The following is a 57671-nucleotide window of genomic DNA, read 5'->3' as shown; positions in this document are numbered from 1 at the left end:
GATTCGGCGGACTCGATGGCGTCGGCCACCGCCTCCTCGACCCGCCCCTCGATCGCATCGATCCGCTCGTCGTCGAGCATTCCGTTCGATCGAAGGTACGTCTCGAGGCGCGGAATGGGGTCTTTTTGTTTCCAGCGTTCGACCTCGTCGTCGTTCCGGTAGACGGAGGGATCGTCGGCGGTCGTATGGGCCCCGAACCGGTACTGGACCGCCTCGATCAGGGTGGGGCGGAGTTCGCCCTCACCGGGGTTTTTCGCCTTCTCTATGGCCTCACGGGTGACCTTGTACACCGCCAGCGGGTCCATGCCGTCGACCTGCACGCCCTCGAAGCCGTAGGCGGTGGCCTTCTGGGCCAGGGTCGCGCTCGCCGTCTGGCGCTCGCGCGGCACCGAGATGGCCCACTGGTTGTTATTACAGAAGAAGACGTTCGGCGTGTCGAAGACGCCGGCGAAGTTCAGTCCCTCGTGGAAGTCGCCCTCCGACGTGGCCCCGTCACCGAAGTAGCAGACGAAGGCCTTCTCCTCGCCCTGCAGTTTCGACGCCCAGGCCGCGCCGGTCGCGTGGGGGATCTGGGTCGCGATGGGGACGGCGACCGAGAAAATGTTGACGTCTTCGGGCATGTAGTTGCCCTGTTCGTGGCCCATCCAGTAGAGCAGCGTTCGCTCGAGGGAGAGGCCCCGAACCAGCCCGACGCCGTGTTCGCGGTAGCTGGGGAAGACCCAGTCGTCGTCGGCCAGCGCGTGGGCGCTGCCGACCTGTGCGGCCTCCTGACCGGACAGCGGCGGATAGGTCCCCATCCGACCCTGCCGCTGGAGGCTGACGGCCCGCTCGTCGAAGCGACGCACGAGGCGCATTTGCTCGTACATCTCGACGAGTTCGTCCTCGGTGAGGTCGGGCACGTCGACGCCCTCGCGAACGCGGCCCGCTTCGTCGAGTACCTGTACTCGTTCGTCGGGATCGCGCTGTAACGTACTCACGGGAAGACCCACCTGTACATACCCGCATAAACTATCGCTCAGGGTAAAGGAGTTTCCCAAATAGTTTACTAACGGAGAAATTCTTGCCAGGCCGCTTCGGAAATATCGACCCTCAGTGGAAGATTCTGGACAGAAGTGATCGAAGATGGGTATTTTGTACTGATCGTCGAAGCAGAGCCTCGAGATCGTATGAGACTGGGTGAAAACGACGTTCGACCGTGGGGCTGATTTATCGAACGTTGCGGCTGAGAAACTGTCTCGGGGTCACCGCTCAGGACTCGGAGCGCTCCGGAGTCGAGCGGCGCGCATCGGCTCGCGCCTCTGCGACGCTCCTCCCCTCGCGCAACACGGCGTCGACGAACAGTTCTCCCGCCTTGTACGACGACCGAACCATCGGGCCGCTCGCACAGTACAGGAACCCTAACTCGTTCTCGGCGACGCGTCGCCACGTCTCGTACTTGTGGGGATGGTCGTACCGCTGGACCTCGAGGTGGTCTCTCGACGGGCGCAGGTACTGTCCCAGCGTGACGATGTCGACGCCGCGCTCGCGCAGGTCGGCCAGCGTCTGGTAGACCTCGTGGTCGTACTCGCCGTGGCCGAGCATGATCGAGGTCTTCGTGTAGATATCGGACTCGCGCTCGACCTGCTCGAGCACTGATAAGGACTGCTCGTAGCCCGCGCGCCGATCGCGAACGGGGAACTGCAGGCGCTCGACGGTCTCGACGTTGTGTGCGATCACGTCCGGTTCGGCGTCGATGATCTTCCGGACGAGGCGTTCGTCGCCCTGGAAATCCGGAATGAGAACTTCGACGAGGATGCCCGGATGACGGTCCTTGATTTCGCGGATCGTCTGGGCGAAGTGGCCCGCGCCCTGATCCGGGAGGTCGTCGCGGTCGACGCTCGTCAGGACGACGTAATCCAGGCCGATCTCGGCGACCGCACCGGCGACGTTTGCGGGTTCGTCGGGATCGAGTGACTCCATCCCGCCCGTTTTCACGTCGCAGAAGTTGCAGGCTCGAGAGCAGCGATCGCCCATCAGCATGAAGGTCGCCGTCCCGCCGCTGGCGTCGCCGGTGCCGTCGCCGGGCCCCGCGGTGCCGTCGGGACCGGCTCGGCCCGACCAGCACTCGCCCAGGTTCGGGCAGTTGGCCTCCTCGCAGACGGTGTGCAGGTCGTACTCGCGCAGCGTCTCCCGGATGCCGGCGAACTCCCGGCCCGACGGCGGGCGGCTCTTCAGCCAGTCGGGCTTTCGCACGCGGCTCATACGGGATCATCGGCCCGCGCAGTAAAAAACAGTGGTGGTCCCCCGGCCGGCGTCGCGATAGCGGGGCCAATATGTGCCGTCAAAACGGCAGACACTCAGCTACAGCGCCGTTAATCGGTCCGTTCTCCCGATAGCTTTACGGACGGCTACGGAATAGGCGCGGCCGATGGCCTTCGGCTCGACACCAGACTGGTTTCACATCAGCGACGACGAGAATATCGTCTGGGAGAGCCGCCCCCACCCGATCTCGATGGGGACCGGACTGCCGATCGGGGTCGCGCTCGCGCTCATTGGCTTTCTCGTCGCCGGCTGGAGCGGGACCGACGGCATCGGCATCCTGACGATAGTCGGCGTCCTCCTGATCGCCGTCGGCGCGGTCGTCGCGTCCGTCCGCTATCTCGTCTGGACGAACACCCGCTACGTCATCACCTCCTCGGAGCTCTACAAGAAACGCGGGATCATCTCGAGGGACGTCACCCAGTTTCGCCTCGAGCGTGTCCAGAACACCAGTCTTCGCCAGTCGGGGATCGGCCGCCTGCTGGGCTATGGCGACCTGACCGTCTACACCGCCGGCTCCGGCGATCCGGAGCTGACCTTCGAACGCGTCCCCAAGCCCGAACGGGCGAGTAGCCGACTCAGCGACCAACTCGAAGACATCGCGACGGATGGAACGGCCATCTGAGCGACGCTTGGTGAATCCGGGAGGAGCGTCGTCGACCGTCCTTCGCTGGCAGGGAGACGCTCGAGCGGTCGGTGACATGCTTAGAACAGTCGGAAAACCAAAGCTCATTAGATCAACGAGGTCCTAGAAGGCACAATGTCTTCACAGCTGATAACGGCCGAAGAGGGATCAGTATCGCGGGGCTCGAGTATCGCCGCGAGCGCGGGGCTGGGCGTCCTCGCGGCCGCGATCGGCTACCTCCTGACGTACCTCCTGATCGGGAGCGACGTGCGGGAGGCCTTCGACGGCGACGTCGCCACGTGGAAGGGGGTCGCCTGGTACTTCTATAGCGGGCATCTGGTCGATATCGAGGCCAGCGGCTCGTTTGGGCCGTTCGGCGGGACGGGAACCATGAACCTCATCGCGGAGTCGAGCGCGGCGAACGCCGACTTGCTGTACCTTATTCCGCCGCTCGTACTCCTCGGCGCGGGCGCGCTGCTGGCGCTTCGCCTGAACGCGACCGATTTCGGCGAGGCCGTCGCGGTCGGTGCGCCGGTGACGGTCGGCTACGCGATCGTGATGGGGATCGGCGCGCTCGTCGCCGAGACCAGCGCCGAGGGAACCGTCTTTGGGTTCAGCGTGGAGCCGGCCCTTGTCCCCGCTGTCCTCCTCGGCGGTATCCTCTACCCGCTGGTGTTCGCCACGAGCGGGGCGGCGCTGGCCGTCCTTTTCGCCGACCGGTAGGTTCGGCGACTCGAAGGAAACGCCTTTGACCCGGCACTCCCCCTTACCGTGTGATGGAGGTCGCCGAGGTTCTCCCCGAATTCGCCGACGCCTTTGCCTTCGAGGAGTTCAACCGAATGCAACGCGAGGCACTGCCCGCACTGCTCGAGTCCGAGGAGAACGTGGTCGCGAGCGCGCCCACGGCCTCGGGGAAGACGGCGCTTGCGGAACTGGCGATCTGCAAGGCGCTCGCCGACGGCGGCACGGCGCTGTTTATCGCTCCAATGCGAGCGTTGACCAACGAGAAGGAAGACGACTGGGACCGCTTCGAGGACCTCGAGTACTCGGTGTACGTCGTCACCGGCGAGCGCGACCTGAACCCCCGGCGCGCGCGTCGAGCGGACATCCTCGTGATGACCCCGAGAAACTCGACTCGGCGACCCGCAAACACGATTCTCGACGATACGACTTCGTCACCGACATCGACGTCTGCGTCATCGACGAGGTGCACCTGCTGGACGCGGATCGGCGGGGATCGGTGCTCGAGGTGACGATTTCCCGGCTCCGGCGGCTCTGCGAACCCCGAATCATCGCGCTATCGGCGACGATGCCGAACGTTGACGACGTTGCGGCGTGGCTCGATGCGCCCGAGGAGACCACCTTCGAGTTCGGCGAGGAGTATCGACCCGTCGACCTCAACGCGGGCGTCAAGACCTACACCCACGGCGACAACTCCTTCGCCGACAAGTACCGCCGGCTGTATCGAGCCCTCGACCTCGCGGAGCCCCACCTCCGGGAGGACGGCCAGTCGCTCGTCTTCGTCTCCTCCCGACAGGACACCGTTCAGGCCGCGAAGAAGGCCAGAGACGAGATCGCCGAGCGGGACATTCCGATGGGGGCTCGCGGCGACTACGATTTCCATACCGAATCGAAGGACCTCGAGAACGACACGCTCCGCAAATCGGCGCTCGACGGGGTCGCCTTCCACCACGCCGGCCTCTCGAAGAACGACCGGGACCTCGTCGAGGAGTGGTTCAAACAGGGCCACATCGAACTCCTCTTCTCCACCTCGACGCTGGCCTGGGGCGTCAACCTGCCCGCTCGCTGCGTCGTGATTCGGGACACGAAACTCCACGACCCCCTCGAGGGCGAGGTCGACATGAGTCCGCTGGACGTGCTCCAGATGCTCGGTCGCGCCGGGCGACCGGGGTACGACGATATCGGCTACGGCTGGGTGGTCTGTGATTCGGCCGAGGCCGACAAGTACCGCCGACTGCTCCGCGACGGGAAGGAGATCGAGTCCCGACTGGCCGAGAGCCTCGAGACCCACCTCAACGCCGAGATCGCGATGGGGACCATCACCGATCTCGAGGACGTGATGGACTGGCTCGAGACGACGTTTTACTACGTTCGCGGCCAGTCGAAACCCGACGACTACGACTTCCCCAATCTCCGCCAGCGGGTGCGAGACTGCCTCGAGGGGCTGGTCGAGCGGGGCTTCGTCGAGACCGGCGAGGACCTCTCGATCGAGGCGACGGCGCGGGGCGTGTTGACCTCGAAGTACTACCTCAGACTCGATACGGCGGCCCGCTTCGCAGCGCTGTGCGATCGCGTCGGGAGCGAGGGGAACGACGAACTCGAGGCGAGCGACATCCTCGCGGCGGTCGCGACCGCCGAGGAGTTCGACTCGGTGTCGGCCCGACAGGACGAACGCGACGCGGTCAACGCGGTGCTCGTGGGGGAGGACACGGAGGACCTCGACGCGGGCGAGCGGAAGGTGCTCGCGATCCTCCGCGGGGCGGCCAGCGGCTCGACCCCGTCGGAACTGCGCAGCGACGCGTGGGTCATCCGACAGAACGCAACGCGGCTCCTCTCGGCGCTCGGGGCGTTCCTCGATCGCTTCGTCGGACCTCACGCCGCGAACCTCGCGCGGCAGGTGGAGGCCCGCATCGAGAACGGCGTCGCGGAGGACGCCGTCGGGCTGACCGCCATCGACGGCGTCGGCCCGGGTCGCGCGAGCAAACTCGCGAAAGAGGGGCTATCGACGCCCGGCGACATCATCGACGCGGGCGTCGAAGGGCTCGTCGACGCCGACCTCTCGGAGGGCGTCGCCGAGCGCGTCGCCGAGGGCGCCCAATCGCTCCCCGCGGTCGAAATCGAGTGGGGGCAGTTCCCCGACAGCGTCGCGACGGGCGAGAACGAGGTCTGTGAGGTCACGGTCCGAAACGTCGGCGAACCCGCCCGCGCCGGCATCCGGGTGACGGTCAATGACGTGGAGATGACGAGTACGAACCCCTACCTGCGTAACGAGGAGACCGTTCCCGTCGGCGTTTTCGGTGCCGACGCCGAGGAACTCGAGTTCACCGTCAGCGTCGCCTTCCCCGAGACGCCGCTGATTCCGATCGAATCGAGTCGGACGGTCAACGTTCGATAGCCGAGTGCGGTCGACGGCCGATAGGGAGGAGTATTCGACACCGCTACTCCCGCTCGGCCAGTTCGATGCTGTTACTCACAATCCGCCAGTCCGAGGACACGCGCTCGCAGTTCGGCGGGCGAATCGACGACCTCGTCGGCCGGCGACCGATCGATGTCGCCGTGGGCGGCGATCCGATACGCGATCACGACGGTTCCGGCTCGAGCGGCCGCCTCGATCCCGTTCGCCGAGTCTTCGACGACGATGCACGCCTCGGCCGGGACGCCGATTTCGTCCGCCGCGTGCTCGAAGACGTCGGGAGCCGGCTTGCTCGCGGCGTCGATATCGTCGGCGCTGATCACGCGGGCGAACGAGCCCTCGAGATCGAACTCCTCGAGGACCATGCCGATCCAGTCGTGTGGCGACGACGAAACGAGCGCCGTGGGGACGCCGCAGTCGTCCAGTTCGGCGAGGAGGTCGTGCAGTCCGTCGAACGCTTCGGCGCGCTCGGTGTAGATCTCCTCGGCGGCCTCGTTGAACCGCCGGACGAACTCCTCGCGGGAGATGGCGGTTCCGTACTCCGCCTCGAGGTAGTCGTAGATCTCCCGGAAGTTCATCCCGCTCGTCTCCGCGAGATCCACGTCCTCGTCGGGGACGGCCGCGGGGAAGAGCTCCTCTCGCTGAAAGTCGACCCAGTAGTCTTCGCTGTTGACGAGCACCCCGTCCATATCGAAGAGTACAGCAGTCATGTATGCCGGGCTATTCGATCCCCGTGTATAGCCGTTTGGCAGGCACCGGTGGGCGTGACGGGGACGAGACGGGGCCGTTCGAACGGATCGGATCCCGCTCCGCCGAACGCGTTCCTCGGCACCCGATTGACGGATCGGCGGCCGACGCACTCGAGCGCTACTCGTAGTAATCCAGTCGTTCCACCACGTCGGCGAACGCGACGTTTTCCTGTACCTGCGTAATTTCTATCCGCACCCGTTCCCCTTTGTCCGTCCCGGAAACGATGACGACGAACCCGCGCTCGACGCGCGTGATGCCGTCTCCCTGATCGCCGACGTCCTCGATCTCCACCGTCCGTGTTTCGCCCGCTTCGACGGGCGGTTCCAGCGAGCCGTGTGTCTGGGACGATCGCTGGTCCGTCGGCGCCACTGCGTCACGTTCCGTCTCCGCTTCGGGTTCCTGTTGGGACCCCTCGTTCGAGTCCGTCGAGGAAGACAATACGGCGACTCGGTACGACTGTCCCTCGTCGACATCGCCGAGTCGAAGTTCTCGTTTCGGGACCTCGATAACATATGACTCGTCTTGCTCCTCTACTTGTCCGGAAAACAGACAGAGAAGTTGGTCGGATATCTTCATTGGATGTCCTTGTCTTACAGCAACGGTCATGTTCCCTTGAGTCTACTGAATACGTCGGCTCAGTGTCCGGTCGCTCGAGCCCGGACGATGTCCCACGTCGTCGCCGGAATGTTGCTCGGAGCCAGCGGTCAGCAACTCTCCACGTTCGGTATCGTTTCCCTCGGTCAACGCACTCGAGACGGAGGGCCGCTGTACCGGTCGGCCAGCAACTGGCCGACCCAGCGGACGGAACCCGCTCAATGGCGGGGCGAGACGGGAACGCGTTAGTCGACGACCTCGCCGCGGCGTTCGTGTTCCATCTCCGTTTCGACCGCCGCGGCGATCGCCGCGCCGAACTCGCGCTCGAGGAGCCACAGCGCCAGATCGATCCCCGCGGTCACGCCCCCGGCGGTGAGCACGTCGCCGTCGTCCACGACGCGCGCGTCGACCACCTCTCCAGCGGTGGCCTCGAGGTCCTCGATCGCGACCCGATGAGTGGTCGCGGGCCGTCCCTCGAGCAGGCCCGCTTCGGCCAGCACCATCGCGCCGGTACAGATCGAGGCGACGGTCGCGCCGGCGGCGGCGCGCTCGGCGACCGCCGCGGGCAGGCTCCCGCCCTCGACGGCGGCCCGGACGCCGCTGTCCGCGGTCGTCCACCCGCCGCCGCGTCGGCCCCTCGGATTCGTCGGGACGGCGTCACCCGCCGATCGTTACCGGTGCGATCCGATTCGATCCGCGTTGAACGGGCTCAAATCCACGAAAACGTCCGCCAAACGGCTGCAAACACTCGAAAAGCGAGTTCACGACGTCCCCCCTTCAAGTCCATCCGGCCACCGAGAGTCGGATGCAAGCCATGAAACGAACAACGCTCATCGCAGCTGCCTGCGCAGTACTGATCGCGGCAACCGGCTTCGCCGCTGCAGCGCCCGGAAGTGCACCCGTCTCCGTAGACGGGGGCGTGGATAGCACCGACGAAGCGAACGGAGACGAACGCGAGGATCGAAGCGAGAACGGAGCCGCTGCCGGTGGTGCCGCCGACGAACGGAACGGACAGGGGCCCGCCGTCGACCGCCCTGATCAGGTCCCCGATCACGTGTCCGAGATCCACGACCGAATTTCGTCGTTCCTGAACGGTAACCTCGAGGGCACGCTCGGCGACGCCGTTAGCGCGGTGACGCCGGATGACGACGAAGCTGACGACGCCGACGAAAGCGAAGATGTCGACGAGAGCGACGAGGCTGACGACACCGACGAAGGCGACGCGCAGAACGACGACGAGCAGACCGATGACGACGAGCAGACCGATGACGACGAGCAGACCGACGACGGCGAACAGACCGATGACGACGAACAGAACGAGTCGTCCGATAGTGACGAACAGTCTGACGCATAACTGACTCCCCATGTCCGCCCCGGTTTCGCCGATGACGAGCGGTCTCGAGGACCGGTTGCTGACGTTCGCCGTGAGCCTGCTGGTCGGCGGTCTAGCCCTTCACGTCGCCGCCCGCGTCGTGGCTGACGCTCGAGACTACGGCCACGCGGTTTTGACCGCACTGCTCGGCGCGCTGGTCTGGACACTCCTCGAGCCGATACCGCTACTCGGCGGGCTGCTGGCGATCGTCGCCTGGGTCGCGGTCGTCAAGTGGCGCTACCGACTCGGCTGGATCGGATCCAGCGCGATCGGTATCGCCGCCTGGGCGGCGGCCGTCGTCGTCCTCGCGGCCCTCGAGCTGGTGGGTATCGGTTCGGTTTCGGCACTCGGTGTGCCGGGTGCCTGAAACGCGTTCCCGCTGACGCTTCCTCCCACCGAGCCTCCCCCGCTGACGCTTTCCTCCACCGAACCCTCCACGCTGACGGTTCAGCCACCGTCGACGCGCCAGCGGCGGTACTGAAAGGGATTGATATAATCGTCTGGACGGTGACGTGTGTCACATGGTCTCCGTAATCGGATCACTCGTCGCCTTCGTCGTCGCACTGCTCATCGGCGGGTTGGCGATATTCGTCAGCGCTCGGCTCATCGTCGACGTCGATGACTATTCACACGCGACTGTCACGGCCCTCCTCGGAGCGATCGCATGGGCGCTAACGTCGTGGATACCGCTTCTGGGCCCGATACTGGCACTGATCGCCTGGGTCTGGGTGATCAACTGGCGGTACCCCGGCGGCTGGGGAACGGCTGCGGCCATCGGGCTCATCGCCTGGCTCGCCGCGCTCGTCATCCTCCTAGTTCTCAACGCCGTCCTCGGCCTCGGCGTCGGAGCGTTCGGCGTTCCCGGCACGTAGTGACCCGCAGTCGGCCGCAACCGATCGGCACTCGGCTCAAATCGGATCGAATCGATTCGCTCGGCGAAGTCGTTCGGGATCTCACTGCCAGTAGCGGTGCGCCCGGACTGAACGACAACGAGAAGTGACGTGAATTTTTCAGTTTCGAACTGAATCGACCGATAGGGCGTTTACGGGCAGTTACACGCCGTATTAGGACTTTCGCATGTTTTAAGCGAAGTGGCAAGTACCGACACGTATGAACGTTCGCGCCGGCGTCGCGATCGTGGTCGCCGCGGCGCTCCTCTGCGGATCGGGACCAGTCGTCGCCGTCGCTGCCACCGGAACCACGAACGCCGGCCAGCCCCAACCGAGTCCGTTTACGCTCCAGCAAGACCAGATCGACGCGGACGAGGTCCGAATGGACGTCGCACTCGAGCCCGACGGGACCGCCGAGTGGACGCTCGAGTTCTGGGTTCGCCTCGACGACAACGAGAGCACGACGGCGTTCGAATCGCTGCAATCGGACATTCGGGACGATCCCGACAATTACACGCAGAGCCTCGCCGACCGGATGGACGAGACGGTCGGCGCGGCGAGCAACGCGACGGGCCGCGAGATGGCCGCAGACGAGTTCGGCGTGAGTACCGCGCGACAGTCGCTTGCACGCGAGTACGGCGTCGTCAGATACACGTTCCGCTGGGACGGGTTCGCCGCCGTCGAGGGCGAGGAGCTCCGCGCCGGTGACGCTGTCGAGGGAATCTATCTCGACGACGGGACCCGATTGCTACTCGAGTGGCCCGACGGCTACGAGCGAACGTCGGTCGCGCCCGATCCGGACGACGAACGCGAGAACGCGGTGATCTGGCGGGGCGGCGAGACGGACTTCGTCTCCGGCGAACCGCGAGTCGTCGTTACCAGCGCCGGCGGTGGGACCGGTGCCAACGCGGCGATGATCGCAGGAATCGCGGTCGTCGTGGCTGGCCTCGGCGCTGGCGGTATCTGGTGGTACCGCAACCGCACGTCCGGGGAGGGACAGACGACCAACGAAGGCGGAAGTTCAGCGCCTGGGACCCACCCAGAATCCGCCCCAAGCACCGGTTCGGAATCCGCGACGGCGTCGGCGACGACTGACGATGCGGCGGGCTCGAGTGCGACCGCAGCGCCGGATCCGGCGCTCCTCACCAACGAAGAACAGGTCCTCCGGCTCGTCGAAGAGAACGGCGGCCGGATGAAACAGCAGGCAGTTGTCGAAGAACTCGACTGGACCGACGCGAAGACCAGTAAAGTGGTCAGCGCGCTCCGCGATGCGGGGGAACTCGAGTCGTTCCGTCTCGGTCGCGAAAACGTGCTCTCGCTCCCCGACGCGGACGATCCAGTCATGACGAATACCGGCGGTGACGAAAATGACTGAGACGAAATCGAGTCTCCGTCGAGTCAGGGTCACCGAGCGAACCGGGACGGTCGAAACCAGCGAAACCGGCGAAATCGCCGGACGGCAACGGATCGAAAACGGCGTTGAATGGCGGAAACCGTCGATGAACCCAAGTCATCGACTCGAGTGTCTATCACTACGGACAGACAACTAGCACCAATGAATCGAACCATATCGATCACGCTGGCAGCGGTACTCGTCGTCGCGATGGTTGCGGTCCCCCTCGCCGCAGCGAGCGTTTCCTCAAGCGCGAACGGACAGGCGGCAAGCGACTCCGAGGCAGGAAACGAGTCGATCAAACCCGGTGAACAGTTCGCAGCCGCCGTCGGCGTCCAGAACGCCGAAATCGAGGGCGACGTTTCGGAACGGGCCTTCGGCGTCCGAATCGCGAACGCGGAGACCAACGAGTCGAAAGCGGCCGTCGTCGCCGCGCAGTTCGACGAGACCGACGCGCGCCTCGCCGAACTCGAGGGGAGACTCGAGGACCTGAACGAGTCCCGCGAGGCCGGCGAGATCAGCGAGGGGCGCTATCGTGCAGAAGTCGCGACGACCGTCGTCAGAATGCGAACCCTCGAGCGACAGGCGGCGACGGCCGAGACGACCGCGACCGGACTCCCCGATGCAGTGCTCGCTTCGCACGATATCGACGTCGACTCGATTAGAACGCTGCGAGATCGCGCCGGCGACCTCGGCGGACCCGAGACCGCGGAAATCGCTCACTCGATCGCCGGGGACGACGGTGAACGGTCGCTCGGTCCCGACCGCGACCCCAGCAGTCCGATCGATGTCGGCGGTGACAATCTAACCGATGAAGTGGGCGTCAGCGGTGACGACGAGACTGCAGCGGAGTCGAGCGAAGCGTGAAGCAGCAGCCGGTGCACACCCGTTTTTTGCCGCTCGGTTCCGTAGAGCGGTGAAATGGTCGACGCGTATACGATGATCGATACCGCAACTGGAACCGCCGAGGGAGTGTGTCAGGCCCTGTGCGATGCAGAGGGAGTGATCGACGCACACGTCATCGCTGGCGACTTCGACGTCATGGTCGAGATAGCGGGCGACGACTCACACGATATCCTCGAGACGATCACCGACACCGTTCGGCCGCTCGAGGGGGTCGGGACGACGCGAACGTACATCTGTCTCGACTGAGCCAGCGGGTGTGTCAGTCGCCCGACCCCGACCCGGCTATAGTAGCCACTGCAAGTCAATGCACACCTGATCGCACGACAGCTGTGCGATCAGTGTGTAAATAGTTGCAGTTGTTACTATAGGACGGCGTCGTCCGTTCGTCCGCGACTTTAAGTACGAACCCGCGGCCAGACAGCCCATGATCGACGACGCGATCCGCGTCCTCGCGGGCGACTGCACCGTTATCGCCGAGGACGACGACCGACAGGAGTACCGCGGCCGGGTTACGACGATCGTCAAACCCGACAACACTATCCTCGTCCACGACACCGACGGCTACCAGCCCGTCGCGTGGCTGACCCGCGCCGACAGCGTCTCGAGCGATCGCACCGGCGGCTTCACCCTCGTCGCGAAGAAGGGGACCCAGACGCTGCGGATCGCCACCCACGATCAGGACGGGTTCGCCCACTACCCGTCCTCGGCGGCCGGGACGCCCATCGGGACGTGCCCCGACTGCGGCGGTGCGCTCGTGCGCTCGAGCGGGGTCCACTGCGTCGGCTGTGGCGACCGCTACGGCGTGCCCGCGGACGCGACGATCCGTGACGAGCAGTGTGATTGTGACTGTGGCCTCCCAAAGATGCGCGTCGAGCGCGGCCTGGCGTTCAACGTCTGCCTCGACCGAGGCTGTGAGTCCCTCGACGCGGCGGTCAAGCAGGCCTTCGACCGCGAATGGGCGTGTCCGGAACCCGACTGCGACGGCGACCTCCGGATCCTCCGCCGGGGCGGCCTCATCGCCGGCTGCGAGCACTACCCCGACTGCGATACCGGCTTCGCCGTCCCCGCCGGCGTCGTCGACTGCGAATGCAAGTGCGGGCTCCCGACGTTCGAGACCGCCAGCGGCACCCGCTGTCTCGATGCGACCTGCGATCGGGGGCTTGAGGGGGCGCTCGAGGCCGACTCCGTGGCGGACGACTGACCACCTATTCGAGACCGACCAGCCGCCATGCGATAGCCGGCTACTCAGCTGCCGCAGTGGGTGGGACTGAAAGGGGCTTTCAGGGTGTTTGCAGCAGAGATGCCCCTGAACCCGCCCCCAGTTCTCAAGCCCGCACGCCCAGCAGTGTCCGTCCCACCACCACCCTCGAATGGGAATCGATCCGCAGCCACTTAGTCACGGCCCGCAAAACCCCGGCCATGGCACTCGAGGGGCGGTTCGACGACGGCGTCGTCCGCGTGGGCGGCGACGCGCGCCAGCGCTATCACGACTCGCGGGGCTACGGCTATCCGCTCGAGGGCAACGAGATCGCCCTCGCGCCGGTCGAAGCGGCCCACCTCCTGTATCGGGGAGATCTCGAGGCGGTCGTCGACGCCGCCGGCGGCGAACGCCTCGGGTTTCGGGAGTTCGTTGCCCGCGAGCCCGGCGAGGATTTCGGGGTCCGATTTCTGGTCTACGCGGACCTGCGGTCGCGGGGCTTCTACCTCTCGCCGGCCGCGGAGCCGTGGGTTCCGAACCCGCCGAGCGGCGAGGCTGATTTCGCGGTCTTCCCGCGAGGAAAGGGGCCTCGAGACGGCGAGATCGCCTACGCGCTGCGGATCATCGGCGAGCGGACCGACATTCCGGCCGCCGAACTTCGAGAAGGCGTGCTTGCGGTCGTCGACGAGGAGAGCGAAATTACCTACTTTGAGGTGGGGCGGCGAGATCCGACCGGCACGTCGAGCGCCGACGCCACGCTGCCCGCGGACTGCGAGGCCGACCTGCTCGCCGATCGGGTCGTCGTCTGGGTGCCGCCGCTGTCCCTCTACGAGCAGACGTTCTACGGCCAGCCCCTCGAGGGACGAGAGTACGACGAGCCGACGCTGCAGTGTTCGCTGCTCGAGGCGACCTATCTCGCCGAGCGGGGGGCGCTCGCGCTCGAGGCCGAGACGGTCCGCGAACGGGGCCGCGAGGTCGAGGGCGAGCGGTTCGAGCGACGGCTGACCGTCTACACCGAGTTGCGCGAACGCGGCGTGGTCCCCAAGACGGGGTACAAATTCGGCGCTGACTTCCGGACCTATGCGGACGTGGAGTCCGTCGAGAACCTCGGTCACTCCGAACTGTTGGTTCGCGTGCATCCCGCTGCGTACGTCTTCGAGCCCCGGGATCTCGCGCTGGACGTTCGGCTCGCTCACGGCGTCCGGAAGACGATGGTGTTCGCGCTGGTCAGCGACGATTCCGCCGGAGAGACGGAGATAGAGTGGTGGTCGCTCGAGCGGTTGACTCCCTAATTAGCAGTCTTACCGACCGCGGAGACGTGCGTTCTACCGCGAAAAGGACAGAGGGAAGTGTTCTGCTCGAACTGGCAACACGGAGTGGCCACGCCCTCCCCAACCGATTCACTCCCTCACTTCGTTCGCTCGCTCATCCCTCGCACAGTGTCATCGATCCGTCCTCACTACCGTTCGAACGGATCGCCAGCGCGCGCCACCGCAAATAGTAGCGAGTCAGCTACGCGAACCGCTCGAGGAACGTCTTGCCGAGCACGACCTCCGTCCCTGCGAGCCCGACCGAACAGAACAGCGTGATGTCGTCCGCGCGCTGGCGGCCGAGTTCCGGGTTCTCGAGCACGTCGGCGAGTTCGACCATCCGCTCGCGGTCGTCGCCCGACGCGACGTACGGCCGGTCGTAGGCGTCGACCTGCGGGAGCGAATCGGTCGCGATGGCGTCGGCGCGGTCGACCACCTCGAGCGGGAGTTCGTGGGCGTCTCGGAACCGCGGCCCGATCGTCGTGACGTGGGTGCCGGGCTCGAGCCAGTCGGGGTCGAAAACGGGCTCCTCGCTGTTCGTCGCACAGACGAGCGCGTCCGCGTCCCGGACGACCGGTTCGGGATCGGCGAGCGCGCGGACGGGCGGCTCGACCTCGCCGTCGGTAGTCTCGACGAACGACTCGCGGCTCTCTGCGGTCGGACTGTAGACCAGGACCTCCTCGAGGTCGCGGGCGGCACACGCCGCACCGACCTGCGCTCGAGCCTGAAACCCCGAGCCGAGAACCCCGAGCGTCTCACTGTCCTCGCGGGCGAGGCGGTCGATTGCGACGCCACCGATACCGCCGGTCCGGAGCCCGCCAATCGCGAACCCGACGAACAGGCCAGCGAACGCGCCGGTGGTTGCATCGAAGACGGCCACCAGTTCCGTGTGCTCGTCGCCGGTACCGGGGTGGGTCTCGTAGACCCTGAATCCGGTCAGGTTCGCCGGCCCGGTCGCGGAGCCGGCGGTGAACACCAACTCGCCCCCGCCGGCGTCGACGCGCCAGCGCGGCGGGGCCTCGAGCGTTCCTGCAGCGCGTTCCGCGAACGCGTCGCGCATGGCGTCGACGACTTGCTCATAGTCGAACTCGGAGTAGACATCACCGTCAGTGAGGATGGGGAAATCGGGCATGATCGACCCGTCGGGCGGATGGACTATAGTAGCCACTGAAAGTTACTGTACACCTGATCACATGACAGCGATGCGATCAGCGTGTGACTCGTTTCAGTGGCTACTATATACCAATTCAGCCGCGCGGCGGCTCTCGCCCGTTGACACGGCAACGGCGAGCGGCGAATGTCTACGGCTCGCCCGGAAGCGCTGCCCCCTCGTGCTCGAGCAACTCCCGTTTCAGCTCGAGTCCCCCGCCGTAGCCGACGAGCGAGTCCACGCCGACGATCCGATGACAGGGAACGATCACGGGGATCGGATTGCGGCCGCAGGCCTGCCCGACCGCGATCGGTGCGCTCTCGAGGTCGTCCGCGAGCGCGCCGTACGTTCGCGTTTCGCCGGCCGGAATGGCCATCATCGCTCGCATAACGCGTCCCGTAAAGCCGTCGGGGAACTCGACCTCGAGGTCGAACGTCCCCCGATCGCCGGCCTCGTACTCCCGCAGCTGTTCGCGGATCAGTTCCGGCTCCGCAGTAATCCGCGACTCGTCGATCTCCCGCTCACGCCCGAATACGTCAATCTGCATCGTCAGTAGACGTTCGACGCGCATCCACTTCACTCTCGCCGATCGAAGATTTCGGTGACGGCGAAGCCGAAGGTTTTTGCGCGCTGCCGAGCCAAAACGCACGTAATGACCGGAGACGACCCGCTCGAGGAGTCCGAGCCAGGGGAACCGACGACCGGGGAGCCGTTACCCGATGGGGGTGAGCGATCCCCTGGATCGCGATCCTCGTCGGAGCTCCGCTCCGACGGCGGAGCCGCCGGAGCGGACGACGTCGCGCTGGACCCCTGGGGATCCTCGAGCGTCTCCGACTACCGGAAGCTGTTCGAGGAGTTCGGCATCGAGGAGTTCGACGAACTGCTCGACCAGGTGCCGAATCCGCACTACCTGATGCGACGCGGGGTCATCTTTGGCCACCGGGATTACCGACCGGTCGCCGAGGCCTTACGGAACGACGAGCCCGCGGCCGTCCTCTCGGGGTTCATGCCCACCGGGGACCCGCACATCGGCCACAAACTGGTCTTCGACGAGATCATCTGGCATCAAGAACAGGGGGCCGACGCCTACGGCCTGATCGCCGACCTCGAGGCCAACTCGGCTCGCGGGATGAGCTGGGACGAGATCGACGAGCACGCTCGGAATTATCTGCTCTCGCTGCTCGCGCTGGGCTTCGACCCCGAGGAGGGGGAACTCTACCGCCAATCGACTAACCGCGAGGTGCAGGATCTCGCCTTCGATCTCGGCGCGGAGGCCAACTTCTCGGAGCTCCAGGCGATCTACGGCTTCGACGGCGAGACCGACGTCTCGCACATGCAGTCGGTCGTCACCCAGATGGCCGACATCCTCTACCCGCAACTCGAGGAGCCCAAGCCGACCGTGATCCCCGTCGGTCCGGATCAGGATCCTCACGTCCGACTGGCTCGGGATCTCGCAGAGCGGATGCGCTTCTTCAAAGTCTCCGAAGCGTACGCCAGCTTCGAACTCGAAGACGAGGAGCGCGAACTGGTCGCCGAGTTCTACGAGCGACTCGAGCCCGCCAACTTCGACGACGATACGCTTCGGTGCGTCCACGTCGCCGAGGCGCTCGAGGAGACGCCGCTGTCGGAACTTTCGGTCAGCGCGGACACGCTGAGTTCGGTCCTGACGAAGTTGACCGAGGCGGGGATGGAACCGATCCGGCCGCGGACCCGATTTTTCGACCGACGGGCGACCGACGACGCCTTCGAGGCGCTGATCGACGCCGTCGACGGCGAAAAGCGGGTCTACGAGAGCCACGTCGACGCCTTCGAGATCGATCGCGCCGAGGCCGAGGAACTCGCCCGACAGGTCGAGGTCGACAACGGCGGCTACGGGTTCCAGCCGCCGTCCTCGATCTATCACCGATTCATGACCGGGCTGACCGGCGGGAAGATGTCCTCCTCGATTCCCGCGAGCCACATCTCGCTGCTGGACGACCCCGAGGACGGCTACGACAAGGTGAAATCGGCAACCACCGGCGGCCGTGAGACGGCCGAGAAACAGCGCGAACTCGGCGGCAAAGCGGACGAGTGTCCCGTCTACGAACTCTACGCCTACCTGCTAGCCGGCGACGACGACGAGTTCGCCAAGCGCGTCTACGACGAGTGCGTCGGCGGCGAACGGCTCTGTGGCGACTGCAAGGAGCAGGCCGCCCAGCTCATGCGTGAATTTCTCGAGGAACACCAAGAGAAACGCGAGGAAGTCGAAGAGTTGCTCGAGGCGGCCGACATCGAACTCGAGTCGCCGCGGCGTCGCTGAGCGGCGATCCGCCGGACGGTACTGACGAGCGCTGGCGATCTGGTGAGATTGAACTGATAGGTTTTTTCGGGCGTAAGTGATGATACGTTTTCAGCGTCTGACAAAGATATATAGGGCCGTTCGTGGAACCCGAAACTATCGATGGCCCGGTCCTTCCGCGAGTCGAACGATGACCTGTTGGTCCCCGCCGACGTGCTCGGTGCGTTCGGCGTCACGCCGGCGGATTTCGGACCGGATTCGTCCGACGGCGAGAGCCTCGAGACGGCGCTGGCCGAGACGCTCTCGACGGGCGTCGACCGGCGGACGGTGCTCCGTCGGACGATCACGCGGAGCGACCGCGGGCTGGCCTGCCCGGCTCGGTACTCGGAAGCCGACCTCGAGGGCGAACTCGCCGCGATTTTCGAGTCGATCCGCTGGTCGGTCACGATCTCACACACGCAGGACGGACTGAAACTCACCGCCACCGATCCCCGCGGCCGCCGCCGCGAGACGTCGGTCACGTATCCCGAGACGCCGCTGGGGACCGACAACCTCCCCGCCGTCCTCTGGACGATCAACGACGGCGTCCTCGCGGGAACCGGCGCGCGGTTCGTCCTCCTCTCGGAGGGCGTCGACCGCTGGCGGGCCGCACTGATCGAAACGAGTGCGCTCGAGCGGCTTCGAGATCGCTACGGCCCGCGAATCGAGGCCGTCGATCGACCGCTCTGTCCGGACCACGGACTCGAGGCGTACGTCCCCGATGCGGCGGCCGACGACGCGACCGGACTCGACGGCGATGGTTCCGGTGCCGACGGAGACGGTCTCGGTGCCGACGGCGACGGTCCCGCCGCCGGAGACGGTCCCTGGCCGCCGTGGGCGCTCGAGCGTGGCACCGACCAGTCACACGATCCGACGACGAGTGTCGACTCGCTCATCGACGAGGCCGAAGCGTCCGCGCGATCGGAGCCGGACTCGGGGGCTGCGTCCGAGCGTGTCTCGAGCGACGTGTTATCCCCACACCCGTCGAGGGAAGCGTCGGAACGATCGACCGCGTCGGCCCCCTCGAGCGAGATCGACGGCTTCGAACTTCGGGGCACCCCCGCGGTCTCGAGACAGGAAGATGACGACAAGCGATCCGAGAACTGTGAGTCGGAAACGACCGTGTTCGACGACGGGGAGAGTACACCGAGTAGCGACGAAAACGCGACGAATGCGGACGAATTCGGGACGCTCTCGGGGACCAGCAAGACGGCGCGCATCGACAACGACTCGTTCGGGACGGCGCTCGATCCCCAGTCCGACGACGACCGCTACCGGGCGCTCGGCGCGGCGCTCGACGCGGGCGGAGCCGTCTCCGTCCGGGGGCTACTCGAGGACGACGAGTTCCTGCCGGAGCTCCCCGCGGTCGAGTCCGAGGAGACCCGCATCGAGTTCGCCGACAGCTGTGCGCCCGTCGACGTCCCCGAGGCGCCGGCGACGACCGAGCGGTCGGGATTCGAGTGGGTCGATTCCGGCTCGCTCGAGACGACGCGGCTCTCGAATCAGTAGCGCATCGGCCGTTACGACGGATTTCCGTCCGATTCGGCCGGCGGACTGGCGGGCGGAGACACGACTGGAACTTCGACGGTAACGATCGAACCGGTCGGATCGTCCGTCTCGAACGTCACCTCACCGCCGGCGATTTCGGCCCCCCACTTGGCTAACCAGAGCCCGAGACCGCTACCGTGTTCCAGCGGAGTTTCCGTTCCGCGCTCCAGGATAGACCGTTCGTAGTCGTCGATCCCGGATCCGTTATCCGCGATACGTATCCGTACCCGATTGCCGTCCGATTCGACCGCGACTCGAACGGACGGGTTCGGGCCGGTGTTGTGCTCGATTCCGTTTTCGATGAGGTTGACGAACACGGGCTCGAGGACGCCGGCGACGGAGAGATCGGCCGCGATCGGTTCGCGGTCGATGCGAGCGTCCGGATACTCCTCTCGGACGGTCGCGATTCCGTCCGCGAGGAGCGACTCGAGCGGGACGGCTTCGATCGAGTCCCGCCCTCGTTCGAAGACGTCGACGATTTCGCGGGCTTTGACCCCCAGCTCTTCGATGCGTCGGGCGCTCGCCGTGATCTCGTCGGCAGCGCCCTGATCGTCCCCGTCCGCGAGTAACTCGGCGTAGCTGCTGATGACGTTCGTTTCCGTCCGGATGTTGTGCCGGAAGACGCGGTTCAGGACTTCGTGGCGCTGTTGCTGTCGAACGTGTTCGCTGATATCGTGGAACGTGATGACGTGGCCGATCGTCCGGTCGTGGATGTCGGTAATAGCGGTCGCCGTCACGTCGTACAGCCGGCCGTCGTGCGGACTCTTGAACGAGCGTCGCGTCGCGACCGATCCGTCAGCCGGGAGCAGCGAGTCGTCGGGAGCGATCTCCTGAAGCGGCCTGCCGAGCACGCGACTGGGTTCGGTCCCCAGAACGTCAGCGCCGGCGTCGTTGATTTCGACGACGTAGTCGTGGCCGTCGGTAACGATGGCACCGTCCGGCATCCGCTCGAAGAGCAGTCGACGCGCACGCGGGTTCGGCGACGGGCTCTTCCCCAGGAGTTGGAAGCGCGTGAGCGCGCCGAGACAGGCGACGCCGGAGATCGAAAACGCGACCGGCGTCGGGTCGAGGCCCGGGACCGGGATAGCACCGACGAGAAAGAGAACGTTACTCGCCCACGGTGCCAGAATGCCGATGAGAAGCGCGGCGCTTTGGCCCCTGAACGGCAGCGAGTCGTCTCGGATCAGTTCCAGGAGCGGAACGGAACCGAGCAGCCCCAGCAGGTACGTGTAGGCGGTGATAATCCAGAACCAGGGGCCGGGAGTCCGGCTGAGCAACAGCATACCGTCCTCGCGAACCACCCTCGAGGACGCGTAGAGCAAACCGGTGTCAGTCAGTGCAAAGACGACGGTGAGCACCGGCACGATCGAGAGGAGCGCAACGTAGCGCGGCTGGATGTACCGATCCCGACCGGTGTACTCCAGCGAGAAGAGCAGCCAGCCGACCGGAATGGCGACGACGCCGATCCATCTGAGATCCGCCCAGAAGACTTTCGCGCCGAGGGTCGATGCCTCGATATCGAAGAGCAAGAACGCCGACCACCAGCACTGTCCGGCGAGCAGGATGACGAGCGGCACTGCACCGGGCTCGGGTCGTTCCCGCCAGGCGAGGAGTGCCGCCGCCGTTCCGATCGCAATGGTTGCGAGTAATATTGTCGACAAAATAGTAATAGAGAACACAGATACGGAGGAGATATCGCTGTTCGCTATTAAACGTGCTGGGAAAGTCATCCCTTCGTGAAAGGGAACGGAAGTGTGCAGTTGTTAGGAGAGCGAGACGGCGAGGGTGAGAACGACGAAGACCACGAGGTACTCGCATTCGGCGACCTTCGCCAGCAGTCGCTCGTTCTCGACCCGGCCGATCAACGACGTGACGGAGAGCGAGTAGCCGATTCCGGCGAGGAGCGCGAGCGCGTGTGCGGGAGAGAGGAACTCGAGGGAGACTGCGAGCACCACGAGTCCGGCCGTACAGCAATCGATCGCGGAGAGGATCCAGCGCGTCCGAGTGACGCCGAAGACGACCGGAATCGTCCGGACGCCGATCGCGCGGTCGCCGTCGACGTCGCGGACGTTCGGGATCTCCGTGTTCGTGAACACCCGAAGGAAGAAGTACGAGAAGACGACGAGCGTTGGAATCGTGATCGGGGCCCCGGCGAACGCGAGCGGAAGCAACGTCAGGGTCGCGGCCCACGCGAGCGCGACGACGATCGTATTGACGAGGAAGACGTCTTTCAGCCGCTGGACGCGGCCGACGCTCCCGCTGCCGGGAATCCAGTTCGTGGCGTAGCACACCCAGAACACGCCTGGGAGCAAGGCAACCGCGAGTGCGATCGGGCCGCCGAGGACGGAGAGTGCGACCGCGAGCCCGTACGCGATCGATGCCAGCACGTAGAGAACGTCCCGATGTCGTCTGACGAACGCTGCCTGTCCGGGGTTCGACATCACGTCGGTATCGACGTCCGCGAGGCGGTCGTTGGTGTAGACGGCGAAGACGACCAGCCCCACGACGACCGCCGCCGGACTCGGCGGCAGCGAGAGGAGGGTCGAGACGATGACCACCTCGGCCATCGCGATCAACGACAGATACGCCGAACTGTACACCAGTGCGTTCCACGCCCGTCCCGGACTCGAGGGGAATCGGGCGAACAGCGTGCTGCGTAGCGCGGCCGCCGTGCTACCCACGTCTGAGAGCGTCTGATTGGTTCGTCTCATAGTTTCAGTAGTGTTCGAGAGCGACCGCCTACCGGCCGCCCCGTAGTAAATATATCGGCAGTTCTTTACGATGTAAGTATGGGATGCAGTCGAATTTGAGTACCGTCCGAAAACGCGAATCGACGGTCGACCACGGCCCGCAACGAGCACGATTGGAAGGAGCGACCGCCGTCGGTCACGACGAGAGCCACACCGGGCGCAAGCTTTTTCGCGTATCGTCGAGAGGCGGGACCTATGGCACCCGAATCCCAGCGGGCCGGTGTCGGCGGACAGTCAGCGCACGAGCGGTCGGGATTCGGTTTCTTCTTCGCCCGGTAACGCCGGGTCGGTGGATCCGCGAGCGCTCACACCGAGCGCTCGCGGCGAAACCGACCGCGCTCTTCCCCCGGCCCCGATGCCCGGGCATATCGGAACCGCTAACTGACCGACACGCAGGCATACGAACAAGCGAATGCAACTTCCAGCACAACAGGTCGCGGTCCTTCAGACCGCGAACGCGGACGAGGCAACGTCCGTCGACGCCCTCGCCGCGGCGACCGAGCTCCCCCCGAAACCGTCACCGGGGCCGTCTTCGAACTCGAGGACGAGGGACTGGTCGCCGTCAGCGAGCGCGTCGACGAAACGGTCGCGCTGACCGACGAGGGGCGCGAGTACGTCACCGACGGGCTTCCCGAGGTCCGGCTCTACGAGGCCGCCCTCGAGGCCGGAGCCGACGCCGACCCCGTCTCGATGGGGCAAGTCATCGGCGCGTCGGGGCTCGAGGGCGGCGCGGTCGACATCGCGCTCTCGAACTACGCGCGCAAGGGCTACGGCGCGATCGACAGCGGCGAGATCACCGCCGACCCCGACGCCGATCCGGCCGCGGACGCGGAGGCGAACGCGCTCGAGGCACTCGCCGACGCCGACGACGCGCCGCTCGAGGCCGTCGACGCGGACGACGAAACGCTCGAGGGACTCGAGCGGCGCGGATTGCTCGAGCGCCGCGAGTCGACGGTCCGCGAAGTCACGCTGACTGAGCGCGCCGTCACGGAGCTGATGGCGGGAATCGAGACGAGCGAAACGGTCGGCCAGGTGACCCCCGAACTGCTCACGAGCGGCGAGTGGGAGGACGTCGAGTTCTCCGAGTACAACGTCGAGGCCGACGCCGAGCGCTTCGACGGCGGCAAGGTCCACATCCTGCGCCAGACCGCCGAGCGAGTCAAGGACACCCTCGTCGGCATGGGCTTCCAGGAGATGGACGGCCCCCACGTCGACGCGGACTTCTGGATCAACGACTGCCTGTTCATGCCGCAGGATCATCCCGCGCGCACGCACTGGGACCGGTTCGCCCTCGAGCAGCCGACCCATATCGACGACCTCCCCGCGGACCTCGTCGAGCGCGTCGAGCGCGCTCACCGGGAGGGCGTCGGCCCGGACGGCGAGGGCTATCACTCGCCGTGGGACGAGGAGTTCGCCCGGGCGCTCGCGCTCCGCGGGCACACCACCTCGCTGTCGACCCGCTACCTCTCGGGCGAGGAGGTGGGGGATCTCGAGCCGCCACAGCGGTACTTCAGCGTCGAGAAGGTGTACCGAAACGACACGCTCGACCCGACGCACCTGCTCGAGTTCTTCCAGATCGAGGGCTGGGTGATGGCCGAGGACCTCTCGGTTCGCGATCTGATGGGCACCTTCGAGGAGTTCTACTCCCAGTTCGGGATCACGGACATCCAGTTCAAGCCCCACTACAACCCCTATACGGAGCCGAGCTTCGAACTGTTCGGGACCCACCCGACGACCGGCGAACTCGTCGAGATCGGCAACTCCGGTATCTTCCGCGAGGAGATGCTCGAGCCCCTCGGCGTGGAGTGTGACGTGATGGCCTGGGGACTGGCCTTAGAGCGACTGCTCATGCTGATGTACGGCTTCGAGGACATCCGGGACATCCACGGAACCCTGTGTGACCTCGAACTGCTGCGCGAAACCGAGGTGACCTACTGATGCCCACCGTCGATATCGACCCCGACGAACTGCGCGAACTGACCGGCCACGACGAAAAGAGCGACGACGACCTGATCGATGACCTGTTCGGCCTCGGCCTCGAGTTCGAAGGGCGTACGGAGGACGGCGAGTTCGAACTCGAGTTCGCGCCGGACCGCCTCGATCGGCTCTCCGTCGAGGGCGTCGCCCGCTCGATGCGGTATCAGTACGGCGACGCGCGAGGGGTGCACGTTCCCTCGCCGAACTCGTCGGAATGGACGATCGAAGTCGAGGAATCGGTCCCCGACGAGCGTCCGTACGTCACGGGCGCAGTCGTTCGAGATGTCGATCTGGACGAGGAAGCCCTCGAGTCCCTCATTCAACTGCAGGAGAAACTCCACGCGACGATGGGGCGCAAGCGCGCGAAGGGTGCGATCGGGATTCACGACCTGACGATGCTGAAGGGGACTGCCGCCACCGAAGGCAACCCGACCATCCAGTACGTCGGCGTCGAACCCGACGAGGACCGGTTCGTGCCGCTCGATTCCGATCAGGAGATGACGCCGGCCGACGTGCTCGAGCAGCACCAGACGGGCCAGACCTACGCCGACCTCGTGAGCGAGTACGATCGGTATCCGGCGATCTACGACAGCATCGGGCTGTTCTCGTTCCCGCCGGTGATCAACGGCCGGCGGACCGAGGTCTCGACGGACTCGAGGGACCTGTTCGTCGAGATGACGGGCACCGACCAGTGGACGATCGACAAGATGCTGAACATCGTCTGCTACGCGCTGTCGGCCCGCGGAGCCACCCTCGAGGAGGTGACGGTCGAGTATCCCGATCACGAACTCGTCCGCCCGGACCTCTCGATGAAGACGAAGACGGTCGCCCACGATCGCATCGAGACGATCCTCGGGATCGGGCTCGACCCCGACGAAGTGATCGACCTCGCCGAGCGATCGGGTCTCAAAGCGGAAAAAGCGGAGAACGAAGACGGCGATCTGATCTACGAGGTGACGATTCCACCCTACCGCGTCGACGTGCTCCACCCGCTTGATGTCATCGACGACCTCGGGCGGGCCTACGGCTTCAACGAACTCGAGCCCCGCTATCCCGATGTGGGAACCGTCGGCGGGCGTCACGAGCGCTCCCGGCTCGAGAACGCCGCCCGAACCCAGCTGGTCGGGCTGGGCTTCGAGGACCTGCTGAACTTCCACATGATCAGCGAGGGGGAGAACTTCGACCGGCTCGACGTGGTCCCCGGTGACGACGTCTACGGTGCCGGCGAGCCCGCCACGATCAAAGAACCCTACAGCGAGGACTTCACCATGCTCCGGACGTGGGTCATGCCGTCGCTGTTGATGGTCCTCGAGCGGAACACCCACCGCTCGTACCCACAAAATCTCGCCGAGATCGGCTTCGCCGCCGAAGTCGACGATCGCGAGAACACCGGCGTCGCGGAGGGTCGCCGCGTCGGAGCCGTCCTCGCACACCACGAGGCCGGCTACGAGGACGCCAAGGCCCGCCTGCAGACCCTCGCTCGCAACTTCGACGCCGACCTCGAGACGCCGCCGACCGACCACCCGACCTTCATTTCGGGTCGAACCGCAGCGGTCGTCATCGACGGCGAGGAGGTCGGCGTGATCGGCGAGGTCCACCCGAAGGTGCTCGTCGAGCACGACCTCGAGGTACCGGTCTCGGCGTTCGAGTTCGACCTCGAGGCGCTGCGCTGAGGGAGAAAGCAGTTTTTCGTTTCAGCGGCGTTGCTGCGGGTTGCAGTCCAAGTGTTGTACCGCGAGCGAGTGAAACGAGCGAGCGGGCCGACGACTGACTCGAAGTGAGCGGTTGCGCGGCGCTACGCGCCGCGAACAGACGAGCGGTGAAACCGCGAGTCAGCGAACGGAGAGGAAGGAGGAGTGCTTTTCATCGACGCTAAGCGGGATCGAAGATCCCGCGAGGTCCAAAAGAGCGCTCAACAGGAGAGCTCTTTTGAGGATTTTGCCGAGGGCGCGGCTCTGCCGCGCCCGCAGAGCAAAAGGTCGGTTTTTAGAACTCGTGTTCGACGTCGTCCTCGTTGGCTTTCTGGATGATTATCTTGCCGTCCCGGACCCGGACGAAGACCTCATCGCCGATATCCATGCCCGCGACCTCGAGTTCGTCTTCGTGGAGGTTGAGGTGGACGTTGTGGTAGTTACCGTCGTCGTCTTTCGCACCGCTTGGACTCAGCTTCTTTTTCCGTACCATCGCGGGATTCTATTCCGAACTTCGCCGTAGGATATACTTAAGTGTTTTCGACGGCTCGGCGAGTGACCGTGTTACGCACGCAACGAGCGAACAACGACGGCACGGCGACCGGAACTCGGGTGTCGATATTGCGGTGAAATGGTGTACGCTACTCACTTAAAGATACTGGCGCAGTCGGTCGGTTTTCGGGGATATCTTTATGTCGGATCGTGTGCTTGACTGACATGGAGGCGATAATCATGGTACGCGAAGACGGTAAACGAAACTTTGCACTGCGCGAATCACCCGACGACGAGTCGAGTGTCTTCTCGGGAAACACACCTCGACAGGCTGCACTCAAGGCGGCCAGACGGCTCGAGCCCGGCTCGAGCGAGGAGGCGGCGGACCGCGTCGAACTCAAACTCCGCGAGAAGGGGACGGACAAGGTACACATCTACGACGGCTGGGCGTGGGAGGAGACGGCTCCCGACGACAAGCCCGACTGGATGCCCGACGAGATCACGGAAGCGAACGTCTCGAAGAAGGGAATCGAGCACCTCGACGAGTAAGCCGTCCGATCGGTAGTTTTCTCCGGTGTGACAGCGACCAGGAGCGGCGTCGGTAGGTCGGAGAGAGTGTGCTGCCGCGTATCATATGGATCGCCTCGGGGGCAAGTCGTTCGAGAATCTGCGATTTCCGAACAACCCGAAGGGGGTCGTCCAGCCCGCTTGTGAACCGACGAATCCGATTTGGAGAGAGAACCGAACGAACGACGATGCTTACCGAATAGTGTGTTGTGTATTTTCACAATACTCCCAGAATAACCCATTTGTCTGGAGATTAAACGCCATAATACAGGGCGTCTTTGTTAGATCACTGCCGTACAGTTGGGTATATTCTAATAAGTGGATTTATACGGGAGTTACCGAACAACTCGAGTGAGCTATGTTGAAAAACATCGAAGAAGTCCGAAAAATATGGGGCAGAATCGGTGAAAGATCGGATATCAATAACACGTTTGTTCCGCATTCCGCAATGGAAGCGAGGAAGTTCAAGTGCACTGCTTGCAGCTTCAGTCGGGGTGAGCAGTCGTGATCACGATGACCAAGTGGCGGACGCTGGTGTTAGCAACGATCGGGTTCAACTTCTCGTTCCTGATCTGGTTCTCCTTCGCGCCGTTCACGGGGCCGATGGCCGAGGAGTTCGGCCTCTCGCTCGCGGAGATTGGGATCCTCGCGAGCGCGGCGATCTGGCTCGCGCCGTTCGGTCGCATTCTGACCGGCTGGCTCTCCGATCGCTGGGGCGCGCCGACGGTGTTCGCCATCGTGTTAACGTACGTTGGCATCTTTTCCATCGCGTCGGCGTTCGCCCAGTCCTACGCCGTCTTCTTCGTCGAGCGGCTGATCGTTGCGACTGCGGGAATCACCTTCGTCATCGGGATCCAGCACGTTTCCGAGTGGTTCGACGAGGAGCAACTGGGAACTGCAGAGGGAATCTACGCCGGCGTCGGCAACGCCGGTGCCGCCGGCGGTGCGCTCATCCTCCCGCGCGTGTTCACCGAGAACTGGAGCGGTCCGATCTTCGAGACGAGCTGGCGAGCGGCCTTCTTCTACACCGGGATCGTCTCGATCCTGCTGGCGATCGTCTACTACACGATCGGCGAGGCCGCCAAGAGCGACGCGAAACGAGAGGCGACCAAGTCGACTGCGAACCTCAAAGATTGGCTCTACACCGCCACCCGCTACGGAACGGTCGTGCTCGCGCTGGCGTACGTGATGAGCTTCGGCCTCGAGCTCTCGATGAACGGCTGGCTTGCGACGTACTACCGGGAAGGGTTCAACACGAACAACCTCGTGCTCGCCAGCACGTTCGCCGCGACGTTCTCCGTCGCAGCCGGCCTGCTTCGGCCGATCGGCGGCTACGTTAGCGACCTGCTCGCTCGCAAGGAGAAGAACATTCTCCCGATCTTCACGGGCCGCTACCGCGAGCAGTGGACGTTCGTCTCGCTGTGTTTCATCGTGCTCGCGATGGTCGGGATGACGCTGGCTGGCCTGACCGGCCAGGTGCTACTGGCCGTCGCGGCCGGCTTCATCGTCGGCATGGGCTGTGCGTTCGCCGAAGGCGCGATCTTCGCACAGGTGCCGGCGATGTTCCCAAACAGTTCCGGTGCCGTCGCCGGCGTCGTCGGGGGCGTCGGCACGGTCGGCGGAATCGTCTACCCGCTCGTCTACGCCGCGCCGATGATGCCGAGCCTCCACACCGGCTACTCCGTCGTCGCGGCCACGATGATCCCCATCCTGTTGCTGTGCGCGTGGGTCTTCCAGCCGCGCCTCGCCGAACGGGCGACCGAAGACGGCTTTCTGGCCTCGAGCGGCGGTAGCGGTACCTCCGGGGCACCGATCGACGACTGAGTGCTGAGAAACCGTCGTTGACCGGCCCCGAGAACCCGACGGTCTTTTGGCCCGTAGCCTGCTATCGGCGGGTATGACTGCAGTGACGCTGGGACCCGAAGGGACCTACTCACACCGGGCGACGAACGCGATCGCCGACGGCGACGAGATCGACTTCCGTCAGTCGGTCACGGCGATCGTCGACGCCGTCGCTGCGGGCGAATACGACCGCGGCGTCATTCCCATCGAGAACAGCATCGAGGGCTCCGTGACGGAGAGCCTCGACGCCATCGCGGACTACGACATCGCCGTCGTCCGCGAGATCGTCACGCCGATCCGCCACGCCCTGCTCGCGCAGGGCCCCGAGTTCGACACCGTCGCCAGCCACTCGCAGGCGCTGGCGCAGTGTCGCACCTACCTCGAGCGCGAGTACCCCGACGCCACGCTCGAGGCCGTCGCGAGCACCGCTCAGGGCGTCGACTTCGCCCGCGACGATCCCTCGGTCGCCGGTATCGGCCACCCGGCCCTCGGCGGCGACGAACTCGAGGTGCTGGCCGAGGACATTCAGGACCAGGACTCGAACGCGACGCGCTTTTTGGCGATCGCACCCGCTGCGGAGCGCTCGACGGGCGGCGGCAAGACCTCGCTGGTGGTCTACCCGAACGCGAACTATCCCGGCTTGCTGCTCGAGTTGCTCGAGCCGTTCGCGGATCGAGATATCAACCTGACCCGCGTCGAGTCCCGGCCGAGCGGGGAGCGCTTAGGCGACTACGTCTTCCACGTCGACTTCGAGGCCGGGCTCTACGAGGCGCGGACGCAGGAGGCGATCGAGGATCTCGAAGAACTGGCCGAGAACGGCTGGGTCCGGCGGCTGGGCTCGTACGATACGGAACACGTCGTCAAGTAGGGCCTCGCGACTCGGGCGACGGAAAAGGAGAGAACTCGATTACTCGATCATCGGATCGCTCTCCGGACGGAACCACGCTCGAATGCGGTCAGCGTAGGAGCCGATTCCGAGTCCCGCGACGAACGAGAGGAGTGTCGGACCGAGGATCCACAGGAGGTCGGGGTGCTCTGCACCAGTGTGAAGCACGATATCTTCCATACGTGATCGTACTCGGAAGGGTGTATAATACGAGTGATGTGGGCAGAAATGACCGAGATCGGCACCGGATTACAAGCCCGTTCCGGCCGATGTCGTTACCTGTTCACTCGAAACGGAGACGGTCGCTCGTACCGCCGAAGGAAAATATCGGTCGCTCGTACCGCCGAAGGAAAATATCGGTCACTCGAGCGAGAATCGTCCGACCGGACCACAAACTGTTATTTCGCGTCCCACGCTACCACGAGTATGCCACTCGCTGCAGGCGACGACGCGCCGACCGTGACCGCACGCAATCAGGACGGCGAGGAGGTCTCGCCGGCGTTCGAGGAACCGACGGTCGTCTACTTCTACCCGAAAGACGACACGCCGGGGTGTACGGTCGAGGCGAACCAGTTCCAGCACGAGCGCGAGACCTATCGCGACGCCGGCGTCGACGTCTACGGCGTCTCGGTCGACGACGTCGACTCCCACCGGTCCTTTTCCGAGTCGGAGGGCCTCGAGTTCGACCTGCTGGCGGATCCCGACGCCGAGATCGCCGACGCGTTCGATGTCGAACGGCGCGACAGCGGCGTGACCACCCGGACGACGTTTCTGCTGGCCGACGGCGAAGTGCAGGCGGTCTACGAGGGCGTCGATCCCGACGGTCACGCGCGCGACGTCTTGCTCGACGCGCTCGACGATGGGCTCGTCACCCTCCCCGAGTAACGCGTTCGACCTCCGAAACGAGAGCCCCCTCCGAGCGCCCCGCCTTCTGTCGTCGCGCTGCGGGCAGAATTTATCCCCTTCGGGCCCCTACGCTCGAGTATGCGACGCAATCCGTTCGACGATATCGAGGAGCTGCTCGACCGCGTGAGCCGACAGGTCGAAGAGGGCATGACCGCAGGCGGGCTGCAGGTCCCCGGCTCGGTGCCGGTCGACGTCGCCGACACCGACGAGCAGTACGTCGTGACGGCCGACCTCCCCGGCTACGAGACCGACGACATCGAACTGACGCTCTCGGACGGGACGCTGCGCCTCGAGGCCAACCGGACCGACGAGGAGGAGCACCCCGAAGGCCGATACATCCGGCGCGAGCGGACGGAAACGTCGGCGAGTCGCCGGATTCGCCTGCCCGAGCCGGTCGAGGAGGAGTCCGTCGCCGCCGGCTTCGAGAACGGCGTGCTGACGGTCCGGCTGCCGAAGGTCTCGGGAAGCGGGGACTCGAAACAGATCGACATCGAGTAGCCGACGCTGGAGCCCCCGGAGCCGACCGGCTTTCGGTCGGAGACCGGGGTCGCCGATCGACGCAGCGACGCGAACGCGCGACGGCGTCCGCGCGGTCACCTGTCGGCCCGTCACCGTGATCGGTCGTTTCCGGGCAGTTATTATGTCTCGATAATAACAACTCCGTCATGGTCCAAGTGGTCGCACTCGTCTTCGCGGGGATCTTTCTCCTGTTCGGCGGTATCGTGCTATCTCGAGCCGGCGAACTCGATGATCGAAGCGAAACGATCAGCGAACTCGCGGCTGCGGGCGACGAGCGGGTGGAGCCGGGCGGCGAAGCGACCGTAAGCGGTCCGGTTCACGTCCTCGAGCCGGCGTCGCCGACGCGGACCGGTCCCCAGCCGAACGGGGGCGACTCGGCCGCCCTCTGGGCGTGGCGCGTCCGCCAAAAGGAGAAGGCACCGAACGGCAGCCGGTGGCGGACCGCCGAGTCCGAACTGGCGGTCGGCGAGTTCGCCGTCGATCACAGCTGGGATCGCGTCCACGTGGACGCGACGACGCTGGCGACCGACGCGGACGACGACCCCTTCGACTCGCCGGAACTGTTTCTGGGCGACCCGGAGACGGAGTCCTATCTCGGTGACCTGGATCCGGTCAATCGCTTCCTCGAGCGGACGGGGTTGGCGAGCGAGGACGGCGTCATTAGTGACCTCGAGTTCAACGTGAGCGTCGGCGGAAAGACCACCATGCCCGACAAGTATCAGGCTACCGTGGTCCGAGACGGCGACGAGCTAGTAGTTCGGGGCGAGCTGACCGAGACGGCCGATGGCTACGTCCTACGGGGAACCGACGAGACGCCGCTCGTGATCGCGACCGGGAGCCTCGAAGACCAGCGCGAGCAGGTTCGCACGTCGGTCCGGCTCCGTCGGGCGGGCGGCGGGGTATTCGTCGGTATCGGCCTGCTCGTCGCGGTTCTCGCTGTCCTCTGACTAGTACCAGGCCCCGCCCGATGAGACGTTGATGTCCTGCCCCGTGACGTGGCGCGACGCCTCGCTCGCGAGGTGGACGGCCATGTCCGCGACTTCCTCGGGCGGGACCAGTTCGTCGATCATGAGGCTCTCGAGGACCTCCTCTTCGACCGCCTCCGCGGGGACGCCCGCCGCCTCGGCCTGTCGCTCGAAGACGCCGCGGATTCGCTCGCCCTCGACCGGGCCGGGACAGATCGCGTTGACGGTGACGCCGTCGTCACCGAACTCGGCCGCCAGCGCGCGAGTCACCCCGATCAGACCCATCTTCGAGGCAGCGTACGGTCCTCGGTTGGCGTAGGGCCGCTTGCCGCCGATCGAGGAGATGTTGATGACGCTTCCCTGCTCGGACTCGCGCAGGTGCGGGGCCGCTTCCCGCGTGACGCGAGCCACGCCGACGACGTTGACGTCGAGGGTCTCGAGCCACTCGCCGTCGGTCGTCTCCTCGAGCGGCGCGGTGGGGCCGGCGATCCCCGCGTTGTTCACGAGACAATCCAGCCCGCCGAAGGTGTCGACGGTCTCGTCGATCGCATCGGCGACCGATTCGGGATCGGTCACGTCGGTCTCGATCGCCAGCGTTCGGTCCGGGACGTCGATCTGGGCTGCAGTTTCGTAGATGCCGTCGCTCCTGGCCGCGAGCGCGACGTCCGCACCCTCGTCGGCGAACGCGGTGGCGATTTCGCGACCGAGTCCCTGACTCGCACCCGTGACGAAAACGGTGGAATCTGCTACCATACCTCAGGGTGTGGCGGGACGAGAATAAAACCGCTTGCCTCCCGGAACCGGTCGGGACCGAGCGTTCGGTACGGCTCGAGGGACATTCGCCGGGACCGTTCGACGGCTCGACGGGGTACGGTATGGAAAGCTATAGGACGGCGTCCACTCCTAGACGTATATAAGCAAATGAGCGACGCGGGATACGACCACGCGACGGTCGAACGGCGCTGGCAGGAGGCGTGGGACGAGGCGGACGTCTATCGGACGCCCGACGACGTCGAGGATCCGACGTACGTCCTCGGAATGTACCCGTATCCGTCGGGCAAACTCCACATGGGACACGTTCGCAACTACACGATTACGGACGCGTATGCTCGGTATCGCCGGATGCGCGGCGACGATGTCCTCCATCCGATGGGCTGGGACGCGTTCGGTCTCCCCGCGGAGAACGCGGCCAAAGAGCGCGACACGAATCCCCGCGACTGGACGTTCGACTGCATCGAGACCATGACCGAACAGATGGAGTCGATGGGCTTTGGCTACGACTGGGAACGGGAGATCGCCACCTGTACGCCCGAATACTACCAGTGGAACCAGTGGCTCTTCGAGCGGTTCCTCGAGGAGGGGCTCGTCGAGCGCCGCGACGCCGAGGTCAACTGGTGTCCCCACTGCGAGACCGTCCTCGCCGACGAGCAGGTCGAGGGCGAGGCGGAGCTCTGCTGGCGCTGTGACACGCCCGTCGAACAGCGCGAACTCGAGCAGTGGTTCCTGAAGATCACCGAGTACGCCGACGAGTTACTGGAAGCGATCGACGGTCTCGAGGGATGGCCCCACTCGGTCCGCCAGATGCAGCGCAACTGGATCGGTCGGCAGTACGGGACGGAACTGGACTTCGAAATCGAGGGGAGCGAGGCGCTACGCGCCTCGAACGGACGCGGCGAGGGTACCGAGCCGCGGGAGTACGGTTCCGTCGAGGCCTTCACCACCCGCGTCGACACCATCTACGGAGCGACCTTCTTCGCGCTCGCGCCCGACCACCCGATCAGCGAAGAGCTGGCCGAAGAGAACGATGACGTCCGTCACTTCATCGAGGAGGAGGCCGATCCCGAGGGCGACGAACCCAACGGCGTCGAGACGGGACTCACCGCGACGAATCCCGTCACCGGCGAGGAGATCCCGGTCTACGTCGCCGATTTCGTCCTCTCTGACGTCGGGACCGGCGCGCTGATGGCCGTGCCGGCCCACGACGAGCGCGACCACGCCTTCGCCGAGAAGAAGGACATCGAGATCAGGCCCGTCATTGCACCCGAACCGGACGATTGGGACGGGGAGACGGTTCCCGACGCACCCGACGTGAGCGAGGAAGCGTATACCGACGACGGCGTCCTGATCGACTCCGGCGAGTACTCGGGCCTCGAGAGCGAGACGGCCCGCGAGCGACTCACCGAGGAAATCGAGAGCGCCGAGGAAGCCACGCAGTACCAGCTGCGCGACTGGGGGATCTCGCGCCAGCGCTACTGGGGCACCCCGATTCCGGTGATCCACTGCGAGAAGTGTGGCCCCGTCACGGTCCCCGAAGAGGACCTGCCCGTCGAGTTGCCGGAGTTCATCAACACCACCGGAAACCCGCTGGACGCCGCCGAGGAGTGGAAGCAGACCACGTGTCCCGACTGCGGCGGCGAAGCCGTCCGCGAGACCGACACGATGGACACCTTCGTCGACTCCTCGTGGTACTTCCTGCGGTACGTCTCGCCCGGTCTCGAGGACGCGCCCTTCGACCTGGAGCGGGCCAACGACTGGATGCCCGTCGATCAGTACGTCGGCGGCATCGAGCACGCCGTGATGCACCTGCTGTATTCCCGGTTCTTCACGAAGGTACTGGCCGATCACGAGGGATTAGCGCACCGCGAGCCCTTCACGAACCTGCTGGCCCAGGGGATGGTCCAGCTCGAGGGCGAGAAGATGTCCAAATCGAAGGGGAACGTCGTCTCGCCCCAGCGGATCGTCGAGGAGTACGGAGCCGACACCGCGCGGCTGTTCATGATGCAGGCCGCCCAGCCCGAGCGCGATTTCGACTGGAGCGAGGAGGGCGTCCGGTCGACCTACGCCTTCCTCGATCGGCTGAAGGGGATGGTCGAACAGTACGTGACGAACGAACCGGACGGCGACGACGACGCCGTTGCGAGCTACGTCGACGCGGAGACCGACGCGACGATCGCCATCGCCAGCGACGAGTATGACGACCTGACGTTCAACAAGGCGCTGCGCGAAACGCAGGATCTGATGCGGACGCTACGGCAATACGCCAATCACACCGAACCCAACGCCGAGATCTACGAGCGCGGGCTGTCGGCCGTCGTCCGACTGCTCTCGCCGGTCGCACCGCACATCGCGGAGGAGTTACACGACGAGCTGGGCGGCGAGGGCTTCGCTGCAAACGCCGAGTGGCCGACCGCCGACGTCGACCGCGACTACGTGTCTAAGCGCCGCCAACTGGTCGCGAACATCCGCGAGGACATCCGCGACATCGTCGAGGTCGCCGGGATCGAGGACCCGCAGGCGATCGACGTCGTTGTCGCCCCCAACTGGAAGTACGATGCCCTCGAGATCGCGATCGAGAGCGACGCCGACAACCTGATCGGCGAACTCATGGGCGAGCCCCACATCCGCGAGCAGGGCGACGCCGCGGCCGACTACGGGCAGGACCTCCAGGCCGAACGCGAGGCGCTCTCGATGACGCTCGGGCCGGACGACGAACACGCGGCGCTCGAGTCCGCCGCGTGGCTAATCGAACGCGAGTTCGACGCCCCGGTTCGCGTCGTTCGCGCCGACGAGGCCGCCGACGACGTGATCACGAACGCCGAGCCCGGTCGACCGGCCATCGAAATAGACGACTGAACCCGTCCCGGTGATCGCCGCCGCGTAAATCGACCGCGCCGTCCGCGGAGCGTTTCGGGCCGTTCGCCGATATTCCGGTCGGCTTTCCGCCCTGCATCACCCAATTGGGTATAATTAATATTTATTTGAGTAGTCGTTCGGCTAAACCAAATGCCGGAAATAACGTCTATAGAAGTGATTCTCACAGGATAGTGTATGACTATCATTCTCGACAATCAGTTCAACCGATACATTCAATTGGGATGGGTAAACATTGTTAAGGAAGACATCGGGTAGCGTCGCGCCGCCCGACGAATCAACGAGACACTATGGCATTCGAGGACTATCTCCCTGATCGGCTCAGAGAAACGTACAGTGTAAAGATCGGTCTCATATTCTTGCTCGTCGTCCTGATGACGGTTCTGGTTTCCGCGCTCTTTTTCGGCCACGTCTCCGGGACGGTCGGCCCAGCGGCGGAAGACCACTTCAGCGATCGAACGGCGGACCGAAGCGACGTCGCAGCGGCCTGGCTCGAGACGAACGTCGAAACGGCGAACGGGCTGGCAGCGGATGCCACCGTCCAGGAGGGGACCAACGCTGAGATCAGCGAACGGCTCGCGACGGCCCAGTCGACGCGCGGGGACCGAATCAGCGAAGTCCACTATCTCGGCGGCGACGGCGAGGTGCTCGCGAGTAGCGCGGACGGCGCGGTCGGTGAGAACGTCTTCGAAACGGCCGGCGTCGAGGGTGCAACCGACGGACCCAGTACCGCCCACGACGCGGTCGCGAGCGACGAGTCGGTGCTCTCGTTCGTCGCCGCGGTCGACGGCGAATCGGACCGCTACGTCGCCGTTTCCGCCCCCGTGAGCGCGTTCGGGGCGACCCTCGAGACCGCAGACGATCGGCGGACGATCGTCACCGACACGAACGGCGAGCCGATCGCGTCGGTCGGCGAGGCGGCGACGGTCGGCGACGACGCCGTCCTCGACGCCGCTTCGCCGGACGGAGACGGCGTCTCGACCGGGACCCCCGAGGACTCCGACACGGAGTTCGCGGCCACGTCGGCGACGATCGACGTCGGCGGCGAATCGCTGACGGTCACGAGCTACGATACCGCTGCGGCCGTCTACGGCCCACAGCAGACAGCGACGTCGTCGTTACTCGCCTTGCTGCTGGTCGTTGTCCTCCACCTCGGCCTCGTCGGGATCGTCCTCGGCGGGAACATCTCGCTGAACCTCCGGCAGCTCGCCGGCAAAGCCGAACGGATGGGTGACGGCGACCTCGAGGTCGGTTTCGAGACCGACCGGATCGACGAGGTCGGATCGCTCTACGGCTCCTTCGCGTCGATGCGAGACTCGCTTCGGGAAACGCTATCGGACCTCGAGGACCAGCGCGAACGCGCCCGCGAAGCACAGCGCACGACCGAAGAGCGAAACCGCGAGCTCGAGGCCGAGGCCGAGCGCTACAGCGAGGTCATGGCGACGTGTGCCGACGGTGACCTCCAGCGGCGTCTCGAGCCAGAGACGGACCACGAGGCGATGGTCTCGATCGCCGAGGCGTTCAACGAGATGATCGCCGATCTGGAGGAGACGGTCGCCCAGGTCAAGACGATTTCCGCGGAGGTCGCGCGGACGAGTACGGAGGTCCAGACCAGCTCCGACGAGATCCGGCGGGCGAGCGAAGAGGTGAGCACGTCGGTCCAGGAAATCTCCGACGGCTCCGCGTCGCAGGCCGAGGACCTGTCGATGGCGTCGACCGAGGTCAAGGAAATGTCCGCGACCGTCGAGGAGGTCGCCGCCGCGACGAGTACCATCGCCGAGCAGTCCAGTCAGGTCGATGAACTGGCCACCGACGGCCAGCGGGCGGCCACCGAGACGACGGCGGAGATGCACGCGGCCAGCGACCAGACGGAAGCCGTCGCCGAGACGATCCGGTCGCTGGACGAGGAGGCCGAACAGATCCAGGAGATCGTCGAGCTGATCGACGAGATCGCCGGCCAGACCAACATGCTCGCGTTGAACGCGGCGATCGAGTCCGCGCGATCCGAGAGCGCCTCGAGCGATAGCGGCGGCTTCCAGGCCGTCGCGGACGAGGTCAAGGAACTCGCAGCTGAGACCCAGACGGCGGTCGACGATGTCGAAACTATGATCGAATCGATACAGCAGCGCGCGACGAAGAGTGCCACGCAGATCGAAGAGGCCGAATCGACGATCGGGTCGGCGACCGAACAGGTCGACTCGCTCTCGGACAGACTCGACCGGATCGCCACGGAGATCGAACAGGTGACGATCGGCGTCCAGGAGATCGATCAGGCGACCGACGAACAGGCTGGCTCCGCCGAAGAGTTGGCGACGATCGTCCAAGACGTCGCGAGCGTCGCCGACGAGACGACATCGCAGGCCCAGCAGGTCGCCGCGGCCGCCGAAGAGACGACTGCGACGATCGCCGACGTCTCCGCCGAGGCGACGCGGCTCGACGAACGGGCGGCGAACCTCGCCGACGCCGTCGACGAGTTCACCGTTTCCGCAGGGGCCGATCCGACCGCGACCCCGGCGGGACAGGGAGGTGACAGCCGATGATCCCCGAACTCCAACTCTATCGGATCGCCTTCTACGCGATGGTTGCCGCAACCGTCGGCTTCCTCGTCTGGATCGCACGAATGCCGGCCGGGAAGCGACGGTACTACCTGCCCGTCCCGATCATCTGCGGGACGCTCGCGCTCGCCAACTTCGGAATGTCGGCCGAGCTGTTCAGAATTACGACGGCGGGAGGCGATCCGATTCCGATGAGCCGGTACGTCGACTACACGATCGCGACGCCGATCATGGTCATCGTCGCCGGGCTGATCGCCGGAGCGACGCGACGACAACTCGCCGCGCTCGTCGTCCTGAGCTTCGTCTGGGTCGGCACGAGCGCCGCCAGATATCTCGTCGATCCGACGCTGGCAGCAGTGATGAACGGTGTCACGATCGTCAGCCTGATCGGGATCGTCTCCCTGATGCTGTGGCCGATCACGAAACGCTCGGGCGAGCAAAGCGGCGAGCGCGTCCTGCTTTACGGGAAACTCCGGAACTTGCTCCTGTTGCTCTGGGTGTTCTATCTGGTCATGGGGTTCGTCTCGCGACAGGGGCTGGGACTGCTCGATGCCTTCGGCGGTATCTTCGTCGTGTCCTACCTCGACATCCTCACCCGGATCGGGTTCGGCGTGCTGGTGTTGCGGGCGACCGACGCCACCGATCAGGTGATCGAGAGTCTCAAATCGCCGGAGGCAGGTGACGACGGCTCGGACGGCGTCACGCTCGAGAGATCTGACGACACAGCGGTTGACCCGGCCGACTGACGCCAGCGCCACGGTCCGGTGCCGGATGGCGGCCCTCTCCGCGGGGTACCGGCTGAACCACCATCGGATTTGACAGCAGGCTATCTAGTATTTACGTCGTCCCGTCATCGGGTACTGACAGTACCTGTTGGTTCCGAGGATGACTGGACAACGCACGGATCCGTTTCGATGGAGGTTCGCGGGCGAATCGTCGCCGAACGCACCGCACGTCGCCTCGATGACCTGGCGCGACGGACTGTTCGTCCACTGGCCGGTCGATCCGGACGCGCTTCGACCGCACGTCCCCGGTCAACTGACTCTCGAGACGCGGGACGGCCGCGCCTGGCTGAGCGTGCTCCCGTTCGTGCTGACGAACGTAGGCATCCGCGGGACGCCGTCGATCACCCGGCTGGCGTTTCCCGAACTCAACGTTCGGACCTACGTCCGCTATCGTGGCGATCCCGGCCTCTTCTTCTTCAGTATCGATCTCGACAGTTCGGTGGTCGCGGCAACGATCGGCCGAAGGACGAGATTGCCCGTCCACGACGCGAACATCCGGGTCGGGGCCACCGAGGAGAACCACGTCGCCTTCGCGAGCGAGCGCCGGCGGACGGACGGTGACACACCCGCTCGATTCGCCGCGACCTACCGTCCCGACGGCGAGATCCGGACCGCCGAACCGGACACGCTCGAGCACTGGCTCACCGCCCGTCGGCGGTTCTACGCGCCCACCGCCAGCGGCGTGCTGGCCGGCGAGATCGCACACGACCCCTGGCCGCTCCAGCCCGCCGCGGTGACGATCCACGAGAACACGATGCTCGAGGCAAACGGACTGCCGGCCCCGACCGGCGACCCGGTCGTCTACTACGCCGACGAGCTATCGATGACCGGTTCGATTCCGCGGCGATTGCGAGAGAAATAGGCTCGTACCTGTTCATCCGCCCTCATTGCGGTGGCGCGCGCTCTCGACCGTCCGAACAACAGTGAGGGCGGGCGTCGATGCCGTGCGAGGGATGAGCGAGAGAGCGGAGCGATCGAGCGTTAGCGCGGAACCGGAGGTTCCGCGAACCATGCGAATAGTGCGAGACCGGAGGTCTCGCATACCATGCGAACGGCGGCGGAGCCGCCGTGAGCAGACGGGCGCTACGCGCCCGTGAGGAGAAATCGGCTGGGGAGGGTGTGGCCTCTCCGTGTTGCCAGTGTGAGCGGGGCATTCGCCACGTGAATCTGTTTTCAGCTAGTCCCCACAGAACGGCACATCGAATCGAAGCAGTGCCGATCTTGATAGTTATGATCTGTTTGCGCCGATCATGTCGAACCCGTAGCCCGCCCCGTCCGCCGACGCCCGCTCGTAGACTACCCGCGCGGCCGCCACGTCCTGAATCGCGAGCCCGGTCGAGTCGAACACCGTGAACCCGGTCTCGTCGGTCCGCCCCGCTTTCGACCCGACCACGAGTTCGCCGATCTCGCCGTGAATGTCCGCGTCGGTCAGGATCCCCTCGCCGTACGGGACGTTAATCTCGCCCGAGTGGGTGCACTGCTCGTGGTCGTCGATGACGATCGTCGCCGCCTCGAGCAACGCATCAGCCAGCTCGTGTTTCCCCTCGGCGTCGGCCCCGATGGCGTTGATGTGAGTCCGGTCGCCGACATCTTCAAGCCCCACGATCGGCTCCTCGACCGGCGTCACGGTCGAGAGTACGTCGCAGTGCCCCGCCTCCGAAATCGATCCCCCGCGGACGTCGAACCGGTCCGCGTAGGTCTCGACGAACCGCTGGACTCGCTCGTCGTCGGGATCCGAGACGACGACCTCCTCGATCGGTCGGACCTCGCTGATCGCCTCGAGCTGGGTGTACGACTGGACGCCGGCCCCGATGAGGCCGAGACTCGAGGCGTCCCCAACAGAGAGATAGTCGGTCGCGACCGCCGCCGCTGCGCCGGTCCGTTTCATGGTGAGCGTCGTGCCGTCCATGATCGCCAGCGGGAACGCGGTCTCGGGATCGGAGTAGATCATCGTCCCCAGTACGGTCGGCAGGTCGTGGTCGGTGGGGTTATCCGGGTGAACGTTGACCCATTTCAGTCCGGCCGCGTCCCACTCGCCGGTGTCGAGGTAGGCGGGCATCGATCGGAAGTCGCCGTTGTACCGGGGCAAATCGATATAGGACTTGGCGGGCATCTGGGTGGTCCCGCGCTCGAAGGCCGCGAACGCCTGCTCAACGGCGTCGATGACGTCGCCGAGAGCAGCGTGCTCGTCGACGTCGTCGCTGTTCAGGAGAAGCGTGTTCATACGACCGAATATCACGGGCCGCTACTTAGTTCGTCAGTATCGGCCGGCAGGACGTGAAACGGGCCCGCTCCCGCGGACGCGATCGCCGCTCGGACCGCCGCCGAGCCCGAGGCAGTACCAACGGACGATCCGACCGAGCCCGGCGGGACGGTCCCGGTGTGACGGTGGTCAGTCGGCAGCGACCGACACGAGGAGACTGCCGCTACCCAGGAGCAGTAGTATGGCCCCGAGTAGCAGTACCAGTGCTGCGCCCGTCCCGCTCCCAGTCACGGCGAGCGGGCCGTCCGAAAGGACCACGAGGAGTCCCCCGATGCCGATCGAAACGAGTCCTGACTGCCGTCGGTCCATTCGTGTCAGGAGTATCCCATCCACCAGCATATGAGCCTGACGGTGCCAGCCGATCCGGATTGCCATCGGTTCGAAAACGAACTTCGGTTCGACAGCGCGGACGAGGCCGATCGGTCCCCGCCGTCGGCGGCTCACCGTCGCGCTCGAAGCAGCACGATGCCGGTCCGATACGACTCGAGTCGGTCGCCGTCGCCGGCGTACTGAAAGCCGAACGCTTCCTCGAGCGCCGCCGGCGCGTCCGAGAGCAACACGCGGATCTCCCGCCGGCGGTCGGCCGGCACGTCCATCCGATCGAGCCAAGCGTCGACCTCGAGTCGGCGGCTCGTCTCGTGGTTTGCCTCGAGCGTCAGACCGGTTTCGTCGAACAGTTCGAGCCACCGCGAGCGGGAGTAGGTCTCGACGTGGCCCGGATCCCGCAACCGTTCGATCCGATTGACGTACGCGGCCAGCTCTGGATCGGCCGGGACACAGAGGTCCTCGAGCGCGAAGACGCCGCCCGGCGCGAGGACGCGCTCGACCTCGGAGAGAAACGCCGCGGGATCCGGAAAGTGGTGCGCCGCGAACCGACAGGTGACCGCGTCGAACCGATTCGTCGCGAACGGCAGCCGCTCGGCGTCGACCGCCACGCCCTCGACGCGGGGATACTCGGTCGTCGCCGTCCGCACCATCTCCGGGGAGAGATCTGCTGCGACGACGCTCGAGACTCCGCGATCGGCGAGCGAGCCCGCGACGTGTCCCGCACCCGTCGCGATGTCGAGCGCACACGTCGCGTCGGTACACCAGTCGACGAGTTGCTCGAGGTCCACACCCTTCTCGAAGACGGCACCGTCCCGATAGCCGTCTGTTGCGTTCCCGAAGGTCGTCGCGACGTCGCGCTTTCTGTCGGCCTCGTTCGTCACGAGCCTTACTTGTAGAGGGGATAACATGAAGGTTGCGTGCAGACGGGTCTCGAGCCTCGAGCGGTCGGATCGTCGATCTGAGTCGAAATCGAACACTCGTCGGGACGGTATCGACCGAAACGAACCGCGAGAGTACGGGATTCGGGAGCGACGACGAAAGAGAAAACGACAAAATGGGCCGACTGCAGTGGGCAACTCGAGCGGGCGAGAGCCCGCCGAACGAGCATCCACGTCGAGCGTCGGCGAGTGAGCGGTTCGGAGAACCCGAACGACGCCGTTCACCGAGCGCGCAGCGCTCGGGCCGACGAGCGACCGGCGGGAGCGAGGAGTGCTTTTATACTAAATTTTGCCGAGGGCCAGCTTCGCTGGCCCGCAGAGCAAAATTTAGTTCTACATCATGCCGCCCATGCCGCCGCCCATACCGCCCATGCCGCCGCCCATACCGCCCATGCCGCCGCCCATGCCGCCGCCGGGGCCACCCGGCGGCATCTCTTCGTCATCGTCGTCGTGGGAGACCGCGAGGTCGCCCGCGGCGATGACGTCGTCGATGCGAAGCAGCATGACGGCCGCCTCGGTGGCGGACTCGATCGCCTGCGTCTTCACGCGGAGCGGCTCGTAGACGCCCTCGGCGTCCATGTCGATGGTGTCGCCGGTGTAGGCGTCGAGTCCGGCACCCGTGTCGCCGCCGTCGTGGGCGCTGCGCAGCTCCACGAGGGAGTCGATGGGGTCGAGCCCGGCGTTCTCGGCCAGCGTGCGCGGGATGACCTCGAGCGCGTCGGCGAAGGCCTCGACTGCGAGCTGTTCGCGGCCGCCGACGGAGTCAGCGTAGTCGCGCAGCGAGAGCGAGACGTCGATCTCGGGTGCGCCGCCGCCGGCGAGCACCTTCCCGTCTTCGAGCGTCGTTCGGACGACGCCGAGGGAGTCCTCGACGGCGCGGTCGATCTCGTCGATGACGTGCTCGGTGCCGCCGCGGAGGATCAGGGTGACGGCCTTCGCGTCCTCGACGTCTTCGACGAAGATGCGCTGGTCGCCGGCGATCTCCTTCTGAGCAACGCTACCGGCGGCACCGAGGTCGTCCTCGGTCAGGTCGTCGACGCTCGAGACCGGCGTTGCGCCGGTCGCGCGGGCGAGCTGGGCCTGGTCGCTGGACTTGACGCGACGGACTGCGATGATGCCCTCCTGTGCGAGGTAGTGCTGGGCCATGTCGTCGATGCCGCCGTCGACGAAGACGACATCGGCACCGACATCGGCGACTTTCTCGGCCATCTCGCGCAGCTGGGCCTCCTCCTGCTCGAGGAACTGCTCGAGCTGGTCGGGATCGGTGACGTTGACTTCGGCGTCGATCTCGGTCTCCTTGATCTCGAGGTCGCCGTTGACGATGGCGACGTCGGCGTCCTCGGCGAAGTACGGCATGTTGTCGGAGACGCGCTCCTTGTCGACGATGACGCCTTCGACGAGTTCGGAGTTCTCGACGGAGCCGCCGACGACCTTCTCGACTTTGATGTTGTCCGTGTCGACGCCCTCGTCGTCGGCGACCGCGCGAACGGCCTCGACGATGAGTTCGGAGAGCAGGTCCTTCGCGTTCTCCGCACCCTTGCCGGTCATCGCCGTTGCGGCGATCTGCTCGAGGATCTCGGTGTCTCCCTCGTCGACGTCGATGGCGATCTCTTCGAGAGCCGCGGTGGCTTCTTCGGCGGCCTCTCGGTACCCCTGGGCGAGGGTGGTGGCGTGGATGTCCTGGTCGAGGAGGTCCTCGGCCTGGCTGAGGAGTTCGCCGGCGATGACGACGGCGCTGGTGGTGCCGTCACCGACCTCCTCTTCTTGGGTCTCGGCGACTTCGACGATCATGTCGGCCGCGGGGTGGTCGATCTCCATCTCCGAGAGCAGCGTGACACCGTCGTTCGTGACGATGACGTTGCCCGAGGAGTCGACGAGCATCTTGTCCATCCCCTTCGGGCCGAGCGTCGTCCGAACGGACTCGGCGACGGCCTTCCCGGCCTGTACGTTCATCGACTGCGCGTCCTCTCCGGAGGTTCGCTGACTGTCCTCCGAGAGTACGATAAGGGGCTGATTGCCCATCTGCTGTTGAGCCATAGTCACTCGAGTGATTGTTTGTGATTCTATATAAGGCTTTCCCTATCAAATGGACAGGAGTGCTCGAGGTAGCCCCTGTCTGGCGTTTTCGATCCGATGCACGTTCGGGTATATATGGTCGCACTACGTGAGAATCGTCGAACGGCTGCGCTCGCCAGTGATTTTAGCGACGTTCGGACAGCTGCGGGAAACTGAACTCGGCCGATCAGCTGACGGGGCGCGTGTGTGGATGCGGTAACGCAGCGGACGAAAGCCGAGTCGCGATTGCCAGAGGGTTCGTTTACCTAATCGCAGGCGCTAAGGCCCCTTCCTCAACGAGCGACCGGAGGGAGCGAGTAGGGAGGGGATACAGCGCCGTCATCATCTTTCATCAATACGATACTGCTGGCCCGCAGGCCCACGCTATCGGTAACTTTATGCGTATCTACCTCGTATATACACTCAATGGATCGGTACGAGGTCGAAGGACACGAAGTTCTCGAAGCACAAGCCAAACGATCCGGCAACGGAGCGCACGTTTACGTTCCGAAAACGTGGGCCGGCGCGACCGTCAAAGTCGTCCGCGTCACCGATCCATCCGACGAAGACGAGTAGACCATGCGCTATAACTACCGGTACAGGCTCAAACCGACCGATGAACTCCACGAGCGGTTAGCGTGGACCGTCGATACCTGCCGGCAGGTCTATAACCACTTCCTTCACCGACTCAACAGAGTGGACGGAACCTCCGCCTACTCCGAGCAGAAGCTCCTCCCGGACCTCAAACGCGAGTGGACAGACCTGCAGGACATCCACTCGAAGGTGCTTCAGAAAGTCGTACAACGTCTGTATGACAACATTTCGACACTGAAGGGGCGGAAGGACAACGGCTACCGCGTCGGAGAGCTTCGGTGGAAAGCCCCGCAGGAATACCGTTCGATCAAGTACAGTCAAACCGGCTTCAAGTTCAACAACACGAGCGGTCGGCCTGTACTCTCTCTTTCCAAGATCGGCGACGTTCCGATGGTCCACCACCGCGAGGTCCCGGACGACGCCACGATCAAGGAGGTCGTCATCAAGCAGGAACCGACCGGCGAGTGGTTCGCCGTCCTCGGAATCGAAACCGAGAACGACGCGCCACCGAAGCCCGAGAATCCCGAGAAATGCATCGGAATCGACGTGGGGATCCTGAAGTACGCCCACGACAGCGACGGGACCGCCGTCGAAGGTCCCGACCTAACCGACGAACGCGAGCGGTTAGAACGCGAACAACGCAAGCTCTCGCGGAAGGAACACGGCTCGGCGAACTACCGCACGCAACAGCGCATCGTCGCCCGACGCCACGCCGACCTGAAGCGGAAGCGTCGGGACTTCCTGCACAAGCTCTCGAACTACTACGCCCGGGAATACGACCTCGTAGCGGTCGAAGACCTCGACGCGAAGGGGTTGATGGAACTCCCCTCGAACAGCCGCAACCGCGCCGGAGCGGCGTGGGGAACGTTCCTTCGGATGCTCGAATACAAGTGCGGCCGCGAAGGCACGCACTTCGTGGCCGTCGAACCGGCTGGAACGACCAAAGAGTGTTCCAACTGTGGCGTTGCGACCGACAAACCGCTGTGGGTACGCGAACACTCGTGTCCCTCATGCGGATTCGAGGCGGACCGCGACCTCAACGCCGCCTACAACATCCTTTCTCGCGGACTCACCGAAGTAGGGGTGGTTCACCCCGATTCAATGCCTGCGGAGACTGCGCTCCCTACGGGAATCGATTCGGTTCCTGCAAAGCGCGTCTTAGAAACAGGAAGCCCCGTCCTCAGCGAGACCGTCAGGCCGAGCAGGGCGGGGTAGTTCACGACTGGCCGCCGGGGAACCGGTGATACTCCATCCCCTTGTGCTTCATCTCGTTGTGTTTCTCCTCGAGGAAGGAGTAAACCGCGCCGTGGGGTGCCCCGTCGAGGAGCATCTCGGCAGCGCTGCGGACCACCTCGACCTCCTGTGGGCCGCCAATAATCCCGAGCGTCGAGCCGTAGATGACGACGTCGGCCCCGGTTAGCTCCTCCATCAGTTCACGGGTCCGACCGCTCTCGCCGATGAGCCGGCCCTTCTTGCGTTTCATGTCGGTCTTGTTGCGCGAGGCGGCGTCGATGTCGACGACGTCGAACAACATCATATCGTCCTCGAGCAGTCGCAGGGCGTCCTCGGGTGCGAATCCGCGCCCGATGGCGCGAACGATCTCGGGGCCTTTGAGGCCGAGCACGGGGTCGCCGACGGTTTCGACGGCGACGGAGCCGTTCTCCGAGTCGATGTCGAGTCGCACTTCCGCTTCCGCCTCAATCTCGCGCATCGTCTCGCCTCCTTCACCGATGAGAACGCCGATGCGGTCCTGCGGAATCTTCACGTGCTGCATACGGTCTGCTACTGGCTGGGTGAGGTTAAGACCTTGGTCCGCGGACCGGCCGCCGTTCGTTCGGCAGAGTATGTCGGACAACCGCGCGTGGAGCGACGATTCTGCGACTCGTGATCGCATGAGAACGATACAATCAGCGCACTGATTATTCCAATGGATACTATAGTGAGAGGAATCGTCCGCTCCCGGTAGCGAGATCAGCGACAGTCACGTCACCGGTTCAACCGGTAGCGGAACTGTAGCGAACGCCGCTGAGACTGCTCTCTACAGGATGGTATATCCTGACGATGGCGAGGCCATGTTTGGCGTGGCCCACGGTTCACGGGTGGTTCAGTGAATTGGCCGTTTCGAATCCTCGCCAACAAGAGCATTCTCACCACATATGTTAATACTTTCGTTGGTAAAGGCACAATATGTAGCATAAGTTCCCGACTGAGAGGACAGTGTTCGAGAATTTATCGAGAGGTTTGGGAGTCCTCTGTCGACCACGGCCGTTCCGGCGTCCCACACCGGTTCTGACTGACCGAAAGCACCGAATCGATTGCCGCGACACCGTCAGAGGTGCGCTGCCAGGTGAACGGTCACAAACGGACGAGTTGCCCGCAGCTATCTCCCTATCCAATCGACTCGGAGGGACCGAATCCCGACACGAGCCTATCGAAAGAAAAACACGGTCTCGATCGTTTTGATCGATAGCGATCCCGAGAACGGTATTTGAGTTCCCACACCTAATACGATATTCTCTATAATATGTCTCACCAAGAATGGGTTAGAGATAGAATATTCGGCCAGAAAGAACTATTAGGCAAAACAGATGACCAGATAGCAGATGATGGGATTTTGGTGTACTGAGACGGGTATCAGTCGTTTACTGTGCTATTCTTGTTCAGTTGTCGGCCAGAGAAACAGCATCGACCAACCGTGGTCGGTCCCGTTTAAAGACCACACTGCTGTGTCACGATCATGACTGCCCGGTCATCCGATATCGCTATCGAGGAGCTTCCTCGGAATGCTGCCGGGCTCGCGACGACTGCTGGTGCGCTCACTCACCTCCAGGAGCAGCTGCCGGCGTTTCTCGAGGAGTTGGTAACCAATGCCGGCGCTGAGCGACTCATCGTACAGCTCGACGGCGGCGTCGAGACGACGGTCGCAGCGACGCTCGCGGTCGAGGCGCTCGGTCCAGAGCGCGTGACCGGGTTATTGCTGCCGGCGTTCATGAGTCACGAGGCGACCATGCGGAATGCCGAGGCGATCGCGACGTCGCTCGGAATCGAGGCCGATCGCATACACCTTCAGCCGGTGCTGGCCGCGTTTCAGGAAGCCATCGGCGGGTCCAGTGGACCGACTGACGATCTGGTCGCGACCAACAACGCACTGTCACGGCTCCGAATGGCCTGTGCCTACTACGTCGCGAACACGGCGAACGGACTCGTCGTGGGAACGGTCAATCGCACCGAGTATCTCCTCGGATCGCTCACGAAACACGGGGAGATAGGGGCCGATTGCCTCCTCCTCGGCGATCTCTACCGAACCGAAGTCCGAGCACTCGCCGACGCTATCGGCATCCCGGAGAACATCACCGTCGAGTCGTCAACACCGTCATTTCAGGGAGAGGGCTCGCACAGCGCCGAACTGGACGCACCGACGGAAACGATCGATCGAGTCCTTCGATTGCACGTCGACGAGGGGGACGGGATGACTGCCACGGCCGAGCAGGTCGGCGTCGATCGGGCGCTGGTCGACCGAATCGCCCAGTGGTGTGCTCGAACGCAACACAAACGTCGTCTCCCGCCGACGCCGGGGATCGTCGAGTGATCGAACCGAGTCGTTCGACACCGGCAGACTGCGGCCAGCATCTGAGGCGCTTCGGAGAGCGTCTGCAAGGCGAGGCGTCTCCCGGCCGAACCGGGACTACTCGAGCACCGATCGGAATCGAACCGCCTCCGAGCGCGTGTCGAGGATCGCAACGGTCCGATCCGCCTCGGATTTCGCCAGGAAGTGTGCGCCGGGATTGAGCACCGTCGTCCGTCCGTCATCGGCGAGCTCGCGCTCGTGGTGGTGGCCGTAACAGACGAAATCGTACGTCTCGCCGGCCGCGATCGCTTCGACCTCGGCTTTGCTCTCGCCGTGGAGGACCGCAAACGAGAGACCGTCGAACTCGAGGTCCGCGAACCGACCGTGAAGCTGACTCTCGCCGCCCAGCGAGTCGAAGGCGGCCTGCAGGTTGGCGTCGTCGCCGTCGTTGTTCCCGAGGACGCCGTGGAGTTCGAACTCCTCGAAGGACGGCACTATCAGCGGGGCGACGAAGTCGCCGCAGTGGATGACGATCTCGACGCCTTCCTCCCGGAAAATCTCGATGGCGCGTTCGGTCGCCTCGGCGTTGTCGTGCGTGTCCGAAATGATGCCGATGTTCATACTCGTTCGGGCGCGGGCGAGCCACTAAGGCGTTCGGGACGCCCCGACGCCAGTACGGCGATCAGCTCCGCGAGGGATCCGGCTCCGGACTCGTGACGAACTCGAACAGCTCGTCGCCGGTCACCTCGAGACCCTGCCGAGAGAAGAAATTCGCTACGTTCCGACAGTCCCGCTCGAGAAACTCGCGGCTGTTCGGGTGGTGGACGGTGACGGCCTGGCCGAGGTCGATGAACACGAGTTGCCCCTCGCTCTCGTCGAAGACGACGTTGTACTCGCTCAGGTCGCCGTGGATCAACCCGGCCGAGTAGAGCCGTCGCATGTACTCGCGCATGACCTCGTAGGCCGTCTGGGGATTCTCGATGTGTACCTCGCCGAGGCGCTTCGCACGGTCGTCCTCGGTACCGATGTACTCCATAACCAGAACGTTGCGCTCGGTGGCGATGGGTTCAGGCACCCGCACGCCGGCCGCCTGCGCGCGCCGGAGGTTCGCCAGTTCCTTCTTGGTCCACGCGAGGACGACGTCTTTCTTCTTGCCGCCCAGGCCCTCGAAGCGGGGGTCACCCTCGAGGTAGTCGCGCATCTGCGTGAAGTTCGAGGCGTTGATCCGGTAGATCTTGACCGCGACCTCGCGGTCGTCGACCTGTGCGAGGTAGACGTTAGCCTCTTTCCCCGTCGAGAGCGGACCGCCGAACGCATCGACGTAGCCGTCCTGAACGAGTTTGTACAACGCCGCCAGCGTCGCGTCGTCGAACACCGACTGCTCGACCTTGAACTGATCGGCGTCTTTGATCCGCTCCTCGAACTGCTCGAACTTCCGATCGCGCTTGCGAGCGATGCGATCGGCGTCGGTCTCCGAGACGTCGATCTCCTCCCACTCGTCGCCTGGGCTCTCGACGTCCTCGAGGTCGACCAGTCCGAACTCCGTTCCCTGTTCCATCTGTCCGGAGATACGGGCCGGATGCGGGTAAATACTGGGTATCGGTCGGCCGTCCTCGATCCGACGACCGGGCGAGGGCTCGCGTCTCCCTTTTCTGGCTGTCCACCGTAGTACCGAGCATGAGTCGAACGACCGAACAGCGACCGACACTCGAGGGGTACCGATGACGGAGCACGACGTGACGCTCGAGCGGACCGACGGCCCGAACCGAACGATCGCCGTCGACGAGGACGAGACAGTTCTCGAGGCGACCCAGCGGGCCGGCGTCAGATTGCCCTACGACTGCCGGAGCGGGACCTGCATCACCTGTGTCGGCCGACTGCTCGCGCTCGAGGACGGCGACGAGTCCGGCGAGGGTGAGAGAGATCAGCCGCTCGACGCCGCGGCGGCGTTCACCTATCGGCGGCCGCCACAGGCGCTGACCGACGACGAACGAGCGGACGGCTACGTCCTGCTCTGCATCGCATACCCGCGAGCTAACTGTCGAGTCAAGGTCGGTCCGCGGGTCCGTGCGGAAGTCGGCGACAGTCCCTGGGCATAGCCCCCACTTCCGTCACGGGCCCGGCCAGATTTATGTACGTGCTCGTGGTGGCGATCGTCATGAGTGATGCTAGCACGCCAGACAGCGTCGAACCGGACCACGAGCACGAACACCGCCACGAGGGACCCGGCTACGCGACGCCCCAGGCCGCCATCGAAGAGGGCGAGCGAGAGAAACTGGCCTACGTGATGAGCCTCTACGTCGGCACCGACGTCGACGCACCGGACTTCGTGTCAGTCGTCGACCTCGATCCCGACTCGGACACCTACTGCGAGATCGTCGACCGAATCGAACTGCCGAATCGCGGCGACGAACTCCACCACTTCGGGTGGAACGCCTGCTCGTCGTCGTGTCACATGGAGGGCTTAGAGCGGCGACACCTGATCGTCCCCGGCCAGCGCTCCTCGCGGATCCACGTGCTCGACGCACAAGACCGACGAAATCCCGAACTCGAGACGGTGATCGAACCCGAGGAGGTCTTCGAGTACGACCTCTCGGCACCGCACACCGTCCACTGCATCCCGGACGGAGAGATCCTGATCAGCATGCTCGGCGACGCCGACGGCGAGTTGCCGGGCGGCTTCCTCGAGTTGAATGAGGACTTCGAGATCGAAGGGCGGTGGGAACCGCCGGGCGAGATCGAGATGAACTACGACTACTGGTACCAGCCCCGCCAGAACGTGATGGTCTCGAGCGAGTGGGCCGCTCCCGAAACGTACTACCCCGGGTTCGATCTCGAGGACGTCGAGGCGGGGAACTACGGCCAGCGGCTCCACTTCTGGGACTGGGAGGCGGGTACCGTCGAGCAGACGATCGATCTCGGCGAGGAGGGACTGATCCCCCTCGAGGTGCGCTTTCTCCACACCCCCGAATCGACCCACGGGTTCGTGGGGGCCGCGCTTTCGTCGAATATCTTCCACTTTTGGCGCGATGAGAGCGCGGCCGACGGTGACGGAGCGTACCGCGCCGAAAAGGTGATCGACTTCGAGAGCCGGGAGCACGACGACTGGGACATGCCGGTCCCCGCGTTGCCGACGGACATCCTGATCTCGATGGACGATCGGTACCTGTTCGGCTCGAACTGGCTCCACGGCGAGGTCTGGATGTACGACATCTCGGACCCGTCGAACCCGCGGCGAGCTGACTCGCTCTCGGTCGGCGGCACCTTCGGCGAGGTCCAAGAGGTTCAGGACCGCGAACTGGCCGCCGGACCGCAGATGATACAGCTCTCGCTCGACGGCGAACGCCTCTACTGGACCACCTCGCTGTTCTCCTCGTGGGACGACCAGTTCTACCCCGAGGAGGCCGAGCGCGGATCGGTGATGCTGAAAGCCGACGTCGACCCCCGGAAGGGGACGATGAAACTCGACGAGGACTTCCTCGTCGACTGGGGAGAGTGTCCGGCGGGGCCGGCTCGCGCCCACGAGATCCGGTGGCCCGACGGCGACTGCACGAGCGACGTCTGGCAGTGAGCGGTCGTGAAACCGACATTCAACCGAGCGCATGACGAGCCACGACGTGACCCTCGAGTGGCCGGACGGCCGGACGCGGACCGTCGAGGTCGATGAGAACGAAACGATCCTCGAGGCTGCCGAGTGCGACGGCAGCGTGCTCCCGTACGGCTGTCGGACGGGCGCCTGCGGGACCTGTTCCGGACGGCTGCTCGAGGTCGAAGGGACGCGGCCGTCGAACGGCGAGCGCGCCGGAGACGGAGACGCCGACGTGTGTGCCGTCGACGACGTCGTCGCGTATCGCCGGCTGCCGCGGGCGCTGAAGGACAGACATCGGGCGACCGGCTACGTGCTCCTGTGTATCGCCTCCCCGCGGGCCGACTGTCGGATCGCGGTCGGCTCGAGCGTCCACAGCGAACTGGTGGATAACCCGTGGAAATAATTTATTATATTTTTCATTGTGCGATTAGACGAAAATATATAGTGTTGGAAACTCTTAAAGAGGAGTATGGTGTCACCACTCCGCGCTCACACGCTTCCTCCAGCATGGCGATTCGCGCTCATCGGTGCGATAGCCTCGCTACCCGCCATCGACGTTCTAAACTGGCTGCCTAATTCGGAGGGGACCATCGGCGGTGGTATAATGATAATCGGAGCGTTCGTCGCAGGAGTCATCGCCGCAATCCGCTCGTCAGACCCAAGTGCTGCCGGACTCCGCGCTGGTTTCATTGGTGGCGTCCTCGGACTGCTCATATTCATTGTGGCAGCAGGGACGACGGCGACGTGGTCGCTACGTAGAGTCGTGTTTGTCGTCTTCGCCGGTGGACTGGTGGTGTGTGTTGCACCCCTGTTCGGTCTCGGATTCGGTCGTGTCGGTGGGTGGGTGGCAAACACCGTTGGCTCCCGATGGACGACCAACGTGGACGCATCATAACGACAGACTGTCAGATAAAACTCCTGTACTGACCGTTCAAAGAGATCGGTCGATGGTATGAATGAGACAAGCGATGGGAAGTTCGCGGAACTGCTTCTACCACCGTCGTGATCGAACGAACACACAGTCGAAGAGCACTCGAGTGAGCCGCGTTGCGAATCCATCCTGTTGCCGAAACCGACCGACCACGGCCGTCGACTCAAGAGAAAGAGAGAGCAAACCGATCAAGCCCCAGTCAGTAACGTTAACGGGTCCGAGTGGCAACCCTCGAGCAATGTCTGTCGCCGACGAGGACGAAGAGAATCCCTATCTTCGGGAGCCGCCGACCGACTTCACGCCGGTCGAGGATCTCTCGGAAGACGAGGCCAGCGAGCAGGTCGAACTGCTCCGCGAGGCCATCCGCGAGCACGACCGCCGGTACTACGTCGAGAGCGAACCCCTGATCGCCGATCGGACCTACGACGACCTCTTTGCCCGGCTGCGCGACCTCGAGGAGGAGTTCGATCTCACCCATCCCGACAGCCCCACCCGGAGCGTCGGCGGCGAGCCGATGGAGGCGTTCGAGACGGTCGAACACGTCGAACCGATGCTCTCGATCGATCAGAGCGGCGAGATTGAGGACGTGCGGGAGTTCGCGGACCGAGTGCAACGAGAGGTCGGCGATGTCGAATACGTCTGCGAACCCAAGTTCGACGGCGTCTCCATGGAGTTCGTCTACGAGGACGGATCGCTCGAGCGAGCGGTCACCCGCGGTGACGGCCGCGAAGGGGACGACGTGACGCGCAACGCACGCACCATCGGCTCCGTCCCGCAGCAACTCCACGGCGATCACCCCGAGTTCCTCGCGGTCCGGGGCGAGGTCTACATGCCCAAGGACGCCTTTCAGGCGCACAACCGCGAGCGCATCGAGCGCGGCGAGGAGCCCTTCGCCAACCCGCGGAACGCGACCGCCGGCACGATTCGACAGCTCGACCCCGCGGTCGTCGCCGAGCGCCCGCTCGCGGTCTTTTACTTCGACGTACTCGCGGCCAGCGAGCTCGAGGACACCCACCGGGAAGAACTCGAGCGCTTCCCGGAGTTCGGCCTGCGGGTGAACGACCGCGTGGAGGTAGTGAACGATATCGAGGACGCGATCGAGTACCGCGACCGCATGCTCGAGGCCCGCGACGACCTGGACTACGAGATCGACGGCACCGTCATCAAGGTCGACGACCGCGAGGCCCGCGAGGAACTCGGACAGACGGCGCGCCACGACCGCTGGGCCTTTGCCTACAAGTTCCCCGCCCGCGCGGAGGTGACGCCGATCGCCGACGTCGCGGTTCAGGTCGGCCGGACGGGACGATTGACCCCCGTCGCCCTGCTCGAGCCGGTCGACGTCGGCGGCGTCACGGTGTCGCGGGCGAGTCTGCACAACCCCGAGGAGATCGAAGCGAAGAACGTGAACATCGGCGACACCGTCCGCGTTCAGCGCGCTGGTGACGTCATCCCCTACGTCGAGGAGGTCGTCGAGAAGGACAGCGAGAGCCACTACGAGATGCCCGAGACGTGCCCCGTCTGTGACAGCCCCGTCGAGCGCGACGGGCCGATCGCCTTTTGTACCGGCGGACTCGGCTGTGACGCCCAGCTCCGGCGTTCGATCGAGTACTACGCCGGCGACGACGGCCTCGACCTCGAGGGGCTCGGCGAGAAGAGCGTCCGCCAACTGGTCGACGCCGGCTTACTCGAGTCCGTCGCGGACCTCTACGAACTCGAACGCGAGGACCTGCTGGCGCTCGAGGGGTGGGGCGAGACCAGCGCCGAAAACCTCCTGAGCGAAATCGAGGCCAGTCGCGACCCGCCGCTTTCCGACTTCATCTCGGCGCTGGGTATCCCTCACGTCGGGCCAACGACGGCCCGGGAGCTCGCTCGCGAGTTCGGCACCTTCGCGGATTTCCGCGCGGTTGCCGAGACCGAACCCGAGCGACTCGAGGGCGTCGACGACGTCGGCGAGACGGTCGCCGAGACGATACACGACTTTTTCACGAGCGAGGCGAACGCCGACGTCGTCGACGGCGTGCTCGAGCACGTCTCCCCGCAGGACGTCGACATCGACATCGGCGGCGACGAACTCGCGGGGCTCACCTTCGTCTTTACGGGCTCGCTCGAGGAGATGACCAGAGGCGACGCACAGGAACTCGTCGAAACCCACGGCGCGAACGCGACGGGGAGCGTCTCCGGAAACACTGACTACCTCGTCGCCGGTGACAATCCGGGCGCGACGAAGCAGGCGGACGCTCGGGACAACGACGTGCCGATCCTCGACGAATCCGAATTCCGAGCGTTGCTCGAGGACGAAGGGATTGACCACGGATAGAGGGTATCCGCGGTTCGAAGAAAAGGGACCGTGAGACCGAAACCGAAGCGGGAGACGGACCCGATTATTTGATTCGAACGAGCCGTCCGTTCCAACACTCCTGACAGGTCGTGTCGTTGGTCTCGTACGTACAACCGCAGTTCGAACAGCGATAGATTCGGACCGGCGATTTCGTTCGATACAACCGTTCCAGGTACTTCTCGAGTAGTTTCACGTGGATCAGTAGCGTGCCAGCTACGGATTCGAGCAGTCAGTAGTCAATGATAAGCTTCGTGTATAGTGTCAGTTATAATATAGTAATTGGTTCGAGAGTAACTCGTTGGTCGCACTCGGCGGAATACACCCGGAGACACGTATCGGTAGCCGGGCTCATCCGCGGCGGGTGAGAACCACGAAGACTGCAATCACGGCGACGACGACGCCGATAATTGTCGGGACGAGTTGTCCGGAGCCCCACTCCCAGCCCAGCACCTGCGTGCCGACGATCGCCACGAGCGCGACGGCCGCACCAATCGCCGTGACGAGCGGAGACGAGTTCCGACCGAGCGAGAGTGCCATGATGTATTGTATCCTTCCTGACACCATAAATGTAGTGGCGAAACTCGCTGCGATCGCTCAGGTCGGTAGCCGCTCGGCGATCACCGCCAGCGACTCCCCGCCCTGCACCTCCCCCTCGAGGTCGGGTAGCGTCACCACCTCGAGTCCCGGAAACGTCTCGCGGATTTCAGCGAGCCGTTCCTCGTGGCGCGCCTGCCGCGACTGACAGCGCGGACAGCTCTCGTGTGGGTCCTCGAGTACCCGATTCACCACCACCCGCTCGACCGACACGCCGGCCTCGCGAAGCCGCGCGACGAGGCGTTCTGACTCCGCGATGGCCATCGCCTCCGGAATCAGGACGACTCGAAACTCGGTCCGCTCGGGATCGGTGAGCAGGTCGCGAGCGCGCTCGAGGCGGCCCTGAAACGCCGCGAGGCTCTCGTCCTCGTCGTCGCGCTGCCCGCCGAGCATCGACATCGGCCCGAGCACCGCCGTCCGGGCCGCGTTGCCGATCCGCTTCGCCTGGCCGCGAAGCGACTGGGCCGTCTCGAGCGCGCGTCCCATGGCCCCGGGCATGTCGAACAGCCGCAGGGTGTGGCCCGTCGGCGCGGTATCGAAGACGACGACGTCCCACTCGCCGGAGTCGACGTACTCGACCAGCAGGTCGAGCGCCGCGATCTCGTCGCTGCCGGCCGGCGCGCCGCCCGCGAAGAGTTCCTCGACCTCCGCGTCAGAGAGACTGATCCCGGCGCTACGGAGGCCCGCCGCCAGCGCCCGCGCCAGTTTCTCGTAGCGCTCTCGCTGCGTTTCGGGATCGATCTCGACGGCCCAGAGTCTCCCCGATTGGTCGTCGTCGATCTCGAGCGTCGCGGCCGTCTCGGCTCCCTCGAGCGAGGCGGGCACCTCGAGTTCGGTCGGCTCCGGTCTGATATCGGCCTCGAGCGAGTCGGCAAGCGAGTGAGCGGGGTCGGTCGAGACGACGAGCGTCCGCCGACCCGCGGCGGCCAGCGAGAGCCCGGTCGCCGCGGCGCAGGTCGTCTTGCCGACGCCGCCCTTGCCGCCGTAGCAGATGCAGTCGGTCACGGCCGCAGCTATTACGGCTGGTGACGTAAACGAAGTCCCCGAAAACGAGTGACGCCCGTTTCGACAGTCGATCGACGATTGCTAGCTTCAGCAGACCCGCTCAGAGATCGACGCGATCGAACCGGGAGAGTGCGATTACGGTCGGAATGACGATCCAGAGCAACAGGATCAGGAACGAGAACCAGTCCTGCAGGAATATCGGCAGTTCACCACCGAACATCTGTGCACTGGCGACGGACTGGTTTTCGAGGGCGTCGACGTCGGTAAGCAAGGTCAGCCCGTTGGTGTACGCCTGTCCGGGATCGAGGTTTATGATGAAGTACGCCCAATCTTCGGGCCGGGTGAGTTCAAAGGTTCGTCCCCCCGACTCCACCGTGT

General features: G+C 64.9%; 53 protein-coding genes and 3 pseudogenes (2 of these 56 running past the window's edge). 34 read left to right on the top strand and 22 right to left on the bottom strand.

Translation table 11 applies throughout. From position 1 onward, the window contains the following. Together pdhA and lipA are read right to left on the bottom strand one after the other, a co-directional pair. Positions 1-977, bottom strand: the 5' portion of a protein-coding gene (gene pdhA / locus CP556_RS08555) for a pyruvate dehydrogenase (acetyl-transferring) E1 component subunit alpha (protein WP_098725231.1). The gene continues 130 nt to the left of window position 1, outside the view; only the first 977 of its 1107 coding nucleotides appear in the window; it begins with the start codon at positions 975-977; its stop codon lies beyond the left edge, outside the window. 271 nt (positions 978-1248) lie between these two features. After that, positions 1249-2241, bottom strand: coding sequence for a lipoyl synthase (lipA, locus tag CP556_RS08550; RefSeq protein ID WP_098725230.1), 993 nt, complete (start codon positions 2239-2241; stop codon positions 1249-1251). Between the two features lie 166 nt (positions 2242-2407). Here lipA and CP556_RS08545 point away from each other — a divergent pair, with 166 nt between their 5' ends. From CP556_RS08545 to CP556_RS08535, 3 genes and pseudogenes are all read left to right on the top strand, one after another. After that, positions 2408-2923 (top strand): PH domain-containing protein, encoded by a 516-nt coding sequence (locus tag CP556_RS08545; protein ID WP_098725229.1) that lies wholly within the window; start codon positions 2408-2410, stop codon positions 2921-2923. 135 nt (positions 2924-3058) lie between these two features. Then, positions 3059-3646 (top strand): DUF7978 family protein, encoded by a 588-nt coding sequence (locus tag CP556_RS08540; protein WP_098725228.1) that lies wholly within the window; start codon positions 3059-3061, stop codon positions 3644-3646. A 53-nt stretch (positions 3647-3699) separates the two neighbouring features. Continuing rightward, positions 3700-6059: pseudogene (locus CP556_RS08535) on the top strand (DEAD/DEAH box helicase). Positions 6060-6130: 71 nt separating this feature from the next. Here CP556_RS08535 and CP556_RS08530 read toward each other — a convergent pair. Both CP556_RS08530 and CP556_RS08525 read right to left on the bottom strand, forming a co-directional pair. Continuing rightward, positions 6131-6787: an HAD family hydrolase gene (locus tag CP556_RS08530; RefSeq protein WP_098725227.1), complete on the bottom strand. Its 657-nt coding sequence runs from the start codon at positions 6785-6787 to the stop codon at positions 6131-6133. A gap of 157 nt (positions 6788-6944) precedes the next feature. After that, positions 6945-7403 (bottom strand): TRAM domain-containing protein, encoded by a 459-nt coding sequence (locus CP556_RS08525; RefSeq protein WP_098725226.1) that lies wholly within the window; start codon positions 7401-7403, stop codon positions 6945-6947. An 87-nt stretch (positions 7404-7490) separates the two neighbouring features. Here CP556_RS08525 and CP556_RS25250 point away from each other — a divergent pair, with 87 nt between their 5' ends. Next, positions 7491-7670, top strand: a complete 180-nt coding sequence (locus CP556_RS25250; protein WP_141551652.1) for a hypothetical protein — start codon at positions 7491-7493, stop codon at positions 7668-7670. Here CP556_RS25250 and CP556_RS08520 read toward each other — a convergent pair. After that, positions 7667-8047 (bottom strand): annotated as a pseudogene (locus tag CP556_RS08520) (DJ-1/PfpI family protein); the annotation flags it as partial. The gene CP556_RS25250 and the pseudogene CP556_RS08520 overlap by 4 nt on opposite strands. Positions 8048-8235: 188 nt before the next feature. Between CP556_RS08520 and CP556_RS08515 the strand changes: the two are divergent. The 8 genes from CP556_RS08515 to endA all read left to right on the top strand — a co-directional run bounded on the left by CP556_RS08515 (position 8236) and on the right by endA (position 14472). After that, a complete protein-coding gene (locus CP556_RS08515; protein WP_098725225.1) occupies positions 8236-8775 on the top strand; it encodes a hypothetical protein in 540 nt (179 codons plus the stop codon). A gap of 10 nt (positions 8776-8785) precedes the next feature. After that, a complete protein-coding gene (locus tag CP556_RS08510; protein ID WP_098725224.1) occupies positions 8786-9160 on the top strand; it encodes a hypothetical protein in 375 nt (124 codons plus the stop codon). 154 nt (positions 9161-9314) lie between these two features. Beyond that, positions 9315-9665 (top strand): hypothetical protein, encoded by a 351-nt coding sequence (locus CP556_RS08505; protein ID WP_098725223.1) that lies wholly within the window; start codon positions 9315-9317, stop codon positions 9663-9665. Between the two features lie 238 nt (positions 9666-9903). Beyond that, positions 9904-11058 (top strand): DUF7345 domain-containing protein, encoded by a 1155-nt coding sequence (locus CP556_RS08500; RefSeq protein WP_098725222.1) that lies wholly within the window; start codon positions 9904-9906, stop codon positions 11056-11058. 180 nt (positions 11059-11238) lie between these two features. Further along, positions 11239-11943 carry a hypothetical protein gene (locus CP556_RS08490; RefSeq protein WP_098725220.1) on the top strand — a complete coding sequence of 235 codons (705 nt, stop codon included), beginning with the start codon at positions 11239-11241 and terminating at the stop codon, positions 11941-11943. 54 nt (positions 11944-11997) lie between these two features. Continuing rightward, a complete protein-coding gene (locus tag CP556_RS08485) occupies positions 11998-12228 on the top strand; it encodes an Lrp/AsnC family transcriptional regulator (RefSeq protein ID WP_098725219.1) in 231 nt (76 codons plus the stop codon). Between the two features lie 178 nt (positions 12229-12406). Beyond that, entirely contained in the window at positions 12407-13183 is a 777-nt protein-coding gene (locus CP556_RS08480; protein ID WP_098725218.1) for a DUF91 domain-containing protein, read from the top strand. A 218-nt stretch (positions 13184-13401) separates the two neighbouring features. Then, the gene (gene endA / locus CP556_RS08475; protein WP_098725217.1) at positions 13402-14472 is read left to right on the top strand and encodes a tRNA-intron lyase; all 1071 of its coding nucleotides are present in this window, start codon (positions 13402-13404) and stop codon (positions 14470-14472) included. Positions 14473-14692: 220 nt separating this feature from the next. Here the strand turns inward: endA and CP556_RS08470 are convergent, their stop codons facing one another. Together CP556_RS08470 and CP556_RS08465 are read right to left on the bottom strand one after the other, a co-directional pair. Further along, positions 14693-15622, bottom strand: a complete 930-nt coding sequence (locus CP556_RS08470) for an ornithine cyclodeaminase family protein (RefSeq protein WP_098725216.1) — start codon at positions 15620-15622, stop codon at positions 14693-14695. A gap of 169 nt (positions 15623-15791) precedes the next feature. After that, positions 15792-16187, bottom strand: a complete 396-nt coding sequence (locus CP556_RS08465; protein WP_098727334.1) for a methylated-DNA--[protein]-cysteine S-methyltransferase — start codon at positions 16185-16187, stop codon at positions 15792-15794. A gap of 105 nt (positions 16188-16292) precedes the next feature. Between CP556_RS08465 and CP556_RS08460 the strand changes: the two genes are divergently transcribed. Together CP556_RS08460 and CP556_RS08455 are read left to right on the top strand one after the other, a co-directional pair. Then, positions 16293-17939, top strand: a complete 1647-nt coding sequence (locus tag CP556_RS08460) for a tryptophan--tRNA ligase (RefSeq protein WP_098725215.1) — start codon at positions 16293-16295, stop codon at positions 17937-17939. 141 nt (positions 17940-18080) lie between these two features. Continuing rightward, positions 18081-19466, top strand: a complete 1386-nt coding sequence (locus tag CP556_RS08455; RefSeq protein WP_098725214.1) for a hypothetical protein — start codon at positions 18081-18083, stop codon at positions 19464-19466. An 11-nt stretch (positions 19467-19477) separates the two neighbouring features. On the opposite strand, the gene CP556_RS08450 is transcribed toward CP556_RS08455, so the two are convergent. Continuing rightward, the gene (locus tag CP556_RS08450; RefSeq protein ID WP_255291429.1) at positions 19478-21166 is read right to left on the bottom strand and encodes a histidine kinase N-terminal 7TM domain-containing protein; all 1689 of its coding nucleotides are present in this window, start codon (positions 21164-21166) and stop codon (positions 19478-19480) included. A gap of 102 nt (positions 21167-21268) precedes the next feature. Continuing rightward, positions 21269-22216 carry a UbiA family prenyltransferase gene (locus tag CP556_RS08445; RefSeq protein WP_098725213.1) on the bottom strand — a complete coding sequence of 316 codons (948 nt, stop codon included), beginning with the start codon at positions 22214-22216 and terminating at the stop codon, positions 21269-21271. Positions 22217-22667: 451 nt separating this feature from the next. On the opposite strand from CP556_RS08445, the pseudogene pheS reads away from it, so the two are divergent. Continuing rightward, positions 22668-24193, top strand: a pseudogene (gene pheS / locus CP556_RS08440) (phenylalanine--tRNA ligase subunit alpha). Continuing rightward, a complete protein-coding gene (pheT, locus tag CP556_RS08435) occupies positions 24193-25905 on the top strand; it encodes a phenylalanine--tRNA ligase subunit beta (protein WP_098725212.1) in 1713 nt (570 codons plus the stop codon). The pseudogene pheS and the gene pheT overlap by 1 nt, the downstream one beginning before the upstream one ends. A gap of 313 nt (positions 25906-26218) precedes the next feature. Here pheT and CP556_RS08430 read toward each other — a convergent pair whose 3' ends face one another. Continuing rightward, positions 26219-26416, bottom strand: coding sequence for a SymE family type I addiction module toxin (locus CP556_RS08430; protein ID WP_098725211.1), 198 nt, complete (start codon positions 26414-26416; stop codon positions 26219-26221). A 239-nt stretch (positions 26417-26655) separates the two neighbouring features. Here CP556_RS08430 and CP556_RS08425 point away from each other — a divergent pair, with 239 nt between their 5' ends. The 3 genes from CP556_RS08425 to pheA all read left to right on the top strand — a co-directional run bounded on the left by CP556_RS08425 (position 26656) and on the right by pheA (position 29692). After that, positions 26656-26964 (top strand): non-histone chromosomal MC1 family protein, encoded by a 309-nt coding sequence (locus tag CP556_RS08425; protein WP_098727332.1) that lies wholly within the window; start codon positions 26656-26658, stop codon positions 26962-26964. 531 nt (positions 26965-27495) lie between these two features. Next, positions 27496-28806 carry an MFS transporter gene (locus CP556_RS08420; RefSeq protein WP_098727331.1) on the top strand — a complete coding sequence of 437 codons (1311 nt, stop codon included), beginning with the start codon at positions 27496-27498 and terminating at the stop codon, positions 28804-28806. Positions 28807-28879: 73 nt separating this feature from the next. Then, positions 28880-29692: a prephenate dehydratase gene (pheA, locus tag CP556_RS08415; protein WP_098725210.1), complete on the top strand. Its 813-nt coding sequence runs from the start codon at positions 28880-28882 to the stop codon at positions 29690-29692. Between the two features lie 39 nt (positions 29693-29731). On the opposite strand, the gene CP556_RS25895 is transcribed toward pheA, so the two are convergent. Next, positions 29732-29890, bottom strand: a complete 159-nt coding sequence (locus CP556_RS25895) for a hypothetical protein (protein WP_176548150.1) — start codon at positions 29888-29890, stop codon at positions 29732-29734. 246 nt (positions 29891-30136) lie between these two features. Here CP556_RS25895 and CP556_RS08410 point away from each other — a divergent pair, with 246 nt between their 5' ends. The 3 genes from CP556_RS08410 to CP556_RS08400 all read left to right on the top strand — a co-directional run bounded on the left by CP556_RS08410 (position 30137) and on the right by CP556_RS08400 (position 32082). After that, positions 30137-30595, top strand: coding sequence for a peroxiredoxin (locus CP556_RS08410; protein ID WP_098725209.1), 459 nt, complete (start codon positions 30137-30139; stop codon positions 30593-30595). 99 nt (positions 30596-30694) lie between these two features. Next, entirely contained in the window at positions 30695-31114 is a 420-nt protein-coding gene (locus CP556_RS08405) for an Hsp20/alpha crystallin family protein (RefSeq protein ID WP_098725208.1), read from the top strand. A 167-nt stretch (positions 31115-31281) separates the two neighbouring features. Beyond that, positions 31282-32082, top strand: coding sequence for a hypothetical protein (locus tag CP556_RS08400; RefSeq protein WP_098725207.1), 801 nt, complete (start codon positions 31282-31284; stop codon positions 32080-32082). Here CP556_RS08400 and CP556_RS08395 read toward each other — a convergent pair whose 3' ends face one another. Next, positions 32083-32853, bottom strand: coding sequence for an SDR family NAD(P)-dependent oxidoreductase (locus CP556_RS08395; RefSeq protein WP_098725206.1), 771 nt, complete (start codon positions 32851-32853; stop codon positions 32083-32085). A 168-nt stretch (positions 32854-33021) separates the two neighbouring features. On the opposite strand from CP556_RS08395, the gene leuS reads away from it, so the two are divergent. From leuS to CP556_RS08375, 4 genes are all read left to right on the top strand, one after another. Continuing rightward, positions 33022-35733, top strand: a complete 2712-nt coding sequence (gene leuS, locus CP556_RS08390; protein ID WP_098725205.1) for a leucine--tRNA ligase — start codon at positions 33022-33024, stop codon at positions 35731-35733. 308 nt (positions 35734-36041) lie between these two features. Next, on the top strand, positions 36042-38291 hold the full coding sequence (locus tag CP556_RS08385) for a methyl-accepting chemotaxis protein (RefSeq protein WP_098725204.1): 2250 nt from the start codon (positions 36042-36044) through the stop codon (positions 38289-38291). Beyond that, entirely contained in the window at positions 38288-39052 is a 765-nt protein-coding gene (locus tag CP556_RS08380; RefSeq protein WP_098725203.1) for a bacteriorhodopsin, read from the top strand. The genes CP556_RS08385 and CP556_RS08380 overlap by 4 nt, the downstream gene beginning before the upstream one ends. A 139-nt stretch (positions 39053-39191) precedes the next feature. Continuing rightward, positions 39192-39953, top strand: coding sequence for a YqjF family protein (locus tag CP556_RS08375; protein ID WP_098725202.1), 762 nt, complete (start codon positions 39192-39194; stop codon positions 39951-39953). A 366-nt stretch (positions 39954-40319) separates the two neighbouring features. On the opposite strand, the gene CP556_RS08370 is transcribed toward CP556_RS08375, so the two are convergent. The 4 genes from CP556_RS08370 to thsA form a co-directional block, all read right to left on the bottom strand. Beyond that, positions 40320-41315, bottom strand: coding sequence for an ornithine cyclodeaminase family protein (locus tag CP556_RS08370; RefSeq protein WP_098725201.1), 996 nt, complete (start codon positions 41313-41315; stop codon positions 40320-40322). Positions 41316-41483: 168 nt separating this feature from the next. Continuing rightward, positions 41484-41798 carry a hypothetical protein gene (locus CP556_RS08365; RefSeq protein ID WP_098725200.1) on the bottom strand — a complete coding sequence of 105 codons (315 nt, stop codon included), beginning with the start codon at positions 41796-41798 and terminating at the stop codon, positions 41484-41486. Beyond that, positions 41795-42562, bottom strand: coding sequence for a class I SAM-dependent methyltransferase (locus CP556_RS08360; RefSeq protein ID WP_098725199.1), 768 nt, complete (start codon positions 42560-42562; stop codon positions 41795-41797). Before CP556_RS08360 ends, CP556_RS08365 begins: the two co-directional genes overlap by 4 nt. A gap of 390 nt (positions 42563-42952) precedes the next feature. Beyond that, a complete protein-coding gene (gene thsA / locus CP556_RS08350; RefSeq protein ID WP_098725197.1) occupies positions 42953-44641 on the bottom strand; it encodes a thermosome subunit alpha in 1689 nt (562 codons plus the stop codon). 459 nt (positions 44642-45100) lie between these two features. On the opposite strand from thsA, the gene CP556_RS25245 reads away from it, so the two are divergent. Then, complete coding sequence (locus tag CP556_RS25245) at positions 45101-45250, top strand: DUF2080 family transposase-associated protein (protein WP_141551651.1); 150 nt, start codon at positions 45101-45103, stop codon at positions 45248-45250. A 3-nt stretch (positions 45251-45253) separates the two neighbouring features. Further along, positions 45254-46483 (top strand): RNA-guided endonuclease InsQ/TnpB family protein, encoded by a 1230-nt coding sequence (locus CP556_RS08345; RefSeq protein WP_098725196.1) that lies wholly within the window; start codon positions 45254-45256, stop codon positions 46481-46483. A gap of 1 nt (position 46484) precedes the next feature. Here CP556_RS08345 and CP556_RS08340 read toward each other — a convergent pair whose 3' ends face one another. After that, a complete protein-coding gene (locus tag CP556_RS08340) occupies positions 46485-47042 on the bottom strand; it encodes a KH domain-containing protein (RefSeq protein WP_098725195.1) in 558 nt (185 codons plus the stop codon). A 963-nt stretch (positions 47043-48005) separates the two neighbouring features. Between CP556_RS08340 and nadE the strand changes: the two genes are divergently transcribed. After that, positions 48006-48857, top strand: coding sequence for an NAD(+) synthase (gene nadE, locus CP556_RS08335; RefSeq protein WP_098725194.1), 852 nt, complete (start codon positions 48006-48008; stop codon positions 48855-48857). Between the two features lie 96 nt (positions 48858-48953). Here the strand turns inward: nadE and CP556_RS08330 are convergent, their stop codons facing one another. Together CP556_RS08330 and rio1 are read right to left on the bottom strand one after the other, a co-directional pair. Further along, on the bottom strand, positions 48954-49457 hold the full coding sequence (locus tag CP556_RS08330; protein ID WP_098725193.1) for a metallophosphoesterase: 504 nt from the start codon (positions 49455-49457) through the stop codon (positions 48954-48956). A 61-nt stretch (positions 49458-49518) separates the two neighbouring features. Continuing rightward, complete coding sequence (gene rio1 / locus CP556_RS08325; RefSeq protein ID WP_098725192.1) at positions 49519-50394, bottom strand: serine/threonine-protein kinase Rio1; 876 nt, start codon at positions 50392-50394, stop codon at positions 49519-49521. 163 nt (positions 50395-50557) lie between these two features. On the opposite strand from rio1, the gene CP556_RS08320 reads away from it, so the two are divergent. The 5 genes from CP556_RS08320 to ligA all read left to right on the top strand — a co-directional run bounded on the left by CP556_RS08320 (position 50558) and on the right by ligA (position 55673). Next, complete coding sequence (locus tag CP556_RS08320; RefSeq protein ID WP_098725191.1) at positions 50558-50935, top strand: 2Fe-2S iron-sulfur cluster-binding protein; 378 nt, start codon at positions 50558-50560, stop codon at positions 50933-50935. A gap of 59 nt (positions 50936-50994) precedes the next feature. Continuing rightward, complete coding sequence (locus CP556_RS08315; RefSeq protein WP_098727330.1) at positions 50995-52407, top strand: selenium-binding protein SBP56-related protein; 1413 nt, start codon at positions 50995-50997, stop codon at positions 52405-52407. Between the two features lie 31 nt (positions 52408-52438). Next, positions 52439-52828, top strand: coding sequence for a 2Fe-2S iron-sulfur cluster-binding protein (locus CP556_RS08310; protein WP_098725190.1), 390 nt, complete (start codon positions 52439-52441; stop codon positions 52826-52828). 66 nt (positions 52829-52894) lie between these two features. After that, entirely contained in the window at positions 52895-53320 is a 426-nt protein-coding gene (locus CP556_RS08305) for a DUF5518 domain-containing protein (RefSeq protein ID WP_098725189.1), read from the top strand. A 274-nt stretch (positions 53321-53594) separates the two neighbouring features. After that, complete coding sequence (ligA, locus tag CP556_RS08300) at positions 53595-55673, top strand: NAD-dependent DNA ligase LigA (RefSeq protein ID WP_098725188.1); 2079 nt, start codon at positions 53595-53597, stop codon at positions 55671-55673. Positions 55674-56042: 369 nt separating this feature from the next. Here the strand turns inward: ligA and CP556_RS08295 are convergent, their stop codons facing one another. From CP556_RS08295 to CP556_RS08285, 3 genes are all read right to left on the bottom strand, one after another. Then, on the bottom strand, positions 56043-56231 hold the full coding sequence (locus CP556_RS08295) for a multidrug transporter (RefSeq protein WP_098725187.1): 189 nt from the start codon (positions 56229-56231) through the stop codon (positions 56043-56045). A 57-nt stretch (positions 56232-56288) separates the two neighbouring features. Beyond that, positions 56289-57293: an ArsA family ATPase gene (locus CP556_RS08290; protein ID WP_098725186.1), complete on the bottom strand. Its 1005-nt coding sequence runs from the start codon at positions 57291-57293 to the stop codon at positions 56289-56291. Between the two features lie 100 nt (positions 57294-57393). Continuing rightward, positions 57394-57671 carry the 3' end of an ABC transporter permease gene (locus CP556_RS08285; protein ID WP_098725185.1) on the bottom strand. The gene runs 697 nt beyond the window's last position, so the window shows 278 of its 975 coding nt (coding positions 698-975); its start codon lies off the right edge, out of view; its stop codon occupies positions 57394-57396.

Origin of the sequence: Natrinema sp. CBA1119, assembly GCF_002572525.1 — an archaeon.
In the GTDB taxonomy this organism is placed as follows: domain Archaea; phylum Halobacteriota; class Halobacteria; order Halobacteriales; family Natrialbaceae; genus Natrinema.
Note: the sequence above shows the minus strand (reverse complement) of the source record. Positions and strands in the feature narration are given on the sequence as shown.

Coding starts and splice junctions, on each gene's coding strand:
- rio1 (WP_098725192.1), bottom strand. CDS start 50,394: ATGGAACAGGGAACGGAGTTCGGACTGGTCGACCTCGAGGACGTCGAG.
- CP556_RS08305 (WP_098725189.1), top strand. CDS start 52,895: ATGGTGTCACCACTCCGCGCTCACACGCTTCCTCCAGCATGGCGATTC.
- CP556_RS08485 (WP_098725219.1), top strand. CDS start 11,998: ATGGTCGACGCGTATACGATGATCGATACCGCAACTGGAACCGCCGAG.
- CP556_RS08385 (WP_098725204.1), top strand. CDS start 36,042: ATGGCATTCGAGGACTATCTCCCTGATCGGCTCAGAGAAACGTACAGT.
- CP556_RS08465 (WP_098727334.1), bottom strand. CDS start 16,187: ATGCAGATTGACGTATTCGGGCGTGAGCGGGAGATCGACGAGTCGCGG.
- CP556_RS25245 (WP_141551651.1), top strand. CDS start 45,101: ATGGATCGGTACGAGGTCGAAGGACACGAAGTTCTCGAAGCACAAGCC.
- CP556_RS08310 (WP_098725190.1), top strand. CDS start 52,439: ATGACGAGCCACGACGTGACCCTCGAGTGGCCGGACGGCCGGACGCGG.
- CP556_RS08315 (WP_098727330.1), top strand. CDS start 50,995: ATGAGTGATGCTAGCACGCCAGACAGCGTCGAACCGGACCACGAGCAC.
- CP556_RS08330 (WP_098725193.1), bottom strand. CDS start 49,457: ATGAACATCGGCATCATTTCGGACACGCACGACAACGCCGAGGCGACC.
- CP556_RS08490 (WP_098725220.1), top strand. CDS start 11,239: ATGAATCGAACCATATCGATCACGCTGGCAGCGGTACTCGTCGTCGCG.
- CP556_RS08410 (WP_098725209.1), top strand. CDS start 30,137: ATGCCACTCGCTGCAGGCGACGACGCGCCGACCGTGACCGCACGCAAT.
- CP556_RS08395 (WP_098725206.1), bottom strand. CDS start 32,853: ATGGTAGCAGATTCCACCGTTTTCGTCACGGGTGCGAGTCAGGGACTC.
- thsA (WP_098725197.1), bottom strand. CDS start 44,641: ATGGGCAATCAGCCCCTTATCGTACTCTCGGAGGACAGTCAGCGAACC.
- CP556_RS08505 (WP_098725223.1), top strand. CDS start 9,315: ATGGTCTCCGTAATCGGATCACTCGTCGCCTTCGTCGTCGCACTGCTC.
- CP556_RS08545 (WP_098725229.1), top strand. CDS start 2,408: ATGGCCTTCGGCTCGACACCAGACTGGTTTCACATCAGCGACGACGAG.
- leuS (WP_098725205.1), top strand. CDS start 33,022: ATGAGCGACGCGGGATACGACCACGCGACGGTCGAACGGCGCTGGCAG.
- CP556_RS08425 (WP_098727332.1), top strand. CDS start 26,656: ATGGTACGCGAAGACGGTAAACGAAACTTTGCACTGCGCGAATCACCC.
- nadE (WP_098725194.1), top strand. CDS start 48,006: ATGACTGCCCGGTCATCCGATATCGCTATCGAGGAGCTTCCTCGGAAT.
- CP556_RS08380 (WP_098725203.1), top strand. CDS start 38,288: ATGATCCCCGAACTCCAACTCTATCGGATCGCCTTCTACGCGATGGTT.
- CP556_RS08540 (WP_098725228.1), top strand. CDS start 3,059: ATGTCTTCACAGCTGATAACGGCCGAAGAGGGATCAGTATCGCGGGGC.
- CP556_RS08470 (WP_098725216.1), bottom strand. CDS start 15,622: ATGCCCGATTTCCCCATCCTCACTGACGGTGATGTCTACTCCGAGTTC.
- CP556_RS08530 (WP_098725227.1), bottom strand. CDS start 6,787: ATGACTGCTGTACTCTTCGATATGGACGGGGTGCTCGTCAACAGCGAA.
- lipA (WP_098725230.1), bottom strand. CDS start 2,241: ATGAGCCGCGTGCGAAAGCCCGACTGGCTGAAGAGCCGCCCGCCGTCG.
- CP556_RS08370 (WP_098725201.1), bottom strand. CDS start 41,315: ATGAACACGCTTCTCCTGAACAGCGACGACGTCGACGAGCACGCTGCT.
- CP556_RS08375 (WP_098725202.1), top strand. CDS start 39,192: ATGACTGGACAACGCACGGATCCGTTTCGATGGAGGTTCGCGGGCGAA.
- CP556_RS08455 (WP_098725214.1), top strand. CDS start 18,081: ATGGCCCGGTCCTTCCGCGAGTCGAACGATGACCTGTTGGTCCCCGCC.
- CP556_RS08525 (WP_098725226.1), bottom strand. CDS start 7,403: ATGAAGATATCCGACCAACTTCTCTGTCTGTTTTCCGGACAAGTAGAG.
- pheT (WP_098725212.1), top strand. CDS start 24,193: ATGCCCACCGTCGATATCGACCCCGACGAACTGCGCGAACTGACCGGC.
- CP556_RS08345 (WP_098725196.1), top strand. CDS start 45,254: ATGCGCTATAACTACCGGTACAGGCTCAAACCGACCGATGAACTCCAC.
- CP556_RS25895 (WP_176548150.1), bottom strand. CDS start 29,890: ATGGAAGATATCGTGCTTCACACTGGTGCAGAGCACCCCGACCTCCTG.
- CP556_RS08420 (WP_098727331.1), top strand. CDS start 27,496: ATGACCAAGTGGCGGACGCTGGTGTTAGCAACGATCGGGTTCAACTTC.
- CP556_RS08295 (WP_098725187.1), bottom strand. CDS start 56,231: ATGGCACTCTCGCTCGGTCGGAACTCGTCTCCGCTCGTCACGGCGATT.
- CP556_RS08400 (WP_098725207.1), top strand. CDS start 31,282: ATGGTCCAAGTGGTCGCACTCGTCTTCGCGGGGATCTTTCTCCTGTTC.
- CP556_RS08500 (WP_098725222.1), top strand. CDS start 9,904: ATGAACGTTCGCGCCGGCGTCGCGATCGTGGTCGCCGCGGCGCTCCTC.
- CP556_RS08460 (WP_098725215.1), top strand. CDS start 16,293: ATGACCGGAGACGACCCGCTCGAGGAGTCCGAGCCAGGGGAACCGACG.
- CP556_RS08510 (WP_098725224.1), top strand. CDS start 8,786: ATGTCCGCCCCGGTTTCGCCGATGACGAGCGGTCTCGAGGACCGGTTG.
- CP556_RS08445 (WP_098725213.1), bottom strand. CDS start 22,216: ATGAGACGAACCAATCAGACGCTCTCAGACGTGGGTAGCACGGCGGCC.
- CP556_RS08340 (WP_098725195.1), bottom strand. CDS start 47,042: ATGCAGCACGTGAAGATTCCGCAGGACCGCATCGGCGTTCTCATCGGT.
- CP556_RS08480 (WP_098725218.1), top strand. CDS start 12,407: ATGATCGACGACGCGATCCGCGTCCTCGCGGGCGACTGCACCGTTATC.
- CP556_RS08430 (WP_098725211.1), bottom strand. CDS start 26,416: ATGGTACGGAAAAAGAAGCTGAGTCCAAGCGGTGCGAAAGACGACGAC.
- CP556_RS08320 (WP_098725191.1), top strand. CDS start 50,558: ATGACGGAGCACGACGTGACGCTCGAGCGGACCGACGGCCCGAACCGA.
- CP556_RS08405 (WP_098725208.1), top strand. CDS start 30,695: ATGCGACGCAATCCGTTCGACGATATCGAGGAGCTGCTCGACCGCGTG.
- CP556_RS25250 (WP_141551652.1), top strand. CDS start 7,491: ATGTCCCACGTCGTCGCCGGAATGTTGCTCGGAGCCAGCGGTCAGCAA.
- endA (WP_098725217.1), top strand. CDS start 13,402: ATGGCACTCGAGGGGCGGTTCGACGACGGCGTCGTCCGCGTGGGCGGC.
- ligA (WP_098725188.1), top strand. CDS start 53,595: ATGTCTGTCGCCGACGAGGACGAAGAGAATCCCTATCTTCGGGAGCCG.
- pheA (WP_098725210.1), top strand. CDS start 28,880: ATGACTGCAGTGACGCTGGGACCCGAAGGGACCTACTCACACCGGGCG.
- CP556_RS08515 (WP_098725225.1), top strand. CDS start 8,236: ATGAAACGAACAACGCTCATCGCAGCTGCCTGCGCAGTACTGATCGCG.